The organism is Bradyrhizobium sp. I71, assembly GCF_022354745.1.
Taxonomy (GTDB): domain Bacteria; phylum Pseudomonadota; class Alphaproteobacteria; order Rhizobiales; family Xanthobacteraceae; genus Bradyrhizobium; species Bradyrhizobium liaoningense.
The window spans coordinates 2,349,431-2,406,462 of sequence record NZ_CP059398.1 but is presented as its reverse complement, the minus strand read 5'-3'; the positions used below and the strand labels follow the sequence as shown (position 1 = coordinate 2,406,462).

At 64.8% G+C, this 57,032-nt stretch carries 55 protein-coding genes (2 of these 55 running past the window's edge); 49 read left to right on the top strand and 6 right to left on the bottom strand.

Annotation, left to right across the window (positions count from 1 at the left end; genetic code table 11):
* The 5 genes in view from FJV43_RS11900 to FJV43_RS11880 are tightly spaced (at most 34 nt apart) and all read left to right on the top strand, a layout consistent with a single transcriptional unit that may run on beyond the window.
* Nucleotides 1–135, top strand: the end of a protein-coding gene (locus tag FJV43_RS11900) for an ABC transporter substrate-binding protein (protein WP_239627192.1). The gene continues 681 nt to the left of window position 1, outside the view; 135 of the gene's 816 nt are visible here — the last part of the coding sequence; its start codon lies beyond the left edge, outside the window; it ends in the stop codon at nt 133–135.
* Complete coding sequence (locus FJV43_RS11895) at nt 122–1,006, top strand: polysaccharide deacetylase (protein WP_239627190.1); 885 nt, start codon at nt 122–124, stop codon at nt 1,004–1,006. The genes FJV43_RS11900 and FJV43_RS11895 overlap by 14 nt, the downstream gene beginning before the upstream one ends.
* Nucleotides 1,003–1,653, top strand: coding sequence for an aspartate/glutamate racemase family protein (locus FJV43_RS11890; RefSeq protein WP_239627189.1), 651 nt, complete (start codon nt 1,003–1,005; stop codon nt 1,651–1,653). Before FJV43_RS11895 ends, FJV43_RS11890 begins: the two co-directional genes overlap by 4 nt.
* Nucleotides 1,654–1,687: 34 nt before the next feature.
* On the top strand, nt 1,688–3,271 hold the full coding sequence (locus tag FJV43_RS11885; protein ID WP_239627187.1) for an ABC transporter substrate-binding protein: 1,584 nt from the start codon (nt 1,688–1,690) through the stop codon (nt 3,269–3,271).
* On the top strand, nt 3,268–4,641 hold the full coding sequence (locus tag FJV43_RS11880) for an amidohydrolase family protein (protein ID WP_239627186.1): 1,374 nt from the start codon (nt 3,268–3,270) through the stop codon (nt 4,639–4,641). Before FJV43_RS11885 ends, FJV43_RS11880 begins: the two co-directional genes overlap by 4 nt.
* Before the next feature lie 163 nt (nt 4,642–4,804).
* On the opposite strand, the gene FJV43_RS11875 is transcribed toward FJV43_RS11880, so the two are convergent.
* Nucleotides 4,805–5,719 carry a LysR substrate-binding domain-containing protein gene (locus tag FJV43_RS11875; RefSeq protein WP_239627185.1) on the bottom strand — a complete coding sequence of 305 codons (915 nt, stop codon included), beginning with the start codon at nt 5,717–5,719 and terminating at the stop codon, nt 4,805–4,807.
* A 274-nt stretch (nt 5,720–5,993) separates the two neighbouring features.
* Here FJV43_RS11875 and FJV43_RS11870 point away from each other — a divergent pair, with 274 nt between their 5' ends.
* From FJV43_RS11870 to FJV43_RS11825, 10 genes are all read left to right on the top strand, one after another.
* Complete coding sequence (locus FJV43_RS11870; protein WP_239627184.1) at nt 5,994–7,028, top strand: ABC transporter substrate-binding protein; 1,035 nt, start codon at nt 5,994–5,996, stop codon at nt 7,026–7,028.
* Between the two features lie 23 nt (nt 7,029–7,051).
* Entirely contained in the window at nt 7,052–8,092 is a 1,041-nt protein-coding gene (locus tag FJV43_RS11865; RefSeq protein WP_239627183.1) for an ABC transporter ATP-binding protein, read from the top strand.
* Entirely contained in the window at nt 8,089–8,964 is an 876-nt protein-coding gene (locus FJV43_RS11860) for an ABC transporter permease (protein ID WP_239627182.1), read from the top strand. Before FJV43_RS11865 ends, FJV43_RS11860 begins: the two co-directional genes overlap by 4 nt.
* Nucleotides 8,961–9,767, top strand: a complete 807-nt coding sequence (locus FJV43_RS11855; RefSeq protein WP_239627181.1) for an ABC transporter permease — start codon at nt 8,961–8,963, stop codon at nt 9,765–9,767. The genes FJV43_RS11860 and FJV43_RS11855 overlap by 4 nt, the downstream gene beginning before the upstream one ends.
* An 8-nt stretch (nt 9,768–9,775) precedes the next feature.
* A complete protein-coding gene (locus FJV43_RS11850; protein WP_239627180.1) occupies nt 9,776–10,972 on the top strand; it encodes an FAD-dependent oxidoreductase in 1,197 nt (398 codons plus the stop codon).
* A gap of 30 nt (nt 10,973–11,002) precedes the next feature.
* The gene (locus FJV43_RS11845) at nt 11,003–11,299 is read left to right on the top strand and encodes a (2Fe-2S)-binding protein (RefSeq protein WP_239627179.1); all 297 of its coding nucleotides are present in this window, start codon (nt 11,003–11,005) and stop codon (nt 11,297–11,299) included.
* Nucleotides 11,296–12,714: a (2Fe-2S)-binding protein gene (locus FJV43_RS11840; RefSeq protein ID WP_239627178.1), complete on the top strand. Its 1,419-nt coding sequence runs from the start codon at nt 11,296–11,298 to the stop codon at nt 12,712–12,714. Before FJV43_RS11845 ends, FJV43_RS11840 begins: the two co-directional genes overlap by 4 nt.
* The gene (locus FJV43_RS11835; protein ID WP_239627177.1) at nt 12,711–13,832 is read left to right on the top strand and encodes an FAD-dependent oxidoreductase; all 1,122 of its coding nucleotides are present in this window, start codon (nt 12,711–12,713) and stop codon (nt 13,830–13,832) included. The genes FJV43_RS11840 and FJV43_RS11835 overlap by 4 nt, the downstream gene beginning before the upstream one ends.
* A gap of 15 nt (nt 13,833–13,847) precedes the next feature.
* A complete protein-coding gene (locus FJV43_RS11830; protein ID WP_239627176.1) occupies nt 13,848–14,195 on the top strand; it encodes a RidA family protein in 348 nt (115 codons plus the stop codon).
* Between the two features lie 172 nt (nt 14,196–14,367).
* Entirely contained in the window at nt 14,368–15,981 is a 1,614-nt protein-coding gene (locus tag FJV43_RS11825) for an ABC-F family ATP-binding cassette domain-containing protein (protein ID WP_239627175.1), read from the top strand.
* Between the two features lie 149 nt (nt 15,982–16,130).
* Here the strand turns inward: FJV43_RS11825 and FJV43_RS11820 are convergent, their stop codons facing one another.
* Nucleotides 16,131–17,459 (bottom strand): dicarboxylate/amino acid:cation symporter, encoded by a 1,329-nt coding sequence (locus FJV43_RS11820; RefSeq protein WP_239627174.1) that lies wholly within the window; start codon nt 17,457–17,459, stop codon nt 16,131–16,133.
* A gap of 451 nt (nt 17,460–17,910) precedes the next feature.
* Between FJV43_RS11820 and FJV43_RS11815 the strand changes: the two genes are divergently transcribed.
* The 11 genes from FJV43_RS11815 to FJV43_RS11765 all read left to right on the top strand — a co-directional run bounded on the left by FJV43_RS11815 (nt 17,911) and on the right by FJV43_RS11765 (nt 31,670).
* Nucleotides 17,911–18,747 (top strand): SDR family oxidoreductase, encoded by an 837-nt coding sequence (locus FJV43_RS11815; RefSeq protein WP_239627173.1) that lies wholly within the window; start codon nt 17,911–17,913, stop codon nt 18,745–18,747.
* A gap of 138 nt (nt 18,748–18,885) precedes the next feature.
* Entirely contained in the window at nt 18,886–20,688 is a 1,803-nt protein-coding gene (locus FJV43_RS11810; RefSeq protein ID WP_239627172.1) for a cation:proton antiporter, read from the top strand.
* A 38-nt stretch (nt 20,689–20,726) separates the two neighbouring features.
* Nucleotides 20,727–21,533, top strand: a complete 807-nt coding sequence (locus FJV43_RS11805) for an NAD-dependent protein deacetylase (RefSeq protein WP_239627171.1) — start codon at nt 20,727–20,729, stop codon at nt 21,531–21,533.
* 141 nt (nt 21,534–21,674) lie between these two features.
* Nucleotides 21,675–23,759 (top strand): hydantoinase/oxoprolinase family protein, encoded by a 2,085-nt coding sequence (locus FJV43_RS11800; RefSeq protein WP_239627170.1) that lies wholly within the window; start codon nt 21,675–21,677, stop codon nt 23,757–23,759.
* Between the two features lie 2 nt (nt 23,760–23,761).
* Nucleotides 23,762–25,420 carry a hydantoinase B/oxoprolinase family protein gene (locus tag FJV43_RS11795; protein ID WP_239627169.1) on the top strand — a complete coding sequence of 553 codons (1,659 nt, stop codon included), beginning with the start codon at nt 23,762–23,764 and terminating at the stop codon, nt 25,418–25,420.
* Between the two features lie 40 nt (nt 25,421–25,460).
* On the top strand, nt 25,461–26,462 hold the full coding sequence (locus tag FJV43_RS11790) for a TRAP transporter substrate-binding protein (RefSeq protein ID WP_239627168.1): 1,002 nt from the start codon (nt 25,461–25,463) through the stop codon (nt 26,460–26,462).
* A gap of 10 nt (nt 26,463–26,472) precedes the next feature.
* Nucleotides 26,473–27,066, top strand: coding sequence for a TRAP transporter small permease (locus FJV43_RS11785; RefSeq protein WP_239629397.1), 594 nt, complete (start codon nt 26,473–26,475; stop codon nt 27,064–27,066).
* Between the two features lie 31 nt (nt 27,067–27,097).
* Nucleotides 27,098–28,402, top strand: coding sequence for a TRAP transporter large permease subunit (locus tag FJV43_RS11780; protein WP_239627166.1), 1,305 nt, complete (start codon nt 27,098–27,100; stop codon nt 28,400–28,402).
* 327 nt (nt 28,403–28,729) lie between these two features.
* Nucleotides 28,730–30,448, top strand: coding sequence for a PQQ-binding-like beta-propeller repeat protein (locus FJV43_RS11775; protein WP_239627164.1), 1,719 nt, complete (start codon nt 28,730–28,732; stop codon nt 30,446–30,448).
* Between the two features lie 141 nt (nt 30,449–30,589).
* Nucleotides 30,590–30,868, top strand: a complete 279-nt coding sequence (locus tag FJV43_RS11770; protein ID WP_239627162.1) for a cytochrome c — start codon at nt 30,590–30,592, stop codon at nt 30,866–30,868.
* A gap of 34 nt (nt 30,869–30,902) precedes the next feature.
* Nucleotides 30,903–31,670: a transporter substrate-binding domain-containing protein gene (locus tag FJV43_RS11765; protein WP_239627161.1), complete on the top strand. Its 768-nt coding sequence runs from the start codon at nt 30,903–30,905 to the stop codon at nt 31,668–31,670.
* A gap of 253 nt (nt 31,671–31,923) precedes the next feature.
* On the opposite strand, the gene FJV43_RS11760 is transcribed toward FJV43_RS11765, so the two are convergent.
* The gene (locus tag FJV43_RS11760) at nt 31,924–32,568 is read right to left on the bottom strand and encodes a glutathione binding-like protein (protein WP_239627159.1); all 645 of its coding nucleotides are present in this window, start codon (nt 32,566–32,568) and stop codon (nt 31,924–31,926) included.
* A gap of 106 nt (nt 32,569–32,674) precedes the next feature.
* Here FJV43_RS11760 and FJV43_RS11755 point away from each other — a divergent pair, with 106 nt between their 5' ends.
* Complete coding sequence (locus FJV43_RS11755) at nt 32,675–33,319, top strand: TetR/AcrR family transcriptional regulator (protein ID WP_239627157.1); 645 nt, start codon at nt 32,675–32,677, stop codon at nt 33,317–33,319.
* A 64-nt stretch (nt 33,320–33,383) separates the two neighbouring features.
* Here FJV43_RS11755 and FJV43_RS11750 read toward each other — a convergent pair whose 3' ends face one another.
* Entirely contained in the window at nt 33,384–34,349 is a 966-nt protein-coding gene (locus FJV43_RS11750; RefSeq protein ID WP_239627156.1) for a glyoxylate/hydroxypyruvate reductase A, read from the bottom strand.
* Nucleotides 34,350–34,488: 139 nt separating this feature from the next.
* Between FJV43_RS11750 and FJV43_RS11745 the strand changes: the two genes are divergently transcribed.
* The 5 genes from FJV43_RS11745 to FJV43_RS11725 all read left to right on the top strand — a co-directional run bounded on the left by FJV43_RS11745 (nt 34,489) and on the right by FJV43_RS11725 (nt 37,552).
* Nucleotides 34,489–34,857 carry a YciI family protein gene (locus FJV43_RS11745; protein WP_131873874.1) on the top strand — a complete coding sequence of 123 codons (369 nt, stop codon included), beginning with the start codon at nt 34,489–34,491 and terminating at the stop codon, nt 34,855–34,857.
* Entirely contained in the window at nt 34,854–36,155 is a 1,302-nt protein-coding gene (locus tag FJV43_RS11740; RefSeq protein ID WP_239627154.1) for an RNA polymerase sigma factor, read from the top strand. The genes FJV43_RS11745 and FJV43_RS11740 overlap by 4 nt, the downstream gene beginning before the upstream one ends.
* A 124-nt stretch (nt 36,156–36,279) precedes the next feature.
* Nucleotides 36,280–36,819: an SRPBCC family protein gene (locus tag FJV43_RS11735; RefSeq protein ID WP_239627152.1), complete on the top strand. Its 540-nt coding sequence runs from the start codon at nt 36,280–36,282 to the stop codon at nt 36,817–36,819.
* Between the two features lie 30 nt (nt 36,820–36,849).
* A complete protein-coding gene (locus FJV43_RS11730) occupies nt 36,850–37,263 on the top strand; it encodes a VOC family protein (RefSeq protein ID WP_028179006.1) in 414 nt (137 codons plus the stop codon).
* Nucleotides 37,264–37,336: 73 nt separating this feature from the next.
* Nucleotides 37,337–37,552, top strand: a complete 216-nt coding sequence (locus FJV43_RS11725; protein WP_239627151.1) for a hypothetical protein — start codon at nt 37,337–37,339, stop codon at nt 37,550–37,552.
* 639 nt (nt 37,553–38,191) lie between these two features.
* Here the strand turns inward: FJV43_RS11725 and FJV43_RS11720 are convergent.
* Together FJV43_RS11720 and FJV43_RS11715 are read right to left on the bottom strand one after the other, a co-directional pair.
* On the bottom strand, nt 38,192–38,629 hold the full coding sequence (locus tag FJV43_RS11720) for a hypothetical protein (protein ID WP_131873882.1): 438 nt from the start codon (nt 38,627–38,629) through the stop codon (nt 38,192–38,194).
* 127 nt (nt 38,630–38,756) lie between these two features.
* Entirely contained in the window at nt 38,757–39,545 is a 789-nt protein-coding gene (locus tag FJV43_RS11715; protein ID WP_239627149.1) for an SDR family oxidoreductase, read from the bottom strand.
* A gap of 251 nt (nt 39,546–39,796) precedes the next feature.
* Between FJV43_RS11715 and FJV43_RS11710 the strand changes: the two genes are divergently transcribed.
* The 17 genes from FJV43_RS11710 to ftsH form a co-directional block, all read left to right on the top strand.
* A complete protein-coding gene (locus FJV43_RS11710; protein WP_239627147.1) occupies nt 39,797–40,213 on the top strand; it encodes a YciI family protein in 417 nt (138 codons plus the stop codon).
* A gap of 158 nt (nt 40,214–40,371) precedes the next feature.
* On the top strand, nt 40,372–40,776 hold the full coding sequence (locus FJV43_RS11705) for a YciI family protein (protein WP_239627145.1): 405 nt from the start codon (nt 40,372–40,374) through the stop codon (nt 40,774–40,776).
* Between the two features lie 47 nt (nt 40,777–40,823).
* Complete coding sequence (locus FJV43_RS11700) at nt 40,824–41,189, top strand: hypothetical protein (protein WP_239627143.1); 366 nt, start codon at nt 40,824–40,826, stop codon at nt 41,187–41,189.
* Nucleotides 41,190–41,316: 127 nt separating this feature from the next.
* A complete protein-coding gene (locus FJV43_RS11695; RefSeq protein ID WP_239627141.1) occupies nt 41,317–42,057 on the top strand; it encodes a TetR/AcrR family transcriptional regulator in 741 nt (246 codons plus the stop codon).
* A gap of 121 nt (nt 42,058–42,178) precedes the next feature.
* Nucleotides 42,179–42,670, top strand: coding sequence for a DUF2852 domain-containing protein (locus tag FJV43_RS11690; protein ID WP_126258771.1), 492 nt, complete (start codon nt 42,179–42,181; stop codon nt 42,668–42,670).
* A 234-nt stretch (nt 42,671–42,904) separates the two neighbouring features.
* Nucleotides 42,905–43,669, top strand: a complete 765-nt coding sequence (locus FJV43_RS11685; RefSeq protein ID WP_239627139.1) for a serine acetyltransferase — start codon at nt 42,905–42,907, stop codon at nt 43,667–43,669.
* 211 nt (nt 43,670–43,880) lie between these two features.
* Nucleotides 43,881–44,408, top strand: coding sequence for a flavodoxin (locus tag FJV43_RS11680; protein WP_239627138.1), 528 nt, complete (start codon nt 43,881–43,883; stop codon nt 44,406–44,408).
* A 434-nt stretch (nt 44,409–44,842) separates the two neighbouring features.
* Nucleotides 44,843–45,559, top strand: a complete 717-nt coding sequence (gene tolQ / locus FJV43_RS11675; RefSeq protein WP_014492404.1) for a protein TolQ — start codon at nt 44,843–44,845, stop codon at nt 45,557–45,559.
* A 43-nt stretch (nt 45,560–45,602) separates the two neighbouring features.
* The gene (tolR, locus tag FJV43_RS11670; RefSeq protein WP_124159110.1) at nt 45,603–46,052 is read left to right on the top strand and encodes a protein TolR; all 450 of its coding nucleotides are present in this window, start codon (nt 45,603–45,605) and stop codon (nt 46,050–46,052) included.
* A gap of 3 nt (nt 46,053–46,055) precedes the next feature.
* The gene (locus tag FJV43_RS11665; protein ID WP_239627136.1) at nt 46,056–47,015 is read left to right on the top strand and encodes a protein TolA; all 960 of its coding nucleotides are present in this window, start codon (nt 46,056–46,058) and stop codon (nt 47,013–47,015) included.
* A complete protein-coding gene (gene tolB / locus FJV43_RS11660) occupies nt 47,016–48,392 on the top strand; it encodes a Tol-Pal system beta propeller repeat protein TolB (RefSeq protein ID WP_239627134.1) in 1,377 nt (458 codons plus the stop codon).
* 259 nt (nt 48,393–48,651) lie between these two features.
* On the top strand, nt 48,652–50,982 hold the full coding sequence (locus FJV43_RS11655; protein ID WP_239627132.1) for an EAL domain-containing protein: 2,331 nt from the start codon (nt 48,652–48,654) through the stop codon (nt 50,980–50,982).
* Between the two features lie 162 nt (nt 50,983–51,144).
* Nucleotides 51,145–51,906 (top strand): hypothetical protein, encoded by a 762-nt coding sequence (locus tag FJV43_RS11650; RefSeq protein ID WP_239627130.1) that lies wholly within the window; start codon nt 51,145–51,147, stop codon nt 51,904–51,906.
* Nucleotides 51,907–52,148: 242 nt separating this feature from the next.
* Entirely contained in the window at nt 52,149–52,637 is a 489-nt protein-coding gene (gene pal, locus FJV43_RS11645) for a peptidoglycan-associated lipoprotein Pal (RefSeq protein ID WP_239627128.1), read from the top strand.
* Nucleotides 52,638–52,825: 188 nt separating this feature from the next.
* Nucleotides 52,826–53,884, top strand: coding sequence for a tol-pal system protein YbgF (gene ybgF / locus FJV43_RS11640; RefSeq protein ID WP_239627127.1), 1,059 nt, complete (start codon nt 52,826–52,828; stop codon nt 53,882–53,884).
* A gap of 81 nt (nt 53,885–53,965) precedes the next feature.
* Nucleotides 53,966–55,021 carry a tRNA lysidine(34) synthetase TilS gene (tilS, locus tag FJV43_RS11635; RefSeq protein WP_239627125.1) on the top strand — a complete coding sequence of 352 codons (1,056 nt, stop codon included), beginning with the start codon at nt 53,966–53,968 and terminating at the stop codon, nt 55,019–55,021.
* 276 nt (nt 55,022–55,297) lie between these two features.
* On the top strand, nt 55,298–57,032 hold the 5' portion of the coding sequence (ftsH, locus tag FJV43_RS11630) for an ATP-dependent zinc metalloprotease FtsH (protein ID WP_239627122.1). Its footprint extends 188 nt past the window's final position; 1,735 of the gene's 1,923 nt are visible here — the first part of the coding sequence; the start codon lies at nt 55,298–55,300; its stop codon lies beyond the right edge, outside the window.

Sequence of the window (57,032 nt, the reverse complement as noted above, 5' to 3'; positions counted from 1 at the left end):
GAGAAGGCACTGCAGCAGGCCATGCTCGAAGCGGTCGACGCGCTGATCGCTGACGGCACCTACAAGACCCTGCTCGCCAAATGGAAACTGACTGACAACGCACTCGAAAAGGCGATTATCAATGCTGGACAGTAAGGCACTCCGGAGCATCCCGCTCGTTCCGGCCAACACTGCGGATCCCGCGCCGGAATATCCCTGGCCCAAGCCGTTCACGTCCGCGATGTTCCTGTCGTTCGACGTCGACGCGGAGAGCGCCTGGACCAGCAAGGACGCGATGCATGCGCAGCGGCTCATCACCATGAGCTATGGCGGCTTTGAGGCGCGCGTCGGCACGCCGAAGCTGCTGGAGCTGCTCGACCAGCTCGATCTCAAGGCGACGTTCTTCGTCACGGGCTGGTCGGTCGATGCGCATCCGGCGATGGCCGAATCCATCCTCAAGGCCGGCCACGAGATCGGCCATCACGGCTACTACCATCTGCTGCCCGATCCCGGCGATCCCTGGATCGAGGAGGAACTGGAGCGCGGCTTCGAGGTGCTGAAGCGCCGGCTCGGCGTCAGGCCGACCGGCTATCGCGCGCCCTACGGCGAGTTCACCGAGGAGCTGCGCGTCGCGTTGGTGCGCCACGGCATCGTCTACACGTCCTCGTTCCGCGACGACGTCAGGCCCTATCGCCATCGTCTCGCCGACGGCAAGCCGGGCACGATCGAGCTGCCGGTGACGGCGAGCTATGACGACTGGATGCACGGCCTGTCCGCCCGTTTCAGCCCGCGTTCGATCTTCCCGAAAGAGCATGTGCTCTCGATGTGGAGGGACGAGCTCGACGAAGTCCGCGACTGGGGCGCGATGGTCACGACGGTGCTGCATCCGCAATGCAGTGGCCGTCCGATGCGGCTGCGTCTGCTGCGCGAGTTCCTGACCTACGCTAGGTCGTGCCCGGATGTCTGGATCACGACCGGCGAGAAGATCGCGGAAAACTTCCTGCGCCACGAGGCCGGCAACCGTTGACCCGCATCCTCGTCATCAACCCGAACTCCTCCGCGTCGGTGACGGCGGCGATCGACGACGCGGTCGCGCCGTTGCGTATAACCGGCGGACCTGAGATCGAGGTGGTTGGCCTTGCCGAGGGGCCGCCGGGCATCAGCTCGCAGCGCGATGCCGACAGCGTCGTCATGCCGCTGGTGACCCGCGTCACGCGCGACGATGCCAATGCCTTCGTGCTCGCCTGCTTCAGCGATCCCGGCCTGCATGCGGTGCGCGAGGCGGCCGGCGGGCGCCCGGTGCTGGGTATCGCCGAATGCGGCATCTTTCGCGCGCTGATGCTGGGCGAACGTTTTGGCGTCATCGCGCTGTCGCCGTCGAGCATCCGCCGCCAGCAGCGCATGGTGCGAGTCACGGGCGTTGACAGCCGCTATGCCGGGAGCTGGTCGGTCGGCGCGAGCGCGGCGGAGACGGCCGGTGCGGATATCCGTGGTCGCCTGATCGAAGCCGGCCATGCCCTGGTCACGCAATGCCGCGCCGACGTCGTTGTGATGGGCTGCGCCGGCATGGCCTCGCACCGTGCGGCGATTGCGGAAGCGATCGGCGTGCCCGTGATCGAACCGGCGCAGCAGGCCGTCGCGGCCGCGTTGGGCGCGGTGCTGTTGAACCACTGAACGAATGCATCTGTCCCTTTAGGAGCTCCTCGCAATGTCCATCTCCCGCCGCTCGCTCCTCAAGGCCGCCGCAGCCATGCCGGCGCTGTCGCTGCCGGGTGTCGTACGCGCCGAAGCGCAGAGCACCTTGCGCTTCATTCCCGTCATCGATCTTGCTTTCGTCGACCCGATCTACTCCACCGCGCAGGTGTCGCGAAACCACGGCTTCATGGTTTACGACACGCTCTATGGCATGAGCTCGTCGCTCCAGGTCTCGCCGCAGATGCTGTCGGGCCATGTCGTCTCCGCTGAAGGGCTGCAATGGGATCTCACATTGCGCGACGGTCTGTTCTGGCACGACGGCGAGCGCGTGCTCGCGCGCGACTGCGTCGCCAGTATCCGCCGCTGGGCGGCCCGCGACGGCTTTGGCGGCGAGTTGTTGGAGGCGACGGCCGAACTGCTGGCTGCCGACGATCGCACCATCCGTTTTCGCCTCAAGCGCCCGTTCCCACTGCTGCCGCAGGCGCTCGGCAAGGCCGCGATCAATGCCTGCTTCATGATGCCGGAGCGGCTGGCGAGCCAGGATCCGTTCAAGCCGCTGACCGAAGTGGTCGGCAGCGGCCCGTTCCGCTATCTCGCCGACGAGCGCGTGCAGGGCGCCCGCAACGCCTATGCCAAATTCGAGCGCTATCAGCCGCGCACGGACGGCAGGCCGGATTGGACGGCGGGTCCGAAGATCGTGCATTACGACCGCGTGGTCTGGACCACCACGCCTGATGCCGGCACCGGCGTCGCCGCGCTCCAGACCGGCGAGCAGGATTGGCAGGAGACCACGCCGCATGATCTGTTGCCGGTGATCAAGGCTGCCGGCGACATCGAGACGCGTATCCTCGATCCCCGCGGCTACGCCTGCATGCTGCGCCTCAATCACCTGCAGCCGCCGTTTGACAATCCCGCCATCCGGCGCGCCCTGCTGGGCGCGATCGACCAGTCCGCGTTCATGACCGCGGTCGCCGGCACCGATCCGGCCTTTCAGGTCTCGCCGATCGGCTTCTTCGCGCCCGGTACGCCGATGGCGACCGACGTTGGCCTCGATGTGTTCCGTGGCCCGCGTGATTACGCCAAGGTGAAGGCCGATTTGAAAGCCGCCGGTTACAACGGCGAGAAGATCGTGGTGCTGGTTCCAACCAACTCGCTGGCGCAGAAGCCGCTTGGCGAGATCGCGGTTGATAGCTTGCGCAAGGCCGGCATGAACGTCGAATATGCCGGGCTCGATTTCGCCGTCGTGTTGCAGCGCCAGCTCAAGAAGGACCCGATCGGACAGGGCGGCTGGAGCGCGGCGGTCGGCAATTGGCAGGGCATCGACTGGCTCAACCCGGCCGGCAACACCAACATCCGCGGCGAAGGCAAGGTCGCCGGCTGGTACGCGAGCGAGAAGATGGGGCCGTTGCGCAGCCAATGGCTTGCGGCGTCCGAGCTCGCGGAGCAGCAACGCATCTGCCGCGAGATCCAGGCGGTCGCGTTCGAGGAAATCCCGTATATTCCGATCGGCCTGTACAAACAGCCGACCGCCTATCGCAAGGCCATCACCGGCATTCTCGACGGCACTGCCGTCTTCTGGAACGTACGCCCCGCATGAGCACCACGGTAATCTTCGGCAGCTATGTGCTGTCACGCAACAATGGCGCGCAGGACGTGTTGCGCGACCACTGGGTCCTGATCGAGGGCAGGAAGATCGCCGCGGTCACACGTGACAAGCCGCAGGCCGATCACGTCTACGATCGGCCCGGCCGCTTCGTGCTGCCGGGCCTCTTGAACCTCCACAATCACTGCTTCTCCGAGGCGGTCGCGCGCAGCCACACCGAAGACGGCAATGGCCGCCGCAACAACCAGAGCATCGTCTACACGGTGCTGCTGCCGCTGACCAAACGCGGCGCCGAGATCTTGTCGGCGGAAGAGCGGCTCGCGGTGGCGCGGCTCGGCATTCTCCAACTCCTGAAGGGTGGCGCCACCACGGTGATGGAGCCGTTCCGCAATTCGATTCCGGAAATGTTCGACGCGGCGGAGGAGATGGGCATCCGCTTCTACGGCGCGCCCTATCTGTTCTCCACATCCGACGCCAAAGCGGGCCCGGACGGTATCGTGCACTATTCCGGAGATGACGGCGCCAAGGACATGGCGACCTGGGATGCGCTCTACCAGCGTTGGCACAATCGCGGCGATGGTCGCATCAGCCTTGCGATGAGCCCGCACGCCACGGACACCTGCGGTCCTGATCTGCTGAAAGCATGCGCCACCCGGGCGCGCGAGCTCGGGGTGCCCATCACGACGCATATGGCTCAGAGCCGCGCCGAGGTCGAGACCATCGGCAAGCGCTATGGCGGCCGCACGCCGGCGCAATATCTGGACTGGCTCGGCCTGCTGGCGCCCGACTTCATGGCGGCACATTGCATGTTCAGCAGCGACGACGACCTTAAGCTGATGGCCGCGCGTGGCATGACCGTGCTGAACTGCCCGCGCGTCTTCGCGCGCGCCGGCATCACCGCTGCCTTCAGCCGCTTCGCCGAGCACGGTGTGCGCACCGTGGTCGGCACCGATGGCTACAACATGGACCTGCTCGGCGAACTCAATGCCGCCTCACTGATCTCAAAGATCACCTCGGCGCGTCCCGACGTCGCGAACTCACCGGAGCTGATCGAAGCGAACACGGCTGTCGCCGCCGATGTCATCAAGCGTCCGGATCTCGGGCGCATCGAGCCGGGCGCCACCGCCGATCTCACCGTTGTCGATCTCACCCATCCGCATCTTCAGCCGCTGTTCGATCCCCGCCGCGCGCTGATCGCGCTCGCCAACCGCGCCAATATCGATCAGGTCATGGTCGACGGTCGTGTGCTGATCGATGCCGGCCGCTATCTCGGCGCCGACGAAGCTGCGATCACGGCGGCCGGCACCGCCGCGATCGGCAAGATCTGGGACCTGCCGGAAGCGCAGGCCGCTTTCAACGGCTAAGAAGGTGCGCTCCCTCTCCCGCTTGCGGGAGAGGGTAGGGGAGAGGGTTCTCTCGGCACAGGGGGCACTCCCAATGAGGAGAGAGCCCCCACCCGGCGCTCCGCGCCGACCTCCCCCACAAGCGGGAGAGGTTGCAGCGAGCCCGGGGCGAGAGTGATTCAACTCAATGCGTTTTGGCAGCGTCCTCGAATTCAACCAGCGCCTTGCGCATGGTTTCGACCAGATCGAGCGCCACCGGCGACGGACTGCGCTGTGCCGGAAAGACCGCGGAGAATTCGAAGTCGATGCGCGGCAGGAAACGTCTCACGACGACACCGCGCGTTGCAAACTCCTGCGCGGTGAAGGGATCGCAGATCGACACACCGAGTCCCGACGACACCATGCCGCACATGATCTCCGACAGCGTGGTCTCGACCCTGAGCACGCGGCGGACATCGTGGCGGTGGAAGACCTGGTCGACGAGGTGCCGGCTCGAAGATCCCGCCGACAGCGAGATGAAGGTCTCGCCCTCGAAATCGCGCGGCTCCAGCACTTCCTTCTCCGCGAGGCGATGACCGGTCGGCAGCACCGCGACGCGCGCCAGTGCCGGCAGTCGCTGGCTCGGCAGGCCGGAATGGGCGATCGGCACCTCGGCAAAGCCGATGTCGCATTGGTTGTTCAACACCCAGTCGACCACGATCGGCGAGATCACGCCGAAGAAGGCAAGGTTGAGGTTGGGCCGCTCCATCAAGAAATGCCCCGCGAGCCGCGGCAGATAGCCGTTCGCCAGCGCCGGCAGCGCGGCGATCCGCAGCGAACCGGTGCGCCGGCCGCGGATTTCCTCGGCAGCCGCGGTGATGCGCTCGAGACCGACGAAGGAGCGCTCGACCTCGGTATAGAGCGCCATCGCCGCCGCGGTCGGGACCAGGCCGGTGCCCCGTCGTTCGAACAGCTCCATCTTGAGAAGCGCCTGGAAGTCGCGCAGCAGCCGGCTGACCGCAGGTTGTGTCACCACCATCAATTTTGCCGCCTCGGTGACGCTGCCGGTCAGCATCGTTGCCCGGAAGGCCTCCACCTGCCGCGAATTGATCCGCGCCATACCCAGAATCCAATCATAATATTTCGGCATGCAGAGGGTGCCATTATTCATTGGACGATGGAAGTATAGGTTGCGATCTTTTTCATCAGAGCTGGAGACAGCCCGCTTTTTCGGCAGATTGGAGGGATTCGAACCTCCAGATCGCGCCAAAGCCCGCCGAGCAGGGGCCGGAGCCCTGATCGGACAGGGATTTGCGCGGAAGGGAATGCGGAAGGCACTCCGGCCGGAGACTTGTCGGCACGTCACCTCATTCCGGTATTGGAGATCGGTCCATATGAAGACTCTTCGCCTTCTGACAGCGGTCAGCATCGCAGCGCTCGTTGCCGCCCCGTCGGTCGCCTCGGCCCAGCAAAAGACCCTCTACGTCGCCGGCTACGGCGGCTCGTTCGAAAAGACGATCCGCGACGAGGTGATCCCGGCCTTCGAGAAGGAGAACGGCGTCAAGGTCGAGTACGTCGCCGGCAACTCCACCGACACGCTGGCCAAGCTTCAGGCGCAGAAGGGCAACCAGCAGATCGACGTCGCCATCGTCGATGACGGCCCGATGTACCAGGCGATCCAGCTCGGCTTCTGCGGCAAGCTCGACGGACTGCCGGCCGATCTCTACGACACCGCCCGCTTCAAGGACGATCGCGCGGTCGCGATCGGCATCGTCGCGACCGGCCTGATGTACAACACCAAGGTGTTCAAGGAGAAAGGCTGGGCGCCGCCGACTTCGTGGAACGACCTGAAGGACACGAAATACGCCAAGCAGCTCGTCATCCCGCCGATCAACAACACCTACGGCTTGGAGGCGCTGGTGATGCTGTCGAAGATGAACGGCGGCGGCGAGACCAACGTCGATTCCGGCTTCAAGATCTTCAAGGAGCAGATCAATCCGAACGTGCTGGCCTATGAGCCCTCGCCGGGCAAGATGACCGAGCTGTTCCAGTCCGGCCAGGCCGTGATCGCGGTGTGGGGCACCGGCCGCGTGCAGAGCTTCGCCAATACCGGCTTCCCCGTCGACTTCGTCTATCCGAAGGAAGGCGCGGCGACGCTGCTGACGACGGCCTGCCCGATCAACAAGCCCAACGCTTCGCCGCTCGCAGCGAGCTTCATCAAGATGCTGCTCGATCCAAAAATCCAGCTCGTGCTGCTGAAGGATTACGGCTACGGCCCGGTGCTGAAATCGCTGGTGATCCCGCCGGAGCTCGGCAAGATGGCGCCGATCGGCGAGCGCGCGGCCAAGCTTTACAATCCGGACTGGACCGTCATCAACGAGAAGCGCGAGGAGTGGACCAAGCGCTGGAATCGCGAGGTCGAGCGCTGATCGGTCGCGGCGGAGACAGCGTCATGGCCTATCTCGAGCTCGATCGGGTCGCAAAGCAGTTCGGCGCGCAGACTGTGGTCGACGACTTCAGCCTGTCGGTGGGGAAGGGGGAGTTCATCTCCTTCCTCGGCCCGTCCGGCTGCGGCAAGACCACGACATTGCAGATGATCGCGGGCTTCCTCGATCCCACGCGCGGCGCGATCCGCCTGGAGGGCAAGGACCTCACCGCGATCCATCCGGCCAAGCGCGGCCTCGGCATCGTGTTCCAGAGCTACGCGCTGTTTCCGCATATGACGGCGGCGGAGAACGTCGCCTTTGGCCTCGAGATGCGCAACGTCGCGCGAGGCGAGCGGGCCGAGCGCGTTCGGGCCGCGCTGGCGATGGTGGGGCTGGCCGGTTACGAGGACCGCCATCCGCGCCGGATGTCCGGCGGCCAGCAGCAGCGCGTTGCGCTGGCGCGCGCGCTGGTGATCAAGCCGAGCGTGCTGCTGCTCGACGAGCCGCTGTCGAACCTCGACGCAAAATTGCGCGAGGAGATGCAGATCGAGCTGCGCCAGATCCAGCGCACCATCGGCACTACCACGATCCTGGTCACGCACGACCAGAACGAGGCGATGTCGCTGTCCGACCGCATCGTGGTGATGAGCCAGGGCAAGATCGAGCAGATCGGCACGCCGCAGGAGACCTACGAGAGGCCGGCCTCGGCCTTCGTTTCGCAATTCCTCGGCAAGACGAATGATTTTCCCGGGATGATCGACCGGGTCGTATCGCCTACCCAGTTGGTGGCAGGCTCCTGGCGCGCGCCGGCGCCGGCCGGGCTCGGCGGACCCGTGACAGTGAGTGTTCGCCCCGAACGAATCGGCTTTGGTGATACGGGGCTCAGCGCCAAGATTATCACGCGCATCTTTCAGGGGAATCACTGGCTGTTTCAGTGCGATACCGAATGTGGTCCGGCCATCGTGATCCGTCAGAACGATGGCAAGCCGCAGCCAGCCGAAGGCGAGGCAGTACGCCTCACGTGGCGGCCGGAGGACATGAGCGTGCGCGGCGGAGCCTCCGTATGAGCATGGCCGCCGACGAACGAAACGCCCGTGCGCCATGGGCGCTGACGACGCCGGCCTTGATGCTGTTCGTCGGCGTGCTGCTGATTCCGCTGGCGATGACGGTGATGCTGTCGTTCCACGATTGGGGCCAGTACAAGGGCATCGAGCCGGTCTTCATCCTCAAGAACTGGCACGAGATCGCGACCGATCCCTACTATGCAGAAATGTTCTGGCGGACGTTTCGCATCGCGATCCTGACCACGCTGCTCACGGCCTTGCTGGGTGCGCCCGAAGCGTACATCCTCAACCGCATGAGCGGCCGCTGGAAGAGTTTTTTCCTGCTCGTCATTCTCGGGCCGCTCTTGATCTCCGTCGTCGCGCGCACACTCGGCTGGGCGCTGCTGTTCGGCGGCAATAACGGGCTCGTCAACAAGCTCCTGATGTCGCTCGGGGTCATGCGCTCCCCCATCCCCTTCATGTTCACCGAGACCGGAATGATTGTCGCGCTCGCGCACGTGATGATGCCGTTCATGGTGCTGTCGGTGTGGGCTGCACTTCAGCGCCTCGACCCCCAGATCGAGAATGCCGCGATGTCGCTCGGCGCGGGCCCTGCGACCATCATCCGCCGCATCATCATGCCGCAGATCCTGCCGGGCGTGCTGTCGGGGGCCATCATCGTATTCTCGCTCTCGGCCAGCGCCTTCGCGACGCCGGCGATCATCGGCGGCCGACGGCTCAAGGTCGCGGCGACGCTCGCCTATGACGAGTTCCTCAACACGCTGAACTGGCCGCTCGGCGCCGCGGTCGCGACGCTGCTGCTGGTCGCGCTGGTGCTGATCGTCGTCGGCAGCAACGCGTTGATCGAGCGACGCTACGCGGAGGTGTTCCGATGAGCCGGAACGGCCCGCTGGCGCTGACCTTCCATGCCATCTTCGTCGTCGTCATGGTGGCGCCGATCCTGGTGGTCTGCCTCGTCGCCTTCACGCCGGAAGGCTTCCTCTCGTTGCCGACCAACGGCTTTTCGCTGCGCTGGTTCAGGACGATCGCGAACTATCCCGAGTTCATCCACGCCTTCTGGGTCAGCCTCGGGCTCGGCGCGCTCTCGTCCTTCGTCGCGCTTCTGTTCGCGGTGCCGGCGGCGCTCGCGATTGCGCGCTACCGCTTCCGCGGCCGTGATGCGCTGGCGGCGCTGTTCCTGTCGCCGCTGATGATCCCGCATGTCGTGCTCGGCATTGCCTTCCTGCGCTTCTTCACGTCGGTCGGGCTGGGCGGCAGCTTCGCCGCGCTGATCGTCGCGCATGTCATCATCGTGTTTCCGTTCGCGCTGCGGCTGACGCTGGCGGCGGCAACCGGCATGGACCGCACCGTCGAGATGGCGGCGGTCTCGCTCGGCGCCGGCGGCTGGACATTGTTCCGCCGCGTGACGCTGCCGCTGATCCTGCCCGGCGTCATCAGCGGCTGGGCGCTCGCCTTCATCCAGTCCTTCGACGATCTCACCATGACCGTCTTCCTCGCGGCACCCGGCACCGAGACGTTGCCGGTGCGCATGTTCCTTTATATCCAGGACAACATCGATCCGCTGGTGACGTCGGTCTCGGCCTGCGTGATCGCGATCACCATGACCGCCCTCATTCTGCTCGACCGCTTCTACGGGCTCGACCGTGTGCTCGCCGGCAAGGGCGATACGGGACGATAGGAGATCTCATGCCTAAAGCGTTTTCGAGCGAAGTGGACGCCGGTTCGCGTGAAGAAAGCGCGTCAAAACGAAAGTCTGAATACGACGTCGCCGTCGTCGGCGGCGGACTGCTCGGCTCCGCCATTGCCTGGGGCCTCGGCCGCCTCGGCAAGAAGGTGGCCGTGCTCGATGAAGGCGATATCACCAAGCGCGCCTCGCGCGCGAATTTCGCGCTGGTGTGGGTGCAGAGCAAGGGCTTGGGCATGCCGGCCTATACGGTCTGGACGGTGCGGGCGTCGGAGGCGTGGGGCCGGCTCGCGTCCGAACTGAAGCAGCAGACCGGCCTCGACGTCTGTCTCCAGCAGAACGGCGGCTTCCATCTCACGCTTGGCGAGGACGAATTCGGCCAGCGCACCGAGCTCGTCAAGCGCATGCACAACCAGGCCGGCGCCGCAGACTACAAGATGGAGATGTTGTCGGCCTCGGAAGTGAAGAAGTCGCTGCCGCTGATTGGCCCCGAAGTCTCCGGCGGCAGCTATTGCCCGCTCGATGGCCATGTCAATTCGCTGCGCACGTTCCGCGCCTTCCACACCGGCTTCAAGGCGTTCGGCATCGACTATTTTCCGGAGCGTCCGGTCTCGGCGATCAGCAAGTCCGGCGGCGAGTTTCGTCTGACGACGCCGGAGGGTGAGCTGCGCGCCGCCAAGATCATGCTCGCGGCGGGCAATGCCAATCAGACCCTGGCGCCGATGGTCGGTCTCTACGCGCCGATGGGACCGACCCGAGGCCAGATCGTCGTGACCGAGCGGACCGTGCCGTTCCTGCCGCATCCACTGACCACGATCCGCCAGACCGACGAGGGCACGGTGATGATCGGCGACAGCAAGGAGGACGAGCTCGATGATCGCACGTTGAAGCATTCGATCAGCGCCGTGATGACGGATCGCGCACAGCGGATGTTTCCGCATCTGTCGCGGCTCAACGTGGTCAGGAGCTGGGCCGGCATCCGCGTGATGCCGCAGGACGGCTTTCCGATCTATGACCAGTCGGAGACGCATCCCGGCGCCTTCGTGGCCTGCTGCCATTCCGGCGTGACGCTCGCTTCCAACCACGCCTTCGATATCGCGCGCATGGTGGCGCAAGGTGCGCTTGAGCCGGAGCTTGTCGGCGCGTTCTCGGCCAGCCGCTTTGGCGGCGCGGGCGCAGCCAACAACAGCGGCTATTAGAGATTCAGGAAGGAGCCAAGGGCCATCCCTATGTTCAGGCGATCCGAACAGGACAAGCGTCCGCAAGTGCAGATCTTCGTCGACGGCGTCGCCGTCGCAGCGCGCCAGGGTGACACCGTCTCCGCGGCGCTCTTGGCCTCCGGCGTCGACGCACGGCGTTCCACCGCAGTGAGCGGCGCGCCGCGTCTGCCTTATTGCATGATGGGCGTGTGCTTCGACTGCCTCGTCACCATTGATGGCGTCGGCAACCGGCAAGGTTGCCTGGTGCCCGTCGTCGAGGGCATGCAGATCGAAATCCAGAAGGGCAAGCGGGAGATCGGAAAATGACTGTGGCTCCCAAGCGCGAAGCATACGACGTGGTGGTGATCGGCGCCGGGCCGGCGGGTCTTGCTGCTGCCGCGACATCCGCCGAGGCCGGCCTGTCGACGCTGCTGCTCGACGAGAATATCGGCCCTGGCGGCCAGGTGTTCCGCGCGATTTCCTCGACGCCGGTCACCGAACGCAGCCAGCTCGGCGCCGACTATTGGGTGGGGGCAAATCTCGTGCAGGTGCTGCATGCGAGCGGCGCCGAAATCATCCATCGTGCCACGGTCTGGAGCCTCGACCGCAACCTCGAGATCGCCGTCTCGATCGGTGGCGCATCCGCTTTCGTCAAGGCCAGGCGCGTGATCCTTGCGACCGGGGCGCTGGAGCGGCCGTTTCCGATTCCCGGCTGGACGCTGCCGGGTGTGATGACGGCCGGCGCGGCGCAGACCATGCTGAAATCATCGGCGCTGGTGCCTGATGGACGCACGGTGATCGCGGGGCAGGGGCCGCTGCTCTGGCTGCTCGCCGCGCAGATCCTCCGCCTCGGTGGCCGCATCGACCGCATCCTCGACACCACCGAGCGCGGCAATTATTTCGCGGCGCTGCCCCATGCCTTCGCCTTCCTGACCTCGCCCTATTTCGCCAAGGGCCTGTCGATGATGCGCGAGGTCAAGGCGAAGGCGCAGGTCGTCTCGGGTGTCACCGAGCTTGCGGCCTCAGGTGATGGCCAGCTCGCCAGCGTGAGCTATGTCGCCGGCGGCAAGCGCGAAAACATCCCGGCCGATCTGCTGCTGCTGCATCAAGGCGTCGTTCCCAACGTCAATCTGGCCATGGCAGCAGGAATCGAGCATCGCTGGGATGATCTGCAATTGTGCTGGTCGCCGGTGTTGGACGCGAACGGTTCGTCGTCGGTCCCCGGCATTGCCATCGCGGGCGACGGCGCGGGCATCGGCGGCGCGACCGCAGCCGTGGTCCGCGGCCGCATCGCGGCGCGCGCGGCCGCGGAAGCATTGGCGCCGGCGGCATCTGCGAAGCTTCCCGCGATGGCAACGCTCCGAGCCGATCTCGCCAAGGCCGAGCGCGGCCGCGTTTTCCTCGACACGCTGTTTCGTCCCGCGCGGCAGTTCCGCATTCCCTCGGGCGACACCATCGTCTGCCGCTGCGAAGAGGTGACGGCCAAGGACGTTCTCGACTCCGTCGCAATCGGCGCGACCGGCCCGAACCAGCTCAAGGCCTATCGCCGCACCGGCATGGGTCCGTGCCAGGGCCGGCTCTGCGGCCTCACCGTCACCGAGCTGATGGCGCAGGCACGCGGCAAGTCCCCGCAGGAGATCGGCTATTACCGGCTGCGCGCGCCGGTGAAGCCGATCACGCTCGCCGAGCTCGCCGCCGTTCCCAAGAGCGAAGCCGACGTCAAGGCCGTGGTGCGCGGATGACCAGGAATGTGGATGCGATCGTCGTCGGCGGCGGCATCCACGGATGTTCGACCGCGCTGCATCTGTGCCTCGCCGGCTTGAAGCCGGTGCTGATCGAGAAGGACTACGCCGGCCGTCATGCCTCGGGTGTCAATGCCGGCGGGGTCCGTCAGCTCGCACGGCACGTCCCCGAAATCCCGCTCTCGATCCGCTCGATGGGAATATGGGAGAAGATTTCAGATCTCCTCGACGACCATTGCAGCTTCGAGAGCCACGGCCAGGTGCTGGTCGCGGAGAACGAGGAGGAGCTTGCGATCTGCCGCGCGCGTGTCGCCGAGCTCAACGCGCTTGGCTTCACCCATGAGGAGCTGATCGACGCGACCGAATTGCGTCGCCTCGTGCCCGCCGTCGCCGAGACCTGTCCGGGCGGCGTGGTCTCGCGCCGAGACGGGGCCGCCAATCCGGCGCAGACGACGACGGCATTCCGCCGCAAGGCCGAGCAACTCGGCGCGACCGTGCGCGAGGGCGTGGCCGCCAGCAACATCCGCTACGGCGACGGACTCTGGCACGTCGACGTCGGCACGGACACCTATGCCGCGCCGGTGCTCGTCAACGCCGCGGGCGCCTGGGCCGGCAAGATCGCCGCCGCGCTCGGTGAGCCGGTTCCGGTCGAGACGGTGGCGCCGATGCTGATGATCACCTCGCGCGTGCCGCACTTCATCGATCCCGTCGTGATCCTGCGCGGGCGAAAACTCTCCTTCAAGCAGTTCGAGAACGGCACCGTGCTGATCGGCGGCGGTCATCTGGCGACGCCCTACCAGGACCGCAACGAGACGGTGCTGGACTGGAAGAGTCTCGCGACCAGCGCGCAGACCGTGTTCGAGCTGTTCCCGGTGATGCGCAGCGCCACCGTCGTCCGCGCATGGGCGGGCATCGAGGCCAGGATGAAGGACGATCTGCCTGTGTTCGGGCCGAGCAGCCGTCACAAGGGCCTCTATCATCAGTTCGGCTTCTCGCTGCACGGTTTTCAGCTCGGCCCAGGCGCTGGCGCCGTGATGGCGGAGCTGATCGTCAACGGCGGCAGCCAGACCCGCGTCAGCGATCTCGGCATCGATCGCTTCCATCCCTCCACGCTCTAACAACAAGAGGACATCATGAGCATCACCCGCAGCATCCGCACGCCCATCATGCACCGCGCCGTCGAGGCAGGCGGCTTCGTCTTCCTCGGTGGCACCATTGCCGACGACACGTCGGTCTCGATGGGCGAGCAGACCCGCAACATCCTCGGCAAGATCGCCGGCTATCTGAAGGAGGCCGGCACCGACAAGTCTCGCGTCGTCAGCGCCTCGATCTTCGTCACCGATCTCTCCGGGAAGAAGGAGATGGATGCGGCCTGGACCGAGTTCTTCGGCGACAATCTCCCCACCCGCGCCACCGTCGGCGTCGCCGATCTCGGCGGCGGCGCGCTGATCGAGGTGGTGGTCACCGCCCTGAAGGGTTGACCGCGCACGGCGACGAAGGACGACAGCGCCTTCCGCGCTGTCGTCCTTCTCGCGTCCCGCCTTGATCTCGCCCTTCCATGGGACTACTTAGAGAGTCCCTCAATCAGGATACTTGTAGCCATGGATATGACCCCGACCGCAAAGCCCACCTGCCTTGCTCACGGGGAATTCCATGCCTGCTTCGATCATTCTGTCGAATCTGTCGCTGTCCACGCCTGACGGCCGTTCTCTTCTCTCCAACATCGATCTGACATTCACGACCGAGCGTACCGGTCTCGTCGGCCGCAACGGCGTCGGGAAAACGACGCTGCTTGCGTCGATCATAGGGGAACATGTGCCCCGATCAGGGCGCGTTCTGATCGACGGCACCATCGGCTTGTTGCGCCAGGATGTGCAGGTTCTTGCCGGCGCGACCGTCGCCGACCTGTTCGGCGTGCGGCAGGCGCTGGAGTTGCTTCGCTGTGCAGAGCGAGGCGATGCCTCTGCGGATGAGATCGCTGCGATTGACTGGACGCTCGAAACGCGGCTTGAGGCCGCGCTGTCGCGCCTCGGGTTCGATCCGTCTCCCGACACGGAGCTGTCTTGCCTGTCTGGCGGCCAGATCACGCGGCTTCGGCTCGCCGCGCTGATCTTCGCCGAGCCCGACTTCCTGCTCCTGGACGAGCCCACCAACAATCTCGACCGGGACGGACGCAAGGCGGTGGCTGATCTGCTCGCCACCTGGCGTGGCGGTGCCATCGTCGTCAGCCACGACCGAGGCTTGCTGGAGACCATGGATGCGATCGTCGAACTTACCTCGCTCGGAGCTACGCGATACGGCGGCAATTGGAGCCGGTATCGCGAGCAGAAGGCCGTCGAACTCGCCGCTATCAGGCATGATCTCGCGCATGCCGAAAGGCGCCTGTCCGAGATCGACGGCAAGGCACAAGAGGCAGCGGAAAGGAAAGCGCGCAAGGACAGCGGCGGAAGGAAGAAGCGCGCCAAGGGCGACATGCCGCGCATCCTGGCCGGCGCACGCAAGGATCGCAGCGAGGACAGCGGCGGCACGAACGCGCAAATCGCCGAGCGGCGGCGCGCAGAGGCCATCCATGCAGTGGACACGGCGCGCCGGCGCATCGAGATTTTTCAGCCGCTGTCGGTCAAGTTGCCCGTGACCGGCCTGCCGGCGGGCAGGGAGGTGCTTTGGCTCGACCGCGTCAGTGCAGGTTATCGGCCGGAGCGGCCGGTCTTCCGCGATCTATCGCTCGCGATCGTCGGTCCGGAGCGCGTCGCGCTGGTCGGACCCAACGGCTCCGGCAAGACGACGCTGCTGAAATTGATCGCCGGCGAGCTGCGCCCGTGCTCGGGCACCGTGCGGGTCAGGCCGGACTTCGCGCTGTTCGACCAGAAGGTCAGCCTGCTCGATCCCAGGATCTCGATCCTGGATAATTTTGGCCGTCTCAATCCAAAGGCGGGCGCGAATGAATGTCGTGCCGCGCTGGCGCGGTTCATGTTTCGCGCCGATGCGGCCTTGCAGATCGCCGGAAGCCTGAGCGGCGGGCAGTTGTTTCGTGCAGGCCTTGCCTGTGTGCTTGGCGGGGTGACTCCACCATCCCTGCTCATTCTCGACGAGCCCACCAACCATCTGGATGTCGAGTCCATCGAAGCGGTCGAGGCCGGCTTGAGAGCCTATGACGGCGCGCTGCTTGTCGTCAGTCATGACGAGGCATTTTTGCAGGCAATCGGGATCACGCGGCGGCTCGATCTCGCCGGCGAACGTGATTCCAAGGGCTCATCATTCGAATAACAAAAACCCGACGCCCTGCCCCCAGCGCGTCGGGTGGAAAAAAATGACTATCAATCCGTGATCGCAGTGCCGTCGTTGTGACGCTTATCCCGCCGGTTTTCCACTCCGGGAAACGACCGCGTCGGAATTGAGCTGCGCCTGCCTTCTACCTACGCGCTTCCGCCCGGTTCCAGTGCTTCGCCGATCTCCAACGGGTGGGCCATGGTCTCGTGCAGTGCGTCGCGGTCGAGCTCGCCTTCGGAGATGCTGATGACGACGCAGGCGACGCCATTGCCGATCAGATTGGTCAGCGCGCGGCACTCGCTCATGAACTTGTCGATGCCGACCAGGATCGCGATCGACTGGATCGGTATGTCGGGCACGATCGAGAGCGTTGCCGCGAGCGTGATGAAGCCGGCGCCGGTGACGCCCGAGGCGCCCTTCGAGGTGATCATGGCGATGCCGAGAATGCCGAGTTCCTGCCAGATGGTCAGATGCGTATTGGTTGCCTGCGCCAGGAACAACGTCGCCAGCGTCATGTAGATGTTGGTGCCGTCGAGATTGAAGCTGTACCCCGTCGGAATGACGAGGCCGACCACCGAGCGCGAGGCGCCGAGATGCTCCATCTTCTGGATCATCTGCGGCAGCACCGTCTCGGAGGATGAGGTGCCGAGCACGATCAGCAGCTCGTCCTTGATGTAGGCGATGAAGCGCAGGATCGAGAAGCCCGCCAGCCGCGCGATCGCGCCGAGCACGACCAGCACGAACAGGATGCTGGTGAGATAGAACGTGCCGATCAGCGCCGCGAGGTTGAGCAGCGAGCCGAGGCCGTAGGCGCCGACGGTGAACGCCATCGCGCCGAAGGCGCCGATCGGCGCGACGCGCACGATGATGCGGATGATGCCGAAGAACATCTTCGCGGCCTTGTCGATCGCATCCGCAATGGGCTCGCCGGCCTTGCCGAGGAAGGCGATGGCGAAGCCGGAGAGGATCGAGATCAGCAGCACCTGCAGGAGGTCGCCGCGCGCGATCGCGCCCAGATAGCTGTCGGGGATGATCGCCATCAGATGGGCGACGATGCCCTCTTCCTTGGCCTTGGTGACGTAGGTCGCGACCGACTTCGGGTCGATGGTGGCGGGATCGATGTTGAAGCCGTGCCCGGGCTGGAGAATCTCGCCGACCAAAAGTCCGACCGCGAGCGCGACGGTCGAGACCGTCTCGAAATAGATCAGCGACTTCAGCCCGACCCGGCCGACGCGCTTGAGGTCGCCCATCGAGGAGATGCCGTGCACCACGGTGCAGAAGATCACCGGCGCGATCATCATCTTGATCAGCGCGATGAAACCGTCGCCGAGCGGCTTCAAGGCCTTGCCGAGATCAGGATAGAAATAGCCGATGAGCACGCCGAGCGCGATCGCGATCAGCACCTGGACGTAGAGGATCTTGTACCAGGGCTGGTGCCGGCGGTGAATGGCTGGCTGGATCGCGATTTGTGTCATGGAGTGTGCCCCGGAACGCATTGATCATGCATGATCTGAATCATGCATGACTTGCATCATGTGATGGCCGCCGCCGAAGCGACAATCACATTTTTGTCTGTTTGCACGAAGATCGATCGCGGAGTCGCAAGCGCGCTTGTTGTCGATCGCAGCCACTAGTCGCCGGTGACGCCGGCGGTAACAAGCTCTCGATGGGGCGGGCTCGCGACCGCACCGATGATCGGAGTGCCCGCCTTTGCAGCTCCAGGCCGGTGGCGCCGCATGCCGATCATCCTCGGTGCGATTGGTGGATATCTATCGTGCTTGCTGTTCGCGAACGGCCTCGCCTCGGCATGCCGATCGACTCCACCCAGCTGCCGGCCACGCCTGTCCAGGAATGCGTGCGGCGTATGCACAACCGGGTGGAACAAAACGCCGGTTCCATCCATGATGACGCATCTGGAGAGAACACATGCCGCAAACTGAACGTTCAACCTCATTTCCTTCGCGCCTCGTCGGTCAGTACGCCCTGGTGACAGGCGGCTCGCAAGGAATCGGCCGCGCCGTCGCCGTCCGGCTCGCCCAGGAAGGCGCAACCGTCGCCATCAACTATTTCGAGAATGTGGAGCGGGCGGAGGAGACGCTCGCGCTCGCTCGGGCAGCTTCGCGCGCGCGCGGCCACGGCGAGCCCGATCATTGCATCGTCAAGGCAAATGTCGGCGATGAGCAGGACATTGCTGCCATGTTCGAGACGATCCTTTCGCGCTGGAAACGTCTCGATTGCCTTGTCAACAACGCCGGCTTCCAGAAGGAATCGCCGAGCGAGGCGCTCGACGTCGAAACCTATCGCCGCATCATCGACGTCAATCTCAACGGTGCCGTGCTCTGCGCGCAGAAGGCGCTCGCTCACTTCGTCGCACGTGGCGGAGGTGGCAGCATCATCAATTGTTCGAGCGTCCACCAGATCATTCCAAAGCCCGGCTATCTCGCTTATTCGATCAGCAAGGGAGGCATGGCCAATCTGACGCGCACGCTGGCGCTCGAATTTGCCGGCCGGGGCATCCGCGTCAACGCGGTGGGGCCAGGCGCGATCGACACGCCGATCAATGCGGCATGGACCGGCGATCCCGAAAAGCGCGGCGTCGTCACCAGCCATATTCCGCTGGGCCGCGTCGGCGCGCCGGAAGAGATCGCCGCCGTGTTCGCCTTCCTCGCCTCGGAGGATGCGAGCTACATCACGGGGCAGACGATCTATGCCTGCGGGGGCCTGACGCTGTTCCCCGAATTCCGGGAGAATTGGGCAAGCTGAACGTCAGCTTTGGACCACGCGCGTCGGCGGCCGCCGTGCCCGCGGAGAAATCAGGGCGGGTTGGGGGCTGCGGCGCCGTGTGCTATCGACCGTGGACGACGCGGCCGTTATTGGCAAGCGCCGATACAAGACGGGCTCGTGACCACAACCATCAACATCAATGCCTATAGCGACGCGCTCGTGGTTCTCGGCACCGCCGGCGTGGTGGTGCCGATCGTGCGCCGCTGGGGCATCAACCCCGTGCTGGGTTATCTCGGCGCCGGCGCCATTCTCGGTCCGCTCGGGCTTGGTTCGCTCGTTCAGAATCTCCCGTTCCTGTACTGGTTCACGGTGACGGACGCGCAGAACGTCGAGGGCATCGCCAATCTCGGCATCGTGTTCCTGCTATTCCTGATCGGGCTCGAACTGTCTTTCAGGCGGCTCGTCACGATGCGACGGCTGGTGTTCGGGCTTGGCGGCCTGCAGGTGCTGGCGACGTCCGCCATGATATTCGGCGCGGCGCTCCTCTCCGGGCAGAGTTCCGATACTTCCGTTATCATTGGCGCGAGCCTTGCGCTGTCCTCGACGGCCATCGTGCTCGAGCTTCTCTCCGCCGAAAGGCGGCTTGCGACCACAGCCGGGCGCGCAAGCTTCTCGGTGTTGCTGGCCCAGGACCTCGCCGTGGTCCCCATTCTCGTGTTCGTCTCGGTGCTCGGTGCAGGCAGCGGTGGCTCGGTCCTGACGCACATCTCCAGTGCGATCCTGAAGGCGGTCGTGGCGGTCGCTTTTCTCATTCTGATCGGACGGCTGCTGATGCGTCCGCTGTTCCAGATGGTTGCGGGAACCCATTCGACCGAGCTGTTTGTCGCGGCGACCTTGTTCGTCATCGTCGGCGCAGGGCTTGCCGCACACCAAGCCGGCCTCTCGATGGCGCTCGGCGCATTCGTTGCAGGACTGATGCTGGCGGAAACGGAGTATGGAAAAGCCATCGAGGCCACCGTCGAGCCGTTCAAGGGCCTGCTGCTCGGCATCTTCTTCTTCACCGTCGGCATGGCCATCGACTTCCGCGTGTTCATGCGCGAGCCCGGTTGGCTGCTGGCTGCCGTGATCGGCATTCTCGCCGGCAAGGCGATCGTGCTCATCATTCTGGGCCGCCTGTTCAGGCTCTCATGGCCGGCGGCGATCGAGATCGGCTTCCTGCTGGGTCCCGTCGGCGAGTTCGCCTTCGTCAGCATCGGCATGGCGGCGGCCGGCGGCCTGATCGAGCCTCGCGTGTCGAGCTTTGTCGTCGCCATCACCGCCGTGACGATGGCCTTGACGCCGCTTCTGGGCGCGCTCGGACGACGACTGGCCGCCAAGCTGGCTGACGAGCGCATCCTCGATCCCGAACTGACGGTTCAGCCGCCAAGTGACCGAACGCAGGCGATCGTGGTCGGCTACGGCCGTGTTGGAAAAGTGGTCTGCTCGCTGCTTACCACCCATGGCGTGGACTACATCGCGGTCGATCACGACCCGATCGCCGTGGCGCGCGACCGCCGCGACGGCCATAGGGTCTTCTTTGGCGACGCGACAGAGCCGGGCTTTCTCGAAGCGTGCGGCCTGATGCAGACGACCGGTGTGATCATCACGATTCAGTCGCGAACGGCGATCGATGCCATCGTCGAGCGGACCCGTGCGGTGCGGCCGGATGTGTTGATCGTTTCACGTGCGCGCGACGCTGATCATGCCCGTCACCTCTATGCAATCGGCGCAACTGACGCGGTGCCGGAAACCATCGAGGCGAGTCTGCAGCTTTCAGAAGCCGCACTGGTCGGCCTCGGGGTCGCGGTCGGACATGCGATAGCCTCGGTGCACGAAAAGCGCGATGAGTTTCGGCGGACATTGCAGCAAGCAGCCCGCACGGCAGACCGGGATAAATCTCACCCGTCGTCTATCTCAGGGCGTCCGTCCCGCCGACAGTGATCTGGAAAAACCCGGCTTCGCGACCTACATCTGGTGCCATGTCAAACCCTCCGCTCCAGGATTTCGTCGGCGGGCACGAACGTCTGTTCGTGCTGACCGGTGCCGGCTGCAGCACCAATTCAGGCATTCCCGATTACCGCGACAGCCAGGGCAACTGGAAGCGGACCCAGCCGGTCAACTTCCAGGCCTTCATGTCGGACGAGCATACGCGCCGGCGCTATTGGGCGCGCAGCCTGATCGGCTGGCGGCGGTTCGGCCAGGCGAGGCCGAACGATGCGCATCATGCGCTGGCCCGGCTCGAGGCGAACGGCCGGTGCGGGATGCTGCTGACCCAGAACGTCGATCGGCTGCATCAGTCGGCCGGCCACCGGCAGGTCATCGACCTGCACGGCCGGCTCGATCTGGTCCGCTGCATGGGCTGCGGCCGCAAGACGCCGCGCGACGAGTTTCAGCACGATCTTGGCCGCGCCAATGCGGCGTGGCTGACGCTCGATGCCGCGGATGCACCTGATGGCGACGCCGATCTCGAGCACGAGGATTTTTCCTCCTTCGAAGTGCCGCCATGCGAAGCCTGCGGCGGCATCCTCAAGCCGGACGTCGTCTTCTTCGGCGAGAACGTCCCGCGCGACATCGTCGCCACCGCGCAGGATCATCTGGCGCAAGCCGATGCCATGCTGGTCGTCGGCTCCTCGCTGATGGTCTATTCCGGCTTCCGCTTCGTCCAGGCCGCGGCGCGCCGCAATATTCCGATTGCGGCGGTCAACCTCGGCCGCACCCGCGCCGACGATCTCCTGACGCTCAAGGTCGAGGAGCGCTGCGAGACGGCGCTTGCATTCCTGCTCTGATCGTGTCGGCGGCGCACACGCCTTGCCTATTGCATAGGTGCCAAGCAGAATAGCCGGGCGCGGCATGCATCTCGTCGTCCATGGCATGGAAATTGCTGCGCTTTTGTCCCCAGTCTTGACGACCAGCACGGAGAATTTGGAATGCTTGAGGGAGCCGAGGTGCGGCTTGCCGTTGATATCGGTGGCACGTTCACCGACATCGTGCTGGACGTGGGGCAAGATCGCAAAACCCGCAAGGTGCTGACCACTCCGCAGCGCCCCGAGCAGGCCGTACTGGACGGCATGCGCCTCATTCTTGCCGATGCACGTGCCCACATCAGCGACATCGACGTCTTCATTCACGGCACGACGCTCGCGACCAATGCCATCATCGAGCGCCGCGGCGCCAAGACCGCGCTGATCGCGACCGAGGGCTTCCGCGACGTGCTCGATATCGGCACCGAAAGCCGCTACGACCAATATGACCTCGGCATCGACAAGCCGAAGCCGCTGGCGCCGCGCAGCCTGCGCTTCACGGTGCCCGAGCGCATCGACGCCCATGGTGCCGTTCGTCTCCCGCTCGACGAAGCGGCGGTGCGCGAACTCGCGCAGAGATTGCGTGAGCTGAAGGTCGAGAGCGTCGCGATCGCGTTCTTGCACTCCTATGCCAATCCCGAGCATGAGCGTCGCGCGGCCGCGATCATCAGTGATGAAATGCCCGGCATCTCCGTGACTGCATCGTCGGCAGTGTGTCCCGAGATCCGGGAATATGAGCGCACATCCACTGCGGTCGCCAACGCCTACGTGCAGCCGCTGATCGATGGCTATCTTGCCCGCATGGCCGATGCCCTGCAGGTCGAGCAGTTTCGCGGCGCCATTTATCTCGTTACCTCCGGCGGAGGCGTGACCTCGATCGAGACCGCGCGACGCTTTCCGGTGCGTCTCGTCGAATCCGGTCCCGCCGGCGGCGCGATCTTCGCGGCCCAGATCGCGGCGCGTCTCGGCGAGAGCAAGGTGCTCTCCTTCGACATGGGCGGCACTACCGCGAAAATCTGTCTGATCGAAAAGTACCAGCCCGAGACCTCGCGCGTGTTCGAGGTCGACCGCGCTGCGCGCTTCCTCAAGGGCTCCGGCCTGCCGGTGCGCATTCCCGTCATCGAGATGGTCGAGATCGGCGCCGGCGGCGGTTCGATCGCGCATGTCGATGCGATGAAGCGCGTCACCGTCGGTCCCGAGAGCGCCTCCTCGGAGCCGGGGCCCGCCTGCTATGGCCGCGGCGGTCAGCGCCCGGCCGTGACGGATGCGGACGTCGCACTCGGCATGATCGATCCCGATGCGTTTGCGGCCGGCACGATCAAGCTCGACCCGGAGCTTTCGAAGCAGGCGCTGCTGCGGGACGTCGGCGAGCCGCTTGGCCTGTCCGCGGAAACCGCGGCCTATGCTGTCCACGAAGTCGTCTGCGAGAACATGGCGAGCGCGGCGCGCGTGCATGCGGTCGAGCGCGGGGAGATTATCGGCCAGCACACGCTGATCGCTTTCGGCGGTGCCGCGCCGCTGCATGCGGCCCGCGTCGCCGAGAAGATCGGCGTCTCCCGCGTGATCGTGCCATCGAATGCCGGTGTCGGCTCGGCCGTCGGCTTCCTGGCTGCGCCCATCGCCTATGAGCTGGTGCGCAGCCGTCATGTCCGGCTCGATGACTTCGACACCGAGGCCGTCTCTGACCTCTTGCAGGAGATGGTGACCGAAGCGCGTGCGCTGGTGGAGCCCGGCGCAGCCGGTGCACCGGTGCGGGAGCGCCGCGCCGCCTTCATGCGCTATGTCGGCCAGGGCCACGAGATATCGGTCGAGCTGCCGAACCGGCGGCTGGCGACCGCCGATCTCGCCGGTCTGCGCCAGAAGTTCGAGGCGGATTATTCCGCGATGTTCGAACGGCCGATCCCGGGGGCTGCCATCGAGGTGTTGAGCTGGTCGGTGCTCGCCACCACCGAGGCGCGCAATCCGCCCACCGTCGCTTCCGTCGCACGCATGCCTGCGGCCAAGGCGTCCGGCAGCCGCAAGTTCTTCGACGGCCGCGCGGGCGAAGTGATCGAGATCCCGCTCTATCGCCGCGAGGACATGGCGCCCGGCGCGACGATTGCGGGTCCCGCCGTGATTGCGGAAGACGAGACTTCGACCTTCGTCTCCAACAGTTTTGACGCCCATATAGACGGTGCCGGCAGCATCGTCATGGAACGGAAGGCGGCTTGATCATGAGCAAAGCAAATGGCGCGAGCCTGATCGACCTTCAGATCATGTGGCACCGGCTGATCGCCGTGGTCGAGGAGCAGGCGCAGGTGCTGCTCCGCACCGCGTTCAGCCCGATCGTGCGCGAATGCGGCGACCTCTCGGCCGGCGTGTTCGACCTCGAGGGGCGCATGCTGGCGCAGGCGGTGACGGGCACGCCCGGCCACGTCAACTCGATGGCGGAATCGGTCAAGCATTTCATCGCTCACTTCCCGATCGAGACGATGAAGGAAGGCGACGCCTACATCACCAACGACCCCTGGATGGGCACCGGCCATCTCAACGACTTCGTCGTCACCACGCCCTGCTTCAAGGATGGCAAGCCGGTGGCGCTGTTCTCCTGCACCAGCCATCTCATGGATATCGGCGGCATCGGCTTCGGACCCGACGCCACCGACGTGTTCATGGAGGGGCTCTACATCCCCATGCTGAAGCTGATCGACCAGGGCGTCGTCAACGAGACGCTGATGGCGATGATCCGCACCAATACGCGGTTGCCGATCGACACCGAGGGCGACACCTATTCCCTCGCCGGCTGCAATGACGTCGGCTGCGAGCGCCTGGTCGAGATGATGACCGAGTTCGGCATCGACACGCTCGACGAGCTCGGCGATTACATCTGCGACCGCTCGCGCGAGGCCGTGCTCGCCGAGATCGCCAAGCTGCCGAAGGGCAGCTGGCGCAATACCATGGTGGTCGACGGCTATGACGCGCCGGTGACGCTGGCTGCGACCCTGACGATCTCGGACCAAGGCATACACGTCGATTTCGACGGCACCTCTGCCGCCTCGAAGTTCGGCATCAACGTGCCCTTGTCCTACACCACCGCCTACACCGTGTTCGGCCTCGGCTGCGTCGTCGCCTCGCAGATCCCGAACAATGCCGGCTCGCTCTCGCCGCTGACGGTGTCGGCGCCGGCGGGCGCGATCCTCAATGCGCCGAAGCCGGCGCCGGTCGCCTCGCGTCACGTCATCGGCCAGATGCTGCCCGACGTCGTGTTCGGCTGTCTGCGCCAGATCATTCCCGAGCGCGTGCCTGCGGAAGGCACCTCGTGCCTGTGGAATCTCAACGTGCGCGGGCAGACGCGAAGCGGCGTCGGCGGCAATTACGGGTTCTCCATGGCGGTGACCTCCAACGGCGGCACCGGCGCGCGCTTCGGCAAGGACGGGCTGTCCGCGACCGCTTACCCAAGCGGCGTGCGCGGCACGCCGGTCGAGATCGCGGAGACGCAGACGCCTCTGATCTTCTGGCGCAAGGAGCTGCGTCCGGATTCCGGCGGGGCAGGGCGCACCCGCGGCGGCCTCGGTCAGATCATCGAAGTCGGCAGCGGCGTCGATGCGCCGTTCGACATTCTCGCTGCGTTCGACCGCATCGATCATCCGCCGCGCGGCCGCGATGGCGGCCGGGACGGCGAGGCCGGCTATGTCGGCCTCAAGTCCGGAAAGAAGCTGCGAGGGAAGGGCTTTCAGCAGGTGCCGCCGGACGATCGGTTGGTGGTGCTGACACCCGGCGGCGCCGGCATCGGCGATCCCGCCAAGCGCGAGCGCGAGGCGGTCAATGACGACGTCGAAAGCGGGCTCGTGTCCGCCGACAAGGCGGTCGCAGTTTATGGGTACTCGCGGTGACGCCTCGGGCGTCGTGCGCGGAGCAAACGGAGGGGTGCAAATGATCACGCGAAGGAATTTCACCGCGGGCGCAGCGACGCTGCTTGCCGCAGGCCACATCTCCACCCGTGCGCGGGCGGCAACGGTGAGCTGGGACATGTCGACGGTGTGGCCCGACGGCAATTTCCACACCCAGAACGCGATGGCCTTCGCCGAGGAGGTCAAGAAGCAAAGCGGTGGCTCGGTTGCCATCACGGTGAAAGCAGGCGGTCAGCTCGGCTTCAAAGGCCCCGAACACTTGCGCGCCGTGCGCGACGGCCTGGTTCCGCTGGCCGACGTCCTCAACATCCAGCAGGTCGGCGACGAGCCGTTCATGGGCGTCGAGAGCATTCCCTTCCTCTGCGGCTCGGTGGAAGAGCTCAAGGTGCTGCACAAATATGTGCGGCCGGAATACGAGAAGATCGCCGCGCGCAACAACCAGAAGATCCTCTACATCGTGCCGTGGCCGACGCAGTATCTGCATCTGAAGGCGAAGGTTGCCGACGTCGAGGGCCTGAAGAACATCAAGATCCGCGTGCCCGACAAGAACGCGGTCGACATGCTGAATGCGATCGGCATGGCGGCCGTGATGATCCCCTGGGGCGAGACGATTCCCGCGCTCGCTTCCGGCGCCGTGGCCGGCGTCTCCACCTCGTCGGTGTCGGGCGTCGACGGCAAGTTCTGGGAATTCCTGAAATACGTCTACCCGACCAACCACGTCTGGTCGTCGCAGATGCTCACCGTCAATCTCGATTCCTGGAAGGCTCTCTCCGGCGATCAACAGAAGCTGGTTGCGGATATCGCGGCGAAGATGGAGCCGGGCTTCTGGGCCAACTCGCTCAAGGCCGACGTCGACAGCCTCAACCGCCTGAAGGAAGGCGGCATGGAGGTGGTGCCGGTCTCGCAAGCCATGATGACGGACATCCGGGCCAAGACTGCGCCGCAGCTCGACGCCTTCCTCAAGCGCGTGCCGGCCGCCGACAAGCCAGTGCGGGCCTATCTCGCCGAAATGAAGCGTGGCTGAGGATGATGTCGTGGTGAGCATCTCGCCCGAAGCTCCGCAGAGCCTGAATGCAGCGGCGCCAGCGCCGCTGCGCATCCTTCTCGACGGAATCGATCGCCTCGGCCGGCTCGACGGCTGGATCGGCGGCGGCTGTCTCTTGATGCTGACGCTGCTGATGCTCTGCGAGGTCGCAACCCGCTTCCTCTCGAACTTCCTGCCGTTCTTCCCGCCCAGCATCTCGATCGCGTGGGAATACTCTTCTTATCTCATGGCGGCGTCCTTCACTTTCGGAGCCGCCATGACGCTGCGTGTCGGCGGCCATATCCGCGTCGTGCTGCTCCTGAAGAACGTGCCGGCGCCGGTGCAGCGCGCGCTCGAGATTCTCTCGGCGGCGGCCGGCTTCGCCTTCATGGCGTTCCTGACCTCGGCCATGGCGAAATTCGCCTGGGCCGCGTTCGTGCGCGGCCAGGTCTCCACCTCGAGCGACACGCCGCTGTGGTTTCCGGAAGCCGTCGTCACCTTCGGCATGCTGCTGCTCACGCTCCAGTTTCTGGCACGCGCGGTCCAGGCCGCGCTCGGCCTGCCGCTGGAGGATCATCGCATGAAGGCCTCGCCCGTCGAATGACCGCTTTGCTCGCTCCCGGATCCAAGATCGCATGACCATCGAAGTCGTCGCCCTGTTCGCGATCTTGTTTGCGCTGCTGGCCTGCGGCGTCTGGATCGGCCTGACGCTTGCGCTCACTGCGACGCTGCTGCTCGCGATGTTCCGCTCGATCCCGCTCGACAAGCTGCTGCCTCAATATGCCTGGAATATCCTGACCACGCAGGAGCTGCTCGCGCTGCCGCTGTTCATCCTGATGGGCGAGCTCTTGTTTCGCACCCGCCTGTCGCGCTCGCTGTTCCAGGGACTGGCGCCCTGGGCCGGGCTGCTGCCCGGCCGCCTGCTGCATGTCAACGTGATCGGCTGCACCATCTTCGCGGCGATCTCGGGCTCGTCGGCCGCGACCACACAGGTGATCGGCCGCATGTCGCTCAACGAGCTGCTGCGCCGCGGCTATTCCCGCGACATCGCGATCGGCTCGCTCGCCGGCGCCGGCACGCTCGGGTTCCTGATTCCGCCGTCCAACATCATGATCATCTATGGTGTGCTCGGCGACGTCTCGATCCTGAAGCTGTTCACGGCTGGCGTGCTGCCGGGATTCCTGCTGGCCGCCACCTTCATGGCCTGGGTGATGCTGCATACGAGCCTCAATCCGAGCATGGTGCCGGAAACGGAAGCCAAACTCTCGCAGGTGCCATGGAGCGAACGCTTCGCCGCTCTGAAGGACCTTGCCCCGGCGCTGTTCCTGATCGCCTGCGTGCTCGGCTCGATGTATGGCGGCCTCGCGACGCCGTCGGAAGCTGCCGCCGTCGGCGTGCTCGGCGCGGCCCTGGTTGCCTGGGCGCAAGGCGCGATGTCGCAACAGGTCATGCGCGACGTGCTGATCGGCTCGGTCGTGACCTGCTCGATGATCGCGCTGATCGTGCTCGGCGCATCGATCCTCGGCAATGCCGCAGCCTTCCTCGGCATCCCTCAGGCGGTGGCCGCCTTCGTCAAGGGGCTCGGCCTGTCGCCCTTCATGCTGATCGTGGTGCTGATCGTCTTCTATCTCGTCCTCGGCTGCTTTCTCGACGGCTTCTCGATGATCGTGATGACGCTGCCGATCGTGCTGCCGATCGTGAAGGGCGCCGGCTTCGACGAGGTCTGGTTCGGCGTCTTCCTCGTGCTCGCCGTCGAAATGGCGCAGATCACGCCGCCCGTCGGCTTCAACCTGTTCGTGATCCAGGGGCTGACCGACGACGGCCTCGGCTACATCGCCCGCGTGACGCTGCCGTACCTCATGATCATGATCGGTTTCGTGCTGCTGCTGACGCTGTGGCCCGGCATCGTCACGATATTGCCGAAAGTGCTTTACGGATAAGCCACTTGGCTCCGGGATTGGCCGATCGAGGTCGAAACGGTCAGTGCCGCTGCCGTTTCAATTCGCCCCGTGCGTTAAAGTCGTCTTCTGCGCGCGTTCCGTGTTTGCACGCCCTGTGATCCGTCGTAAGCTGCAGCGGCAAGCAGAAGTACAACAGCAATCACACCAGTGAACGTGGCTCCTTCGGCGCTATCCGCCGAGAGAGGGGATATCTGTTGGCGACTCGGTCCGATGGAGGACGATCGACGCGTACTGAACTGCAAATGCCCCCTCGCGGCCGCGCTCACGAGACGCAATCAACAAACACAAGAGCGGGAGGAAGTGCAAATGAGAAAGCAGTGGCTCAGCTCGGCCTTGCCTGTCGTCGTCGTTGCGACACTTGCAGCGTCGGCGGCGTCGGCCCAAGCCGTGGATACGGCCCGCATCGAGGCCGCCGGCCAGAACGATTGGCTCACCTATCACGGCTCGTACAAGTCCCACCATTACAGTCCGATTGCGCAGATCAACACGAACAACGTCGCCAATCTGGGCGTGGCCTGGATGCACATCCCGGGGCGATCGACGCGCGGTCTGCAGTCCATGCCACTCGTGGCTGACGGGGTCCTCTATTATTCGGGCTCTTACAGCCGGGTCTTCGCGCTGAATGGCGCAACCGGCGAGGTCATCTGGTCGTTCTTTCCGGAACTGGACGAGGCGCTCATCAGCCGGCAGACCCACTCTCCCTACAACCGCGGCGTAGCTCTCGGCGAAGGCAAGGTGTTTGTCGGCACGATGGATGGACGTGTCTTCGGGCTGGATGCGAAGACGGGAAAGGTCCTCTGGGAGACCAAGCTGATCGACTCGCAGAAGCTCACGGTCGGCTTTACTGGCGCGCCGCTTTACGCGAAGGGAAGCGTGATCATCGGCGCGCAAGGTGGCGAATGGCCGGGCCGCGGCCCGATCTTCGCCCTCGATGCCACGACGGGAAAGAAGAAGTGGGAATTCCTGACGGTCGCGGGCACCGAAGAGGCCATGAAGACCTGGGGCAACGATTCCTGGCGCACCGGCGGTGGCGGCGGCTGGATGCCGGGCACCTACGACTCCGAGACCAACACCATCCTGTGGGGTACCGCGAACCCTGCGCCGCTCTACGACTGGTCGGGCGCCGACTACAAGACGCAAGGTGCGCGTCCCGGCGACAATCTCTATACGAGTTCGGTGATCGGCCTCGATATCGATACCGGCAAGCTGAAATTCTATCATCAGGAGCTGCCGCACGACGCCTGGGACTTTGACAGCTCCGTCGGCGAGTTCGTGATGCTGGAGCGCGACGGTCAGAAATACGTGGTTCATCCGAACAAGGGTGGCTTCGTCTTCGTCTACGACCGCAATCTCAAAGTGAAGAACGTCTGGCGGCTGGTCGAGAACATCAACTTCGTTAGGGATATCGACCCCAAGACCGGCGCGCTGATCGGCCGCCGCGATTTCTCGGTCGGGAAAGTCACTGAACCGCCTCTGTGTCCGTTCATCGGCGGCGGCATCAGCTGGAACGCCGGCTCGTACAGCCCGAAGACCGGCCTCTACTACAAGATCGGCCAGGAATGGTGCATGACGCTGGACATCCAGAAGACGACACCGGTCACGACGCCGCAGGTCCAGCTCAACATCGGCGCCGATTTCAAGATGACGCCTCCTCCCGGCGGCGAGATCTATGGCCATCTCGACGCGCGTGATCCCATAACGGGAGCGAAGAAATGGGAGGTCCGCTATCCCGAGCCGCCGCTCGGAAGCGTGCTGTCGACGGCGGGCAATCTGGTCTTCGTGCCGGACTCCCGCGGCGTCCTTCACGCCTATGATGCCGAAACCGGAGCCGAGCTGTGGAAGCACAACAACGGCACCGGTCACCAGGGCGGCATCGTCAGCTACTCCGTCGGCGGCAAGCAATATATCGCCGTGACCGCGGGCTTCGGCGGCATGCTGGCTGACGAGTATGCGCCGAACTTCGGCGGCGTATACAAGAGCATGCCGCGTGACGACGGCGCGCTCGTCGTCTTCAGCCTGAAATAGTTGCCGCAAACGATCGGCAAGGAGGGGGTGCAAGCCCGCTCCTTGCCGATCGCAACGGCCACCTGCTTCAGGAATGGAGTGGACGTGTTGAAGCTGCATTTGAGAACAGTTCCGGTCGGCGCCTCGTTGCTGTGCGCTGCAATGGCTCAAGCACAATCCGCGGCGCCTGCGCCCGAGAATGCGCCGTTCGAGGTCGAGCAGGTGTTCGCGGGAACTTGCGGGTTTTGTCACTCCGACGGCGGCCGGGCCGTCGGCAAGGGGCCGCAACTGATGAATTCGCCGCGCGACGACGACTTCATTCGCAATCGCATCAAGCTCGGCAAGCAAGGCGCGATGCCGGCATTCGATGGCGCTTTCACCGACGCGCAGATCGACCTGATCGTCAAATACATCCGCGCCTTGAAACCACGCGAAGGCTGAACCAGATCGCGATGCGTCCAGATGAGGGTGTGCAATGAAGGCGATCGTGCCGGTCATCGTCGCTGCCGCCATCGGGCTGCCGGGACCGGCGCAGGCGCGAACCCTGGACGCGATCCGTGAGAGCGGCATGATCGGGTTGTGCGCGCATCCCAATTCGCTTCCCTTTGCCCGCAAGACCGGCGAGCCGCCCGGCTTTCAGGTCGAGCTGGGACAGGTGATGGCCCGCGAGCTCGGTGTGGCGCTGAGGCTCGACTGGATCATCACGCAGTACCAGATGCGCAGCGCCGGCTGTGACATTCTTCTGGACGTCATTGCCGACCGCGAGGCGCAAGGCGAAACACGTTTGAGGATTTCGAAACCATATTATCGCACGGGCGTCGCGCTCGCGGTGCCGTCATCCAGCCCGCTCACCTCGTTCAAGAGTCTCAACGAAAGGACCAAGGTGGGAGTGCAGGTCGGATCGATCGCCGCCATGATCATCGGCCAACGGCGCGTGCCCCTGTCGACCTTCGGCTTCGAGAGCGACAGCCTGGAGGCCGTGTCGAACCGTGAGATCGATGCCGCCGCGGTCACGCCCACTGCGGCCGGCTATTTCAATCTGACGCATCCGGACAATCCACTCCGGATCCTGGATCGTGATGAGAGCGTGGCCGATCTCAACTGGAATGTCGCCGTCGGCATGATCCGCCCGGACGATGCGTTGCGCGAAGCCATCGACCGGGCCCTGGAGCGGCTGCGAAGCGACGGCACGATCGATCGCATATACGGCCGCTATGGGATCGTGCTGCAGGCGCCGAGATAGCCGAGCTGCACTCCGGAACCGCTTTCGTTGAATCGATTGCCGCGGCTCGTTCACCTCTCCCGCTTGCGGGAGAGGTCGCGCCCACCGGGTCGCGCCGAAGGCGCGCCCGATGACAGGCTCCGGCGCGGGTGAGGGCTTTCTCCTCTTGGGGATTGTCCCACTGGAGAAGCACCCTCTCCCCAACCCTCTCCCGCAAGCGGGAGAGGGAGCGCAACTCCGTCGTTGCAGCGATCAAGCCCCATTTCATCGTGTTTTACGCTGCGGCCTTCTTCCGCGCGAGCTCGGCCTTGTACAGCTCGAACTCCTCCGCGATCGCCCTGGCGATCGATGGGCGCTGGCGCAGGCGTTCGTAGTAGGCCTTCACGTTCGGCCATTTCGCAAGCTCGATCGGCGGCGTCGCCATGGTCCAGTTGATGACCGTGGCGAGATAGGCATCCGCCACGCTGAAATGGTCGAGCAGGAAATCGCGGCCCTTCAGATAGTTGTCGAGATAGTCGAGCCGCGACAGGTTCTTTTCCAGCGCGTAGGCTTTGGTTTCCTGCGGCGCCTTGCGGTCGAGCAGGGGAAGGAACAGGCCCTTGTGCAGCTCGGTGCCGATGAAGCAGAGCCATTGATGCAGCCGGGTGCGCTCGATGCCGGCGGCGGCGCCGAGGCTGGATTGCGGAAAGCGGTCGGCGACATATTGCAGGATTGCGGCGTTCTCGGTCAGCACCACGCCCTCATCGGTGCGCAGCGTCGGCACCAGACCGATCGGATTCACCGTGCGGAAGTCGGAACCGTCGTTCAAAACCGTCTTGGTCGGCGGATCGACTTCGAGATAGTTCGCCTTGGCGCCGGCTTCGTACAAGGCAACGCGTGTCGCCATCGAGCAGGCGAGCGGCGAGAAATAGAGATCCATCTGTAGCCTCCTTGGGCAATTTCTCTTTGGGTGTCGCTCAACCTGGCCAGATTGATTTCTGTACCATCTTGCATAATATATCCGCGGTCAAGGATTAATTTGCGACATGGTACAAAAATCGAAGCCGCCCACTGCTGCCACAGAGCCTAAGCGCCGCGGCCGCCCGCGCGCCTACGAGCCTGACGTCGCGCTCGGCAAGGCGCTCGATCTGTTCCGCAAGCAGGGTTTCGCGGCCACCTCGCTCGACGATCTCAGCGAGGCCACCGGCATGAACCGGCCGAGCCTCTACGGCGCCTTCGGCGACAAGCGCGAGCTCTACATCAAGAGCTACCAGCGCTACCGTGAGGAAGCGCGGGCCTCCATGGCCGCGATCTTTCGCGAGGAAATGCCGCTGCGCCAGCGCCTGGAGCGAATCTTCGCCTCCGCGCTGAACATCTATCTCTCCGGCGAGACCGGCCCGCGCGGCTGTTTCACGGTGGTGACGGCGGCGTCCGAGGCGGTGAGCGATCCCGAGATCCGCGCCATGGTGCTCGACGGACTCACCGAGCTCGACAAGGCTTTTGCCAGTTGCTTCCGCCGTGCCAGGGAGAAGGGCGAGTTGCCGGAGAGCGCCGATCCGGCCGTGCTGGCACAGATCGCATCAGCTACCGTGCACTCCATCGCCGTCCGTTCGCGCGCCCGCGTTCCGCGCAAGGAGCTGGAGGCGATCGTGAAGGGCGCGATCGATATGATGGTCGGCGCAAAAGCGTAGGCTGCCGTCGCGGGCAGGCGGAGACACCGAGCCTGGAGCGCCAGCGCTGGCGAAATCCAGGGGCTTAGTAGCCCCTTGTTCGATCCACCACGTTCTCCAGCGCCCCGCCGGCCTCGAACCGTCCGATCTGCTCGGCGACATAGGCCGAGATCGCGTCCGCGTCGGTGTCGGCCGCGTTGTGCGGCGTCAACACCACCTTGAGGTGGGTCCAGAAGCGGCTGTCCGCCGGCTGCGGCTCCTGCACGAAGACGTCGAGCGAGGCGGCGCCCAGCGTGCCGTCGTCGAGGCAGGCCAGGATATCGGCTTCGTTCTGAAGGCCGCCGCGGCCGGCATTGATCAGCACGGGCGCGCCGAGCGGGCTGTTGCGGTTGAGCTTTGTGAAGACGTCGCGGTTGAGGATGCCGTTTGTGTCAGGCGTCAGCGGCAGCAGGCAGACCAGGATGTCGGTCGTGCGCAGGAAGGCATCGATCTGCGCAGTGCCGTGGAAGCACGCGACGCCGTCGATCGCCCGCGGGCTGCGGCTCCAGCCGGCGACGCGGAAGCCGAGCCGCCGCAGCACATTGGCCGCATCGGCCCCCAGCGTGCCCAATCCCATGATTCCGACGGTGATCGCGCTCGCCGGCCATTGATATCTCGGCTCCCAGCGTTTCTCGCGCTGCGATTGCCTGAGGTAAAGCTCCTGGCGGTGATGCATCAGCACGTGCAGCACGACATATTCGGTCATGCGATTGGTGAGATCGGGCACGGCGACGCGTACCAGCGGCACATCGGGCAGGCTCCTGTCCGCCATCAGCGCGTCGACGCCGGCGCCGAGATTGAAGATCGCGCGCAGATTGGGGAACGCGCCGAGATCGCCCGGCACCGGCTTCCACACTGCGGCATAGTGCACCTCCGCCGGGTCGAGCCCGGCATCCGGCAGCAGCACCACGCGGCGGTCCCCGCAGACCGCTTCGAACCGGGCCTTCCAGCGCTCCGGCAGCCAGTTCTGCTGCGTGCTGTTGATCAGGACGGCCAGTGTGCCCAGGGTCATTCAAAGTGCCTCGTCGGTTCCGTTTGAGAAGGCCCTCCTTGGCACGATCTGCCGGATTTTTCTTGCAAATTTTTTCCGCAGCCATGTCGGCACGGGGCATATTGGCGCGTCTTTGAAACAGACGAGGAAAGTGTCGCCCATGCTCTACGCCATTCTTTGCTATCATGACGAGGATTTCGTCGGCTCCTGGAGCAAGGAGCAGGACGAGGCCGTGATGAAGAAGCTCGCCGTGGTGCAGGAGAAGCTCACCAGGCAGGGCCGGCTCGGACCGGTGGCGCGGCTGTTGCCGACGACCGCGGCGGCGACCCTGCGCAAGGAGGACCCGCCACTGGTGCTCGACGGCCCCTATGCCGAGACCAAGGAGCAGCTGCTCGGCTTCTACATCGTCGATTGCAAGAATCTCGACGATGCGCTCGACGTCGCGCGCGAGCTGGGCTCTGCCAATCCGGGCGGCGCATACGAGGTGCGTCCCGTGGGCGTGTTCCGGCCCGGAGGAAATCTGACGTGAGCGAGACCGACACCGCCTGGATCGAGACTGCGCTGACCTCGGCGCGACCCCAGGCGGTGGGCGCGCTGCTGCGCTATTTCCGCGATCTCGACACCGCAGAGGAGGCTTTTCAGAATGCCTGCCTGCGCGCGCTCAAGTCCTGGCCGCAGAACGGTCCGCCGCGCGATCCGGCGGCCTGGCTGATCATGGTCGGCCGCAACGTCGCGATCGACGAGGTGCGCCGCGCCCGCAAGCAGCAGCCGCTGCCGGAGGACGACCAGGCCATCTCCGATCTCGATGATGCCGAGGGGGCGGTGGCCGAGCGGCTCGACGGCTCGCACTATCGCGACGACATCCTACGGTTGATGTTCATCTGCTGCCATCCCCAGCTGCCGGCGACGCAGCAGATCGCGCTGGCGTTGCGCATCGTCTCGGGCCTCACTGTGAAGCAGATCGCACGCGCCTTCCTGGTCTCGGAAGCTGCGATGGAGCAGCGCATCACGCGCGCCAAGGCGAAGGTCGCCGACGCGGGCGTGCCTTTCGAAGCGCCCGGCGCGGTCGAGCGTTCCGAGCGGCTCGCCGGTGTCGCCGCGATGATTTACCTGATCTTCAACGAAGGCTATTCGGCGAGCGGCGACACCGCCGAGATCAGGAAGCCGCTCTGCGAAGAGGCGATCCGGCTGGCGCGGCTGCTGCTGCGGCTGTTTCAGAGCGAGCCGGAGATCATGGGCCTGACGGCGCTGATCCTGCTGCAGCATGCGCGCAGCGCCGCGCGCTTTGCCGAGGACGGATCGCTGATCCTGCTGGACGATCAGGATCGTTCGCTGTGGAACGGCACCATGATCGCGGAAGGTCTCGCGCTGATCGACAAGGCGATGCGTCACCACCGCAGCGGTCCTTATCAGATCCAGGCCGCGATCGCCGCGCTGCATGCGCGGGCAGCGACGCCGGAGGAGACCGACTGGACGCAGATCGATCTGCTCTATGGCGCTCTGGAAGTGGTGCAGCCGTCACCGGTGGTGACGCTCAATCGCGCGGTCGCGGTCTCCAAGGTGCGCGGGCCGCAGGCTGCGCTCGATCTGATCGAGCCGCTGGCACCGAAGCTCGCGAACTATTTCCATTTCTACGGCGTGCGCGGCGCCTTCCTGATGCAGCTCGGCCGCAACGACGAGGCCCGCGTCGCCTTCGACCGCGCCATCGCGCTCGCCAACACGTCGGCCGAAGCCGCCCACATCCGCATGCATCTCGATCGCCTGATCCGGGACAGCCAGCCGAAGCAAGCCAACGGCGGCGCGAGGCAGGGTGCGAAGGCGACGTGATGGTTCGCCGTCATTCCGGGTTCACCCTTCGGGTGCCCCGGAATGACGGCAGAATAATTTCGCCTTCGAATTGTCGGCCCCAGCCATCCCCCTTCGTCCTGTGCCCGTATCCACGGAGCCCCTCATGCTGAAAGCCATTGCCGTCATTGCCGTTCTGCTCGCCGCCGGGCTTGCGGGCATCCTCATCTTTGCTGTTACCAAGCCCGACACCTTCCGCGTCGAGCGGTCGCTTGCCGTAAAGGCCCCGGCCGATGCGATCTATCCGCTGGTCGCCGATTTTCATCGCTGGACCGGTTGGTCGCCCTATGAGACCCGCGATCCCGCCATGAAGCGGACGTTCGGCGGAACCGCGGCGGGAAAGGGTGCGACCTATGCCTGGGACGGCAACAACAATGTCGGTGCGGGCCGCATGGAGATCCTGGAGGCGAACGGGCCCTCCAAGCTCCGCATCAAGCTCGATTTCGAGCGGCCGTTCGAAGGGCACAACACCGCCGAATTCACCTTTGTGCCGCAAGGCGATGCCACTCTGGTCACGTGGGCGATGTACGGTCCAGCCCCGTTCCTGTCCAAGGTCATGCAGGTGTTCGTCAACATGGACAGCATGATCGGCAAGGATTTCGAGGCAGGTCTCGCCGGCCTGAAGAAGCTCACCGAGAAGCAATAAACCTCACTGCAAGCGAAGAGGAGAGAAACGATGCTCAATCCCTATCTGTTCTATCAGGATACTTGCGAAGCGGCCTTCAACTATTACGCCAAGGTTCTCGGCGGCAAGATCGATGCGATGATGCGGTCATCGGACGCGCCGCCGGACGTGCCGGCCGCTCCCGGCCGTGAGAAGATGATCATGCATGCACGGATGTCGCTGCCAGACGGCAGCGTGCTGATGGCCTCCGACGCGCCGGCCGAGCACTTTCACAAGCCGCAGGGCTTTTCGATCTCGCTCACAGTCAAGGATCCCGCAGACGGTGAGCGCAAGTTCAACGCGCTCGCCGACGGCGGCTCGGTTACCATGCCCTTCAGCAAGACGTTCTGGGCCAAGGGCTTTGGCATGTGCGTCGACAAGTTCGGCATTCCCTGGATGGTGAACTGCCCGGCGGAGGGGATGTGACGGGCGCGACCCCGTCCACGATCCGTTGAGTTGCGCTCCCCTCTCTCCAAATGCTGCGGGAGAGGGGACACGCATGAATTCCTTACGTCACGCACCGATCGGCCGTTCGTTCTCTCACCGGATTGATCCGGTGACGTTCTCGCTCGGCGGCGACGGCTCCACGCAGCGAGGGCAGATCAGGAGCTTGCTGCCGAGCCGCCTGTCGTTCTCCGCCTGTATTTCGTCATGGACCGTCCACCACGCCTGGGAATATGGCTGCAAGGTGCCGAGCACGCGTTCCCGCTCCTGATTGGGATCCGGCGCTGCGGGCGCGGGATTTGCCACGCGCCGCTTTGCCACATGAGGACGGTTCGGATCCTTGCCAAGACCATCCCACGCGATGGGGCGACGTTCCTGTGCTGGAGCGCCTGCGCAAGCAATCAGCGCTGTGCAAAAACTGAGCAAGATGAAGCTGTATCGAATCATGCCGGGGGCCTTTGCTGCGTATGCGACGCGCAATCCGCGTGAAACACTTCGCATCACGTCAGTTTAATGGAACTCAAAGCAAACGGACCAGCCGGCATGGCCGAATACGAATCGGAATTTCATATCACCTTGCGCGCAGAGTGAGGCCACTTCGTGAAACCGACTGCACCGCACAACAATTGGCGCAATATTGGGCTGTGATCTGCACAACAGAATCGCTAACTTTGCTTCATAAAATCTACAAACTAGGGCGGGGCGACTTGGAAGGGAGCGACCGATGGCGGCGGCGCTACAAATCAACTTTGCTCTTTGGGGAATGGTCATTTGCGTGAGCATGAAGCTCGCGCCGGTGGTCCAGACTTTGTTCTAGATCGCGAACTCTCTGATCGAAATCGTGCCGCGGCTTCCGACGATGGACGTCAGTCGGTCGCGAGCGATCGCGAGACTATGAACGACGGCTTCGTCACCGACATCGCGGATAGATCGCGGCGAGGTCGCGCCCCTTCAACAGCAGCAGCCGTGAGCTCAGGCCGCCGCGGCGGCTGATCCAGTCGCGCACTGGGCCGGGATAGGCGGCAAGCACCGCGACCGATGCTTCCGGCTCGGCATAGAAGCGCCCGCGCCGGTCCACGGAGCGCGCGGCGTGGAAGCCCAGCACTGCGCGCTTGGTGACGCAGATGCGCTCGCCCGGCACGATGCTCAGCACCAGCGTGCAGGCGGACAGGCAGGGGCCGTCGATCACGACGCGCTCGCCGCTCTCACGCACTTTCTCAAACAGATCGAGGAACGGCCCGACCTGTCCACCCGGCGACTGGATGATGCGGATCTCGGCCGCCGCGGGCGTGACGCCGAGCAGCGCGGATGCAAGCATCAGGGCTTTGAGGAAGGCGATGCGTCGCATGGCATTCTCCGAAATCTCGACATCCCAAGGCGGGCAAAGCGTACGTGCCCACCGATGGTACCGCAAATCCAGAGAGGTGGTAGGTGAGGCGCTCGCACGCCCTTTGCCCACCCTCCAATCTCCGTGCCTACCCGTTGCGCCGCTGGCCGCGCAGTGTTGGCAGGCCAATACCCGCCGCATCGAAGCCGCCATCAACGGCCAAAATTTGTCCGGTGATGTAGCTCGCGCTCGCCGAGCACAGGAAATAGATCGCTTCCGCGAGCTCCTCTTCCAGGCCGTAGCGGTTGAGCGGAATGGCGTCGTGATAGTCGGCGCGGATCTCCTTGGTGTGAACCTGCTTCGCCATCGCGGTGTCGACCGGTCCCGGCGCGACCGCGTTGACACGGATATTGAGGGAGGCGAGCTCGACCGCGAGCTGCTTGGTGAGGTGCGCAAGGCCCGCCTTGCTGGTGCCGTAGGCCGAGCGCAGCGTCGAGGCGCGCACCGCCGAGATCGAGGTGATGTTGACGATGGCGCCGCCATTGCCGTCGCGCATCAAGGGTACCGCCGCCTTGGTGCAGAGGAACGGTCCGGTGAGGTTGACCTCGAGCACGCGGCGCCAGTCGGCGTCCGACGTCTCCATCAGCGGCGCGAACACCGCGATGCCGGCATTGTTGACGAGGGCATCCAACCGGTCGAACCGCCGCTCGATCGTCGTCATTGCAGCGCTGACCGCGGCCGCATCCGAAACGTCGCAGGTCAGTGCCAGCGTCGCCTCGCTCTGGCCGATTTCGGCGACCGCGCGGCCGAGCAGTTCGCCCTCGATGTCGAGCAGCGCCACGCGCCAGCCCTCGGCCAAGAATTTCTTCGCGGTCGCAAGCCCGATGCCGCGTGCGGCTCCTGTGACGAGGGCGACTTTTTGCAGGGCTTGCGGCATTGGCTGATCTGTCCTGTGTCGGGGAGGGGCGCGAGCGCCGGCCCCTTTTACTTCGCTTTGGTTCCGGCATGAAAGGCCCCCGTGCCGCGCCTATCGAGCCCGCTTCGGTCCCGAATGCGCCTGCCGCAGTCGCGTCGGCGCGCCTTTAAATAATTCCTGCCCCCGCTGTCGGCTCGGCTGAAGGCCGTTCGTCCTAGAGGGGAACGCGGGCCGGCTGTTTCCGCCCGCAGGACATATCACGGAGCAGGTCGATGCGTTTCATGGTGATCGTCAAGGCAAGCCAGGATACCGAGGCCGGCAAGATGCCGACCACGGAGATGCTGGCCGCGATGGGCAAGTTCAACGAGGAAATGGCCAAGGCCGGCGTCATCGAAGCCGGCGAGGGCCTGCATCCGACGGTGAAGGGCGCCCGGCTCAGATATTCGGCGTCCGGGGCGGGCGTCACGCGCGGCCCGTTCAGTCTTTCGCCCGACTTGATCGCCGGCTTCTGGCTGATCAAGACTGCCTCGCTGGACGAGGCCATCGACTGGATGAAGCGTGCGCCGTTCGAACCAGGCTCGGAGATCGAGATCCGGCAGGTGTTTTCGGCCGAGGATTTTGGCGAAGCCTTCACCCCCGAGCTGCGCGAGCAGGAAGAACGCACGCGCGCGTATGCGACGAGGAAGTAGCTCCTCCGACGCCGTCATTCCGGGGCGCGCAGAGCGCGAGCCCCGATGCGCAATTGCGCAACAGGGAAGCCAATGGGTGGCGGCAATGGTGGATCAACGGATTCCGGGCTCGCGACCCTGTCGCGCCCCGGAGTGACAGCAAGTGACGAGGAAATCCCATGCGATTCATGATGCTGATGATCCCGCTCGGCTACGAGGCGGCACCGCCGGACGTTCAACTCGATCCCGAACGTGTCGCGGCGATGATGCGCTACAACGAGGCGCTGAAGGACGCCGGCGTGCTGATCACGCTCGACGGCTTGCATCCGCCATCGATGGGCGCGCGCGTCTCGTTTGCGACCGGCAAGCCCATGGTCACCGACGGCCCCTTCACTGAAGCCAAGGAAGTGCTGGGCGGTTACTGGATGATCGAGGTCGCCTCGCGCGAGGAAGCGATCGCCTGGGCGAAGAAGTGCCCGGCCTCGGCCAACGAAATCATCGAGATTCGGCGGGTGCAGGAGGTGGCGGACTATTCGCCTGAAGTGCAGGAGGTCGTGGCCGGGTTTGGCGACCTGAAGAAGTAGACGACAGCCGCGACCGTTTTCCGATCAACCAACCAAAGGAGATATCCATGAGCGCCGAACACAAATTCCTCGCCGTCTATCTCGGCAGCACGACCGGCACCAAGATGGCGGCCTGGCGCGCCCTGCCGGAGGCCGAACGGAAGGCGAAGGAGCAGGAGGGCATGGCTGCCTGGCACGGCTGGGTCGAGAAGCACAAGGCCGTCATCGTCGAGATCGGCGGCCCGCTCGGCAAGACCCGCAGGATCGACGCGAGCGGCATCACCGAGATCAGCAATGCGCTGACCGGCTTCACGGTGGTGCGCGCCGCCTCGCAGGAGGAAGCTGCCAGACTGTTCGAGAACCATCCGCATTTTGCGATCTTTCCGGGCGAGGCGATCGAAGTGATGCCCATTCTGCCCATTCCGCAGATGTAGCTTCGGTGCGAGCCCGTTCCGGGCTCGATGCCGACGCACCGGCCCGGCATGGCCGTGGAAGTACGGGTTAATCCTGCCTCATCGCCGCTAGTGACCTTCGCGCCCGGCTCATGTAAAGGTCGTTCACATGAGCTGGCGCAAGGAGCAGCGCCGCGCCGAGCGCGGCTATCACCACGGCAATCTGAAGGAAGCCTTGTTGCAGGCCGCTCTCGGACTCATCGCCGAGAAGGGCGCGGCCGGCTTCACCTTCGCCGATGCCGCGCGCATGGCCGGCGTCAGCGCCGCGGCGCCCTATCGGCATTTCCGCGACCGCGACGAACTCTTGTCCTCGATCGCTCAGCGCGGCTTCGAGCAGTTCGAGGCGCGCCTGACCGCGGCCTGGGACGACGGGCGCCCGGACACGGTCACGGCGTTCGAGCGCGTCGGCAGGGCCTATCTCGCCTTCGCCCGCGAGGAGCCGGCCTTCTACAACGCGATGTTCGAATCGGGCCTGCCGGTCGATGCAAATCCTGCGTTGATGGCAGCGGGCGAACGCGCATTCGGCGTCATCCGTGCCGCCGCCGAGCGTCTTGCGGCGCTGACGCCGCCCGGCGCGCCCCGTCCGCCGGCGATGATGATGGCGCTGCACATCTGGTCGATGTCGCACGGCGTCGCTTCGCTGTTCTCCCGCGGCGATGCCGCGCGTCGCAAATTGCCGATGTCGCCGGACGAACTGTTAGAGGCCGAGGTGCTGATCTATCTGCGCGGGCTCGGCTTCCCGATCGAACGCCGTCCGGCCACGAAGGGGGCCGAGCCGCCGCCGGTGCCGCCGGAGGCTTCCTCCGGTTCGGGCGTGCCGCCGGGCGGACCCTGGGGCAAGCCGAAATAAAGTTGCGCAAATAATTCCGCGGGCCTGTCAGGCGCTCGGCTTGACAAAATCGCGGGATGGTTTAGCTATGTAAATGTTATTTACATTCACAACGGCGCAGGTGCCGTGATGGAGATGGGAAATGGCCTACACCGCTGATGTCAATCGATGGCGCGGCCCTTCGGACCAATACCAACAGTACGAGCGTCCCCGCATGCTGGATACGCCCTGGCATCCCGGCTGGATTGCCGTGACCATCCTCGGCTTCATCATCTGGTGGCCGATCGGACTTGCCCTTCTCTTTTTCACACTCGGGAGCAGAAGAATGTCGTGCTGGAGCAGCCAGGATCGCTGGCAGAACAAGATGGAGCGGATGCAGTACAAGATGGACCGCATGCGCGGCCGCATGGAGCGCAGTGGCTTCGGCTTTGGCTTCGGCCCGCCGTCCTCCGGCAACCGTGCCTTCGACGAGTACCGCTCTGAAACGCTGCGCCGGCTCGAGGAAGAGCAGGTCGAGTTCAGGAACTTCCTCGACCGTCTGCGTCACGCCAAGGACAAGGAAGAGTTCGACCAGTTCATGGCGCAGCACAAGACGCGTCCGACCCCGCCGCCGACTGACCAGCAGCAGGGCTGACATCCAAGCCTGACGCCTCTCAAAGCCTTCAGGCGCATGCCCCCAAAGTCCTGATGGCCCCGAGCCGCCCGCCTGCGCAACCGCAGGCGGGCGGTTTGGCTTCGGCGCGTTCGCGCTGGCGCGAGAGGCCGGATAGCCGCGCGAGAGAGGACGCGCATCCCTTGGACGCAGCTGGCGCCTAGATCCGGACCGCCTATATTCGCCGTCACAGGTGCACGCGGATCGGAGGCGACAATGCCGGAAGCTGCGATGAACGCGAGCGACGACCTCTGGCAGGCGATCCGCCGCGAGGCCCAGCGTGCGGCAGCTGCTGATCCCTTATTCGGCAAGGCTCTGGCCGGCGCCGTCCTCACTCATGACGATTTTGCCGCGGCTCTGGCCGATCTGATCGGGCGGCGGCTTGGCAGCAGCGCCGAACGCGCGCGCTTCACATCCTTTTCCCGCGACGCCTTTCACGACGAGCCGGACCTGATCGAAGCTGCCGGTAGGGACCTCGCGGCCATCGCGCGCAGCGACCCCGCCGTCACCGACCTGCTGCCACCCCTGCTGCACTACAAGGGTTACCTCGCGCTGCAAGCCTGGCGCGTCTCGAACTGGCTCTGGCGTCATGACCGTCGCGACGCGGCGCTGCTGTTTCAGAACGAGGCGTCGAACCTGCTCCAGGTCAGCATTCATCCGGCTGCCAGCATCGGATCCGCCGTCTATCTGGACCACGCCACCGGCATCGTGATCGGCGCCAACGTCGTCATCGGCGACGACGTCACCATCCTCCAGAACGTCAGCATCGGCCGCAGCAGCGAACTGCCGGCGCGCTCGCCGCGCATCGGCCGCGGTGTCTACATCGGCGCGGGCGCGAGCATTCTCGGCGACATCAGCATCGGCGATCTTGCAAAAATCGGCGCCGGTACTGTCGTGACGGGCGACGTGCCTGCCGGCTGCACGGCAATCGGCAATCCTGCCCGGCTGACGAACTGCCCCGAGTCCGCCTCGGCCGCCTGACGCGCCTCTCGCTCAAAGCATGATCCGGAAAAGTGTGAAGCGGTTTTCCGCCGAAAGTGATTTTCGGGACAATTCTGTGGGTATGGGCTGGTTCCTCCGGCACACCGCGTGATGCGATCCGCATCGTCGACGCGTTCTCGGCGCCTGTTGACGTGAATCAAGCCACGCGCATCGCGAACGCGATGTAGTTCGTCGGGCAGAGGCGAGGAGCATGACGATGGCGAACGCAAGGATACTCGTGGTCTATTATTCCCGGACCGGCACGACGCGCAAAGTTGCTCAATCCCTGGCGGCTGCGCTGTCCTGTGACAGTGAAGAAATCACCGAGGCTGGTAGCCGCAATGGGATATTCGGTTATCTGCGCTCGGCCATGGAAGCGCGACGGCAGATCCCATCGCGCATCGCCGCCACCGTCAGGGATCCATCTCTCTACGATCTCGTCGTGATCGGAACCCCGGTCTGGGCTTGGTCGCTGTCTTCGCCCGTCCGTGCCTACTTGCTCGCAAACAGGTCGAAACTCCCTGCGGTGGCATTCTTCTGCACGCTTGGCGGGGCCGGCAGCGATCAGGTCTTCGGCCAGATGCGGGAGCTCGTCGGCAAGCAGCCCCTTGATTGTCTTTCCCTCACTGCGCGCGAGGTGGCATCGACGAACCACGCAGCGCGGCTCGCCACGTTCGTCGAGGCGATACAGCGGGCAATTGGGAACGGGCGCAGCAGTGCAGCGACGAACGCGGCCTGAGGGATTGCTCGTCCAGCGGCTTGAAAGATCTCTTTGCCTAAGGAAGCGGTCCTCTAGCCGAGCTCGAAACCCGGTTCCCGGACGCGGGCTTGGCCCTCGATTTCCAGGCCAGATGCCGCGGCCCCCGGGCTGCCGGGGCCAAATCCCTGGCCCGCCTGCCTTTCCGGCAGCCATATTCGCCGCCGGTAACCGCGCATTAACCAACGCCGGGCTCTGGTAATTGCGGACAGTCGCGCCCAAAGCCGTGTCGAGGCCCATAGTTTTGACATCTTGGCGGGGAATGCAGGCGGCCGGCTTGGACGAGCCCTGCACCCCAGAAAGACAAGGCTTTGAGCAGGCTTGCCGGCCGCGCCGATTCTAGCGCGGCTGTTGGGGAACCGGCCATTTCGTTGGCCAGGACATCAGGTAACGATCGCCTTGAGAGGATACTGCTTATGAATCCGGCCGACGTGGCTCAGTCAGCCCTTCCGGTTGCCGCCTCCGCCGACGTGTCGCTGATTGCGCTGTTTTGGCAGGCTCACTGGATCGTGAAAGCGGTAATGCTGGGACTTCTGGCCTGCTCGGTCTGGGTCTGGGCGATCGCCATCGACAAGATCTTTCTTTACGCGCGCACCCGGCGCTCGATGGACCGGTTCGAGCAGGCGTTCTGGTCCGGGGAGTCGATCGAGGAGCTCTATCGCACGCTGTCGGCCAAGCCGACGCACTCCATGGCAGCCTGCTTCGTGGCGGCGATGCGCGAGTGGAAGCGTTCTTTTGAAAGCCACGCCCGCTCGGTCGCCGGCCTGCAGATGCGCATCGACAAGGTGATGAACGTCTCGATCGCGCGCGAGGTCGAGCGCCTGGAACGGCGCCTGCTGGTGCTGGCGACCGTCGGCTCCGCCGGCCCCTTCGTCGGCCTGTTCGGCACGGTCTGGGGCATCATGTCGAGCTTCCAGTCGATCGCGGCGTCGAAAAATACCTCTCTGGCGGTGGTCGCCCCCGGTATCGCGGAAGCGCTGTTTGCGACCGCCGTCGGCCTCATCGCCGCCATTCCTGCCACTATTTTCTACAATAAGTTCACCTCCGAGGTGAACCGGCAGGCCCAGCGGCTGGAGGGCTTCGCTGATGAATTTTCAGCCATTCTCTCGCGTCAGATCGACGAGCGGGGCTGACGGACGGCATGTATAGTGTGAAGGGCAATTTGGGCACCAGACCATGGGCATGAACGTCGCAAGTTCATCCGGAGGCGGCGGACGCCGCGGCCGGCGCAAGCCCGTTGTGGCCGAAATCAACGTCACGCCGATGGTCGACGTGATGCTGGTGCTGCTCATCATCTTCATGGTCTCGGCGCCGATGCTGACGGTCGGCGTGCCGCTCGACCTGCCCCAGACCCAGGCCAAGAGCCTCGAAAACAACGACCAGAAGCCGATCCAGATGTCGGTCGACATCAAGGGCAAGGTGTTCATCAATGATGCCGAGATCGCGCTGAACGAGCTGGTGCCGAAGCTCAAGGCGATCACGGATGCGCGGGGCGGGCTCGAGGAACGCATCTACCTGCGCGCCGACAAGAAGGCGGATTACGGGACGGTGGCCAAGGTCATGGGCCTGCTGTCCGGCGCCGGATTCAAGAAGCTGGCCCTCGTCACCGAAGCGGATCAGGGGTAAGCCGTGAAGGTGAACATCGACAAGACACTCGTTGCGTCGATTGCCCTCCATGTCCTCGTGCTTGGATGGGGCCTCGTCACCTTTAGCAGCAGGGCCTATGTGGCGCCGGAGGAGTCGCTTCCGGTCGACATCATCTCCTCCGATCAGCTCGCAAAGATGATGGCGGGGCAGAAGACCGGTGACAAGAAAGAGCCGAAGCCCAAGGTCGAGAAGATCGCGGAACCCAAGCCCGAAGAGGATGCCGTCGGCAAGGTCACCGAGAAGAAAGAGCTGATCAAGACCAACTCGACGCCGGAGCCGCCGCCGAAACCCGTCGAGAAGCCGGTCGAGAAGAAGCCCGAGCCGCCGAAGCCCGTGGCGGAGGCGAAGCCGAAGGAAGAGCCGAAGCCGCAGGAAAAGAAGCCTGATCCGGCCAAGGAAGATCCGATCGCCGATCTCCAGAAGAAGCTGGACACCAAGAAGCCGCCGCCGAAGCCCGTGGAGCAGAAGGTCGCGGCCGTGCAGCCGCAGCAGCAACCGAAACCCAAGGAGCGCACCTTCGACCCCGCGCAGATCCAGCGCGACCTCGACAAGCGTGCCGCGACCCGGCATGAGCTGACGGGCTCGGCGCTGAACGCGTCGGCCGCGCTGGGATCGACTACCGGGACGGCAGCCAACAACGTCGCAACCTGGCAGGGAGCTTTCATTGCGGCTGTCAAGCACTGCTTCAATTTCCCTTACGACGCTCAGGACAGGGATCAGTTTGCAGCCGACATAGACATACAAATGCGTCCTGATGGCACGCTCGCTTCAGCGCCTGTGATTGTCTCGGTACGAGGACCGTCTCGGACGATTGCAAATGCGATGGCCGAGAGTGCCAAGCGTGCTATCCAACAGTGTCAGGCCTACGCATTCTTGCCCAAGTCCCAGTACGACACTTGGAAGACGATTGCGCTGACTTTCGATATGAAAGATCAGCGGTAGATGAGACATAAATTGACTCAGGTGAATAGGATGCCATTTCTGACGCGACGTGGGTTCATCGCGGCCGCGGGATCGACAGTCACCCTGCTGGCTGGACGCGCCGCAACTGCGCAGGGGCGACTTCAAGTCAGTCCCGGCGGATTCCAACCCATTTCGATCGCGATCACTAATTTCGTGCCCGGTTCACCCGCCGACGGCGAGGTCGGCAACGGGGTCACGCAGGTCATCACCAACAACCTGAAGCGTTCGGGTCTGTTCGCGCCGATCGACCAGGCCGCCTTCATCGAGCGCATCAGCAACATCGACGTCGCGCCGCAATTCCAGAACTGGAAGACCCTCAACGCGCAGGCCCTCGTCACCGGCCGCATGACGCGCCAGCCCGATGGCCGGCTGAAGGCCGAATTCCGCCTGTGGGACGTGGTCTCCGGCCAGCAGCTCGCCGGCCAGCAATATTTCACCTCGCCGGAATATTGGCGCCGCATCGCCCACATCATCTCCGACCAGATCTACGAGCAGATGACCGGCGAGAAGGGCTATTTCGACAGCCGCGTGGTGTTTGTGGACGAAAGCGGCCCGAAGGAGCGCCGCGTCAAGCGGCTCGCGATGATGGACCAGGACGGCGCCAATGTGCGCTATCTGACCCGCGGCTCCGACCTCGTGCTGACGCCGCGCTTCTCGCCGAACTCGCAAGAGATCACCTATATGGAGTTCGGCCAGGGCGATCCGAAGGTCTATCTCTTCAACATCGAGACCGGCCAGCGCGAGATCGTCGGCAACTTCCCCGGCATGACCTTCGCGCCGCGCTTCTCGCCGGACGGCCAGCGCGTCATCATGAGCCTGCAGCAGGGCGGCAATTCCAACCTGTTCGTGATGGACCTGCGCTCGCGCTCGACCACGCGCCTCACCGACACGCCGGCGATCGACACCTCTCCGTCCTACTCGCCGGACGGCACCCGCATCTGCTTCGAGTCCGATCGCGGCGGCCGGTCGCAGATCTACGTGATGGCGGCGGGCGGCGGACAGGCGCAGCGCATCTCCTTCTCCAAGGACGACACCAACGCCAGCTATTCGACCCCGGTGTGGTCGCCGAAGGGCGATTACATTGCCTTCACCCGGCAAGGCGGCGGGCAGTTCTCGATCGGCGTCATGAAGCCCGACGGCTCCGGCGAGCGGCTGCTGACCTCCGGCTTCCACAACGAGGGCCCGACCTTCTCCCCGAACGGCCGCGTGCTGATGTTCTTCCGCGATCCCGGCGGCAATGGCGGGCCCTCGCTGTACAGCGTCGACATCTCCGGTCGCAACGAGCTCAAGGTGCCGACACCGGGCTTTGCCTCGGACCCCGCATGGTCGCCGCTGCTGTCCTCGACGGCGGGCTGACGGGAGTGGGGCTAAAACATCGCGTGTTCAGACGAGCGATGTTTTCGAAAAAAAGCGCCGATTTTTTCGAGTTCGGGGCGCAAGGCAAGACTTCCTTCACCTTGTGCCCGGCAAGGCTTGCCTAGCTGCTTGATATCTAAGCGAAAATTGGTTCGCTATTGCCGAAAAACAACTCGACTTTAACGATGTTCCCTCAGAAAGGCTTCATCTCAGCTGGGTTAGAACTACGCGCCCAACCAGGACGCGCGTACACACCAACATGCAGTTCGCTAGCCAGAGCGGAGAGCAGGAGGAACAGGCCTCGCCGACGATTTCGGCGGCGCTGACCGATTCGCTGTTCGAGGCGCCCGGCACGGTGCTTACCGGCATAGTGTTCTCGGCGTTCTCGGCCTCCTTGACGGCGCTCAAGACGGGACAGACGCTGCTTTGGCTATTTGTCCCGCTGCTCATTCTTGCGGGAGCCATACGCGCCTTCGATTTGAGCCGGTACCAGGCCACAAAATCGGTTCTGAGCGCAGAACAAGCGGCGCGTTGGCAGCAGCGCTACCAGATCGGAGCGCTCATCCAGGCCGCCGCCATCGGTCTATGGTGTTCCACGACCCTGCTGAGCAATGAGGACGCCATCGCTCACATGATTGCCCTCTCGGTCACCACCGGAATCGTGGCGGGAGGAGCGGGGAGAGCTTACGGACGGCAGTGGATATTTCGTCTGCAAGCCACCTTGATATTCGGCCCGGCCGTGATCGCGCTGGCGCTGCACGCCACACCTTACTACATGGCGATGTCGGTCGTGTGCGCCGCGTTCCTCTTCTCGGTGATGCGGCTCTCCGGCAACCTGCACAGGATATTCTTACGCGCCGTTGTCGCGCGCGAGCGCGAGGCCGCGCTCGCCGGCCAGTTCGACACGGCCCTCAACAACATGCCGCACGGGCTCTGCATGTTTCGCATCGACGGCCAGCTCGCGGTGATGAACCACCGCTTTGGCGCGATGATGAATCTGCCCGACAATCTCACCCAGACCAGCACGACTGTGCGCGACATCATCGCCGCATGCGTCGAAGCGGGATCGATTTCGGCGGCCAGCGGCGAGGCGATCATCTCCGACATCGAAACCGCGCAGGCGAACGAAATCATCACCGCCGACCCCGATCCGCACAGGAATCGTTCGCTGTCATGGACTGTCCAGCCGATGGCTGATGGCGGTGCGGTTTTGCTGCTCGAGGACATCACGGAGCGCCGCAACGCCGAGGCCAGGATCAGCCATCTGGCCCGCTACGACGATCTCACGGCGCTGCCGAACCGTGTCAATTTTCGGGACGAGATCGAGCGTTTGCTCGCAGTCGCGCGCCATGCGGAGCGTCTGTCGGCTCTGCTCTTCGTCGATCTTGACCAGTTCAAGCAAGTCAACGATACGCTGGGTCATCCCTGCGGCGATCAGCTTCTGTGTGCGGTCGCCAATCGCCTGCGCGAGATGCTGCGCCCGGAGGATTTCGTCGCCCGCTTCGGCGGCGACGAGTTCGTCGTCTTCCAGCAGAACATCTCTTCGCCGGAGGACGCCGCGGCGCTTGCCCGCCGTATCGTCGAACGGCTGAGCGAGCGCTACCGCATCGAAAATCATCTGGTCGAGATCGGCGCCAGCGTCGGCATCGCGCTGACCTCCCCCGGCGAGATCAGCGCCGATACGCTGCTCAAGAATGCCGACATGGCATTGTACCGAGCCAAGGCCGACGGCCGCGGCACCTTCTGCTTCTTCCGCGACGAGATGGCGGCGACCGTCGAGGCCCGTCGCATCCTCGAGCTCGACCTGCGCAAGGCGCTCTCCAACGAGGAGTTCGAGCTGTTCTACCAGCCATTGGTCAATCTGAAGTCCGGCAAGATCACCACCTGCGAGGCGTTGCTGCGCTGGAATCATCCGGTGCGCGGCACGGTCTCGCCGGTCGACATCATCCCGGTCGCCGAGGACATGGGCCTGATCGTCGATCTCGGGCGCTGGATCCTGCGCCGCGCCTGCATGGAATGCATGAAGTGGCCGGACGGCGTCAGCGTTGCCGTCAATTTCTCGCCGCAGCAATTCCATCAGCGCGACGTCCTGAGCGAAATCCGCTACGCGCTCGAAGTGTCGGGCCTGCCGGCGCATCGACTGGAAATCGAGATCACCGAGTCCTCGCTGCTGCGCAACACCCAGCTCACCCACGACATCCTGTCGCAACTGCGTGCGCTCGGCGTGCGTATCTCGCTCGATGATTTCGGCACCGGCTATTCCAGCCTCAGCTACCTGCACAATTTCCCGATGCAGAAGGTGAAGATCGACCGCTCCTTCCTCGAAGGCATCGATACCGACCGGCCGCTGACGCTGCTGCGCGGCGTCGCGCGGCTGTCCGCCGACCTCGGCATGGCCGTCGTGGTCGAAGGTATCGAGACCAACGAACAGCTCGAGCTGATCAGCGCCGACGGCACCGTGACCGAAGGGCAGGGTTACCTGTTCAGCCGGCCCGTTCCGGCGGTGCGCGTCCGCCAATTGCTCAATGCCTCGCATGGCCGTCGTATGCCTGACGACCAGCTCGCCATCGCATCGTCGCGATCGGCCTGATCCTTCGTCGCAGCTCCTTCATTGCAACCGGCTCCCGGCTAGCTCCGTAATATTGCGGGCCCCAAAAGGTTAACCCTAACAATTCTAATGCTTTGCAATTTCGTTAAGGAACCATTAATCTGCTACTACTCGCGGAAGTTGCTTGGTGTTTAGAGGTAGCAGATGAAGTCCGGAGCCGAATCGAGCGCGGCGCACCTTCCACGCGGCGCCGCGTTGTTTGATCGCATCGATTACCGACTCATCGAAACTCCCGAGGACAAGGACAACCTGTACTTGATGCGCTACCGCGCCTATCTGCAGGCCGGACTGATCCCGCCGTCGGAGTCGCAGCGGGTGACGGACCGTTTCGACGACGCGCCCAACGTCTGGAATTTCGGCGTCTACGTCGACGACGACCTCTGCAGTTCCGTTCGAATCCACGTTCTGACGTCCGAATGCCGGATGTCCTACACCACGGAGGTGTTCGGCGACGTCCTGCATCCTCGGCTGGACCGGGGCGAGGTCTTTGTCGATCCGTGTCGATTCGTTGCCGATCCCGAAATGCAACAGCGGTTCCCCGAACTGCCTTATCTGACGGTCCGGCTTCCCTTCGTTGCCTGCGAGCATTTCAATGCCGATGTCGGGCTCTCGATGGTGCGGACCGATCATCAGGCGTTCTACCGCCGCGTGTTCCTGTCCGAGACTCTCACCGAGCCGCGTTCATTTCCGGGCTGGCCGACGCAGAAGGCCGTGCTGATGGCCTCGGATTATCCCAAGGTCCGGGAAAAGATCCTGACGCGTTTCCCGATCATGCGCTCCAGCGCGTTTGAGCGGCGCATGCTGTTTACACGCAGCACCCCGCGCCAGGCTGCAACGCGGCCGGCGCTGGTGACCACGCCGCGGAGCCGGGATGTGGCGGCGCCGGCAGTCGGTTCGGCCTACTAGGGCGGTCCCCCTCTCGATTCAGCTCAAAATTCCTGCAGAAGCCGGCGCTTTTGCCGGCCGGCGCGGCTTGCCTTCACCCTGGCGCCACATTTACAACTCATTAACCATGACGGTTGCTTTTCGCTGACTGGGGGCATTTGAGCGGCTGAGGCAAGGTTCCGTCAAGGTTGACGGAACGTTCGCTTAACCAACCCCCTGTAGACCGGACAGCAGTGGACTAACGTGAGCGTGGAGGCTCCGGAATGAAACATCCTATGCGTATCCTCCAGGGATTGAAGCTGGCCGCGGTGCTCGCCGTCGCGCTGTCGATGGGCGCCTGCGCCAACAAGAATGCCGCGACGGATGCGATGGCCAATGCGGCGACGCCCGGCAGCCAGCAGGATTTCGTCGTCAACGTGGGTGACCGCGTGTTCTTCGAAAGCGACCAGACCGATCTGACCCCGCAGGCGATCGTGACCCTGGAGAAGCAGGCGCAGTGGCTCCAGACCTATCCGCGCTACAGCTTCACCATCGAAGGTCATGCCGACGAGCGCGGCACCCGCGAATACAACATCGCGCTCGGCGCCCGCCGCGCCCAGTCGGTGCGCTCGTTCCTCTCCTCGCGCGGCATCGATCCGAACCGGATGCGCACGATCTCCTACGGCAAGGAACGGCCGGTCGCCGTCTGTAACGACATCTCCTGCTGGTCGCAGAACCGGCGCGCCGTCACCGTCTTGAACGCGAGCTCCTGACGCTCCAGTCAGCTGCCGTTCAGCTTCGGAAATGGACTATGCCGGCGCCCTCTCGGGCGCCGGTTTCGTTTCAGCATTCTGTGACAGAAACCGCTTTGTAGCAGTCACATTTTTGGCGTACTCCACTTCAATGTGAGGCGCGTCGAATGTTCCGTCGCAGGCCATTTCGCTTTTGTCGTCAGGGCAAGATGTCATCCAGAATTAAGGTCTTTACCGGCACCGTGGCGACCGCCGCGCTGCTCTCCTTGTGCTCGCCCGCACTTGCGCAACCGGTCTTCGCGCAGTCGGACGATGCCGACCCCGAGATGCGGATCGAGCGGCTGGAGAACCAGCTGCGCCAGCTCACCGGCCAGAACGAAGAGCTGCAATATCGCAATCGCCAGCTCGAGGAGCGGCTGCGGGCTCTCGAAGGCGGTGCGCAAGCCGCGCCCGGTCAAGCACCGAACGTTGCGGCGATGCCGCCCGCCCAAATCGCACCAACCCAGGTCACGCCGGGCTATCGCCAGCAGCAGCCGGCCGCGCAGCCGAATTACGAGCAGCCGCAGATCGCCGCCCCTGCGCCGATCATTCAGGAGCAGCCGGCGCCCGGCGCACCCGGCACGCGCCGCCGCGGCGATGCGTTCGATCCGAACCAGAACCCGAACGCGCCGGGCGCGCCGCGCGCGCTCGGCGGCGGGCCGCAGCCGTTGCCGGCGGGAGCCGGCGCCGGTGGCCGCAACCCGGGCGAGCCGCTCGATCTCGCCAACACCAGCCCCCGCTACCAGCAAGGCGTGCCGCCAGCCGCACAGCCCGGCTATCCGCCGGCCCAATCCGGCTATCCCGCACCGGCCGGCGGCGCTGGCCTGACCACCCTGCCGCCCTCGGCGACGCCGCGCGACGAGTTCGACCTCGGCATCGGCTACATGCAGCGCAAGGACTATGCGCTTGCCGAGCAGACCATGAAGAATTTTGCGCAGAAATTCCCGAGCGACCCGCTGGTCGGGGACGCGCAATACTGGCTCGGCGAGAGCTACTTCCAGCGCCAGCAATATCGCGACTCCGCGGAAGCCTTCCTCGCCGTCACCACCAAATACGAGAAATCGGCCAAGGCGCCGGATGCGCTGCTGCGGCTCGGCCAGTCGCTCGCCGCGCTGAAGGAGAAGGAGGCCGCCTGCGCCGCCTTCGGCGAGGTCGGCCGCAAATATCCGCGCGCCTCCGCCGGCGTCAAAGCGGCGGTCGATCGCGAGCAGAAGCGGGTGAAGTGCTGAGGCCCGGCGTTTCTGTCCTGACAATGCGGGTGCTGCTGCGCTAAACATCGCGATCATCCGCTGATGATGCTGGGCCGGGTCATGTCAGACGACGATTCTCCGATCTCGGCGCGCGAGGCGAAGCGGCTCTTCGCCGGCCTGAGAGCTGCGCCGGCGCTGGTGCTCGCGGTCTCGGGCGGGCCCGACTCGGTCGCGCTGATGTGGCTTGCGGCGCGCTGGCGGCGCAGCCTCGCGCGCGGTCCGCTTCTCACCGTCGTCACGATCGATCACGGCCTGCGGCGAGAGGCGCCGCGCGAGGCGCGCGAGGTCAAGCGGCTCGCCGCCGGGCTCGGGCTGCCGCACCGGACACTGCGCTGGCGCGGCACAAAGCCGAAGGCGGGGGTGCCCGCGGCAGCGCGCGAGGCCCGTTACCGTCTGCTCGCCGACGCCGCGCGTGCCGCGGGCGCGAGCCATGTGCTGACGGCCCACACCCGCGACGACCAGGCCGAGACCTTGTTGATGCGCCTCTTCCGCGGCAGCGGACTTGCCGGGCTGTCGGCCATGGCTCCCCTCAGCGAGCGCGACGGAATCGTGCTGGCGCGTCCGCTGCTCGATGTTCCGAAGTCGCAGCTGATCGCGACCTTGAGGCGGGCGAAGGTCGGCTTTGCCGAGGATCCCACCAACCGGGACACCGCCTTCACCCGGCCGCGGCTGCGCGCGCTGCTGCCGCTTCTCGCAGCGGAGGGCGGCGATGCCCGCAACCTGGCGCGGCTCGCGGCAAGGCTGGCGCGGGCCAATGCGGCGGTCGAGGTGCTGGCCGACGGCGCCGAGCGCTTCCTCCGTTTGCGGGATCGCGGCGTTGCGCCGCAGGCGGGGGTCCGAAGCTTCGAGGCCTCGGACTTTGCCGCCCTGCCGGAGGAGGTCCGGCTGCGGCTCCTGCTGCGCGCGATCAACGCGCTCGGACATGAAGGGCCGGCGGAACTCGGCAAGGTCGAAACCCTGATGTCCGCACTGGACCAGGCGGTGGCCGCAAGTCCCCGCGCCCGCGCGACCGGTCGGCCGGTCCTGAAGCAAACCCTCGCGGGAGCCTTGATCAGCCTTGCCGGCGGGCGTATCCACATTGCGCCGGCACCGGCCCGGCGGCGCACCGGGAGATGAGCACGAATAAGGGCGGATCATGGCACCTGCCGTTTCGCATCGGCGCCGTCAGGCCACCTTAACCAGGCCGGAAAACCCCCGATCGGGCGCCATTATTTCCGCGGGAATCGCGCTAAGATGGGATAAATAGTCCCATCTCGTTCCCTTGGCAGCGACCGGGGCGGCACCTAAATTGTATCCGTCTAACCGAGAGGATTCCTTGGGATTTCCTCGCATTGACCAAAGCCACTGCCCAAGGATCAGGGTTGCGATCCGCGCGACCACGAAGGAAGATCAATGAACGCCAATCTGCGCAATTTCGCCCTCTGGGTCATCATTGTCTTGCTGCTGTTGGCGTTGTTCACGCTGTTTCAGAATCCGGGTCAGCGGGCCTCCTCGCAGGACATCGCCTTCTCCCAGCTCCTGAGCGAAGTTGACCGCGGCAATGTGCGCGACGTCGTGATCCAGGGGCCTGATATCCACGGCACCTTCACCAACGGCTCGAGCTTCCAGACCTACGCGCCGAACGATCCGACGCTGGTGAAGCGTCTCTACGACAGCAAGGTGCAGATCACCGCGAAGCCGCCGGGCGACAACGTGCCCTGGTTCGTCTCGCTGCTGGTCTCCTGGCTGCCCTTCATCGCGCTGATCGGCGTGTGGATCTTCCTGTCGCGGCAGATGCAGGGCGGCGCCGGCAAGGCGATGGGCTTCGGCAAGTCGCGCGCCAAGATGCTGACCGAAGCGCATGGCCGCGTCACCTTCGAGGACGTCGCCGGCGTGGACGAAGCCAAGCAGGACCTGCAGGAGATCGTCGAGTTCCTGCGCGACCCCGGCAAATTCCAGCGCCTCGGCGGTCGCATTCCGCGCGGCGTGCTGCTGGTCGGCCCTCCCGGCACCGGTAAGACCCTGATCGCGCGTGCGGTGGCCGGCGAAGCCAACGTGCCGTTCTTCACCATTTCCGGTTCGGACTTCGTCGAAATGTTCGTCGGCGTCGGCGCGAGCCGCGTCCGCGACATGTTCGAGCAGGCCAAGAAGAACGCGCCTTGCATCATCTTCATCGACGAAATCGATGCCGTCGGTCGTCACCGTGGCGCCGGCCTCGGCGGTGGCAATGACGAGCGCGAGCAGACGCTGAACCAGCTGCTGGTCGAGATGGACGGCTTCGAGGCGAACGAGGGTGTGATCCTGATCGCCGCGACCAACCGTCCCGACGTGCTCGATCCCGCGCTGCTGCGTCCGGGCCGCTTCGACCGCCAGGTCGTGGTGCCCAATCCGGACGTCGTCGGCCGCGAGCAGATCCTCAAGGTTCACGTTCGCAAGGTGCCGCTGGCGCCGGATATCAACCTCAAGACCATCGCGCGCGGTACGCCGGGCTTTTCCGGCGCCGACCTGATGAACCTCGTCAACGAGGCTGCGCTCACCGCCGCCCGCCGCAACAAGCGGATGGTGACCCAGGCCGAGTTCGAGGAGGCCAAGGACAAGGTGATGATGGGCGCCGAGCGCAAGTCGCTCGTCATGACCGAGGAAGAGAAGCTGCTGACGGCCTATCACGAGGGCGGCCACGCCATCGTCGGCCTCAACGTGCCCGCGACCGATCCGATCCACAAGGCGACCATCATTCCGCGCGGCCGTGCGCTGGGCATGGTCATGCAGCTCCCGGAGCGCGACAAGCTGTCGATGTCCCTGGAGCAGATGACCTCGCGCCTTGCCATCATGATGGGCGGCCGTGTCGCCGAAGAGCTGATCTTCGGTCGCGAGAAGGTGACATCGGGTGCCGCCTCCGACATCGAGCAGGCCACGCGCCTTGCCCGCATGATGGTGACGCGCTGGGGCCTGTCGGAAGAGCTCGGCACCGTCTCCTACGGCGAGAACCAGGACGAGGTCTTCCTGGGCATGTCGGTGTCGCGCACACAGAACGCGTCCGAAGCGACCGTCCAGAAGATCGATTCCGAGATCAGGCGTCTGGTCGAGGAGGGCTATCAGGAAGCCACGCGTATCCTTACCGAGAAGCGTGCCGACCTCGAGGCCCTCG

Coding starts and splice junctions, on each gene's coding strand:
- FJV43_RS11895 (WP_239627190.1), top strand. CDS start 122: ATGCTGGACAGTAAGGCACTCCGGAGCATCCCGCTCGTTCCGGCCAAC.
- FJV43_RS11885 (WP_239627187.1), top strand. CDS start 1,688: ATGTCCATCTCCCGCCGCTCGCTCCTCAAGGCCGCCGCAGCCATGCCG.
- FJV43_RS11880 (WP_239627186.1), top strand. CDS start 3,268: ATGAGCACCACGGTAATCTTCGGCAGCTATGTGCTGTCACGCAACAAT.
- FJV43_RS11875 (WP_239627185.1), bottom strand. CDS start 5,719: ATGGCGCGGATCAATTCGCGGCAGGTGGAGGCCTTCCGGGCAACGATG.
- FJV43_RS11870 (WP_239627184.1), top strand. CDS start 5,994: ATGAAGACTCTTCGCCTTCTGACAGCGGTCAGCATCGCAGCGCTCGTT.
- FJV43_RS11865 (WP_239627183.1), top strand. CDS start 7,052: ATGGCCTATCTCGAGCTCGATCGGGTCGCAAAGCAGTTCGGCGCGCAG.
- FJV43_RS11860 (WP_239627182.1), top strand. CDS start 8,089: ATGAGCATGGCCGCCGACGAACGAAACGCCCGTGCGCCATGGGCGCTG.
- FJV43_RS11855 (WP_239627181.1), top strand. CDS start 8,961: ATGAGCCGGAACGGCCCGCTGGCGCTGACCTTCCATGCCATCTTCGTC.
- FJV43_RS11850 (WP_239627180.1), top strand. CDS start 9,776: ATGCCTAAAGCGTTTTCGAGCGAAGTGGACGCCGGTTCGCGTGAAGAA.
- FJV43_RS11845 (WP_239627179.1), top strand. CDS start 11,003: ATGTTCAGGCGATCCGAACAGGACAAGCGTCCGCAAGTGCAGATCTTC.
- FJV43_RS11840 (WP_239627178.1), top strand. CDS start 11,296: ATGACTGTGGCTCCCAAGCGCGAAGCATACGACGTGGTGGTGATCGGC.
- FJV43_RS11835 (WP_239627177.1), top strand. CDS start 12,711: ATGACCAGGAATGTGGATGCGATCGTCGTCGGCGGCGGCATCCACGGA.
- FJV43_RS11830 (WP_239627176.1), top strand. CDS start 13,848: ATGAGCATCACCCGCAGCATCCGCACGCCCATCATGCACCGCGCCGTC.
- FJV43_RS11825 (WP_239627175.1), top strand. CDS start 14,368: ATGCCTGCTTCGATCATTCTGTCGAATCTGTCGCTGTCCACGCCTGAC.
- FJV43_RS11820 (WP_239627174.1), bottom strand. CDS start 17,459: ATGACACAAATCGCGATCCAGCCAGCCATTCACCGCCGGCACCAGCCC.
- FJV43_RS11815 (WP_239627173.1), top strand. CDS start 17,911: ATGCCGCAAACTGAACGTTCAACCTCATTTCCTTCGCGCCTCGTCGGT.
- FJV43_RS11805 (WP_239627171.1), top strand. CDS start 20,727: ATGTCAAACCCTCCGCTCCAGGATTTCGTCGGCGGGCACGAACGTCTG.
- FJV43_RS11800 (WP_239627170.1), top strand. CDS start 21,675: ATGCTTGAGGGAGCCGAGGTGCGGCTTGCCGTTGATATCGGTGGCACG.
- FJV43_RS11795 (WP_239627169.1), top strand. CDS start 23,762: ATGAGCAAAGCAAATGGCGCGAGCCTGATCGACCTTCAGATCATGTGG.
- FJV43_RS11790 (WP_239627168.1), top strand. CDS start 25,461: ATGATCACGCGAAGGAATTTCACCGCGGGCGCAGCGACGCTGCTTGCC.
- FJV43_RS11780 (WP_239627166.1), top strand. CDS start 27,098: ATGACCATCGAAGTCGTCGCCCTGTTCGCGATCTTGTTTGCGCTGCTG.
- FJV43_RS11775 (WP_239627164.1), top strand. CDS start 28,730: ATGAGAAAGCAGTGGCTCAGCTCGGCCTTGCCTGTCGTCGTCGTTGCG.
- FJV43_RS11770 (WP_239627162.1), top strand. CDS start 30,590: ATGGCTCAAGCACAATCCGCGGCGCCTGCGCCCGAGAATGCGCCGTTC.
- FJV43_RS11765 (WP_239627161.1), top strand. CDS start 30,903: ATGAAGGCGATCGTGCCGGTCATCGTCGCTGCCGCCATCGGGCTGCCG.
- FJV43_RS11760 (WP_239627159.1), bottom strand. CDS start 32,568: ATGGATCTCTATTTCTCGCCGCTCGCCTGCTCGATGGCGACACGCGTT.
- FJV43_RS11755 (WP_239627157.1), top strand. CDS start 32,675: ATGGTACAAAAATCGAAGCCGCCCACTGCTGCCACAGAGCCTAAGCGC.
- FJV43_RS11750 (WP_239627156.1), bottom strand. CDS start 34,349: ATGACCCTGGGCACACTGGCCGTCCTGATCAACAGCACGCAGCAGAAC.
- FJV43_RS11745 (WP_131873874.1), top strand. CDS start 34,489: ATGCTCTACGCCATTCTTTGCTATCATGACGAGGATTTCGTCGGCTCC.
- FJV43_RS11735 (WP_239627152.1), top strand. CDS start 36,280: ATGCTGAAAGCCATTGCCGTCATTGCCGTTCTGCTCGCCGCCGGGCTT.
- FJV43_RS11730 (WP_028179006.1), top strand. CDS start 36,850: ATGCTCAATCCCTATCTGTTCTATCAGGATACTTGCGAAGCGGCCTTC.
- FJV43_RS11725 (WP_239627151.1), top strand. CDS start 37,337: ATGAATTCCTTACGTCACGCACCGATCGGCCGTTCGTTCTCTCACCGG.
- FJV43_RS11720 (WP_131873882.1), bottom strand. CDS start 38,629: ATGCGACGCATCGCCTTCCTCAAAGCCCTGATGCTTGCATCCGCGCTG.
- FJV43_RS11715 (WP_239627149.1), bottom strand. CDS start 39,545: ATGCCGCAAGCCCTGCAAAAAGTCGCCCTCGTCACAGGAGCCGCACGC.
- FJV43_RS11710 (WP_239627147.1), top strand. CDS start 39,797: ATGCGTTTCATGGTGATCGTCAAGGCAAGCCAGGATACCGAGGCCGGC.
- FJV43_RS11705 (WP_239627145.1), top strand. CDS start 40,372: ATGCGATTCATGATGCTGATGATCCCGCTCGGCTACGAGGCGGCACCG.
- FJV43_RS11700 (WP_239627143.1), top strand. CDS start 40,824: ATGAGCGCCGAACACAAATTCCTCGCCGTCTATCTCGGCAGCACGACC.
- FJV43_RS11695 (WP_239627141.1), top strand. CDS start 41,317: ATGAGCTGGCGCAAGGAGCAGCGCCGCGCCGAGCGCGGCTATCACCAC.
- FJV43_RS11690 (WP_126258771.1), top strand. CDS start 42,179: ATGGCCTACACCGCTGATGTCAATCGATGGCGCGGCCCTTCGGACCAA.
- FJV43_RS11685 (WP_239627139.1), top strand. CDS start 42,905: ATGCCGGAAGCTGCGATGAACGCGAGCGACGACCTCTGGCAGGCGATC.
- FJV43_RS11680 (WP_239627138.1), top strand. CDS start 43,881: ATGACGATGGCGAACGCAAGGATACTCGTGGTCTATTATTCCCGGACC.
- tolQ (WP_014492404.1), top strand. CDS start 44,843: ATGAATCCGGCCGACGTGGCTCAGTCAGCCCTTCCGGTTGCCGCCTCC.
- tolR (WP_124159110.1), top strand. CDS start 45,603: ATGGGCATGAACGTCGCAAGTTCATCCGGAGGCGGCGGACGCCGCGGC.
- tolB (WP_239627134.1), top strand. CDS start 47,016: ATGAGACATAAATTGACTCAGGTGAATAGGATGCCATTTCTGACGCGA.
- FJV43_RS11655 (WP_239627132.1), top strand. CDS start 48,652: ATGCAGTTCGCTAGCCAGAGCGGAGAGCAGGAGGAACAGGCCTCGCCG.
- FJV43_RS11650 (WP_239627130.1), top strand. CDS start 51,145: ATGAAGTCCGGAGCCGAATCGAGCGCGGCGCACCTTCCACGCGGCGCC.
- pal (WP_239627128.1), top strand. CDS start 52,149: ATGAAACATCCTATGCGTATCCTCCAGGGATTGAAGCTGGCCGCGGTG.
- ybgF (WP_239627127.1), top strand. CDS start 52,826: ATGTCATCCAGAATTAAGGTCTTTACCGGCACCGTGGCGACCGCCGCG.
- tilS (WP_239627125.1), top strand. CDS start 53,966: ATGTCAGACGACGATTCTCCGATCTCGGCGCGCGAGGCGAAGCGGCTC.